This window comes from Modicisalibacter tunisiensis (assembly GCF_020148005.1).
GTDB classification, from domain to species: domain Bacteria; phylum Pseudomonadota; class Gammaproteobacteria; order Pseudomonadales; family Halomonadaceae; genus Modicisalibacter; species Modicisalibacter tunisiensis.
In genome coordinates, this window is sequence record NZ_JAGXFD010000001.1 from 1,653,861 (window position 1) to 1,708,885 (window position 55,025).

Annotated in this window: 54 protein-coding genes (2 of these 54 cut by a window edge); 27 read left to right on the forward strand and 27 right to left on the reverse strand. The window is 68.5% G+C overall.

The annotated features are described in order from the left end of the window. From mobA to moeA, 3 genes are all read left to right on the forward strand, one after another. On the forward strand, window positions 1–551 hold the 3' portion of the coding sequence (mobA, locus tag KGQ91_RS07705; RefSeq protein ID WP_224420686.1) for a molybdenum cofactor guanylyltransferase MobA. 49 nt of this gene lie to the left of the window's left edge; only the last 551 of its 600 coding nucleotides appear in the window; the start codon falls outside the window, past its left edge; its stop codon occupies window positions 549–551. A gap of 127 nt (window positions 552–678) precedes the next feature. Beyond that, window positions 679–1,245 carry a molybdopterin-guanine dinucleotide biosynthesis protein B gene (mobB, locus tag KGQ91_RS07710; RefSeq protein ID WP_224420687.1) on the forward strand — a complete coding sequence of 189 codons (567 nt, stop codon included), beginning with the start codon at window positions 679–681 and terminating at the stop codon, window positions 1,243–1,245. Next, window positions 1,242–2,507, forward strand: a complete 1,266-nt coding sequence (gene moeA, locus KGQ91_RS07715) for a molybdopterin molybdotransferase MoeA (protein WP_224415617.1) — start codon at window positions 1,242–1,244, stop codon at window positions 2,505–2,507. The genes mobB and moeA overlap by 4 nt, the downstream gene beginning before the upstream one ends. Window positions 2,508–2,573: 66 nt before the next feature. Here the strand turns inward: moeA and KGQ91_RS07720 are convergent, their stop codons facing one another. The 11 genes from KGQ91_RS07720 to KGQ91_RS07770 form a co-directional block, all read right to left on the reverse strand. Continuing rightward, window positions 2,574–3,764 (reverse strand): molybdopterin molybdotransferase MoeA, encoded by a 1,191-nt coding sequence (locus KGQ91_RS07720; protein WP_224415616.1) that lies wholly within the window; start codon window positions 3,762–3,764, stop codon window positions 2,574–2,576. Next, window positions 3,757–4,281: a molybdenum cofactor biosynthesis protein B gene (gene moaB / locus KGQ91_RS07725; RefSeq protein WP_224415615.1), complete on the reverse strand. Its 525-nt coding sequence runs from the start codon at window positions 4,279–4,281 to the stop codon at window positions 3,757–3,759. The genes KGQ91_RS07720 and moaB overlap by 8 nt, the downstream gene beginning before the upstream one ends. Then, a complete protein-coding gene (locus KGQ91_RS07730) occupies window positions 4,278–4,598 on the reverse strand; it encodes a DUF1244 domain-containing protein (RefSeq protein WP_224420688.1) in 321 nt (106 codons plus the stop codon). Before KGQ91_RS07730 ends, moaB begins: the two co-directional genes overlap by 4 nt. A 104-nt stretch (window positions 4,599–4,702) precedes the next feature. After that, complete coding sequence (locus KGQ91_RS07735) at window positions 4,703–5,746, reverse strand: formate dehydrogenase subunit gamma (protein WP_224420689.1); 1,044 nt, start codon at window positions 5,744–5,746, stop codon at window positions 4,703–4,705. Window positions 5,747–5,757: 11 nt separating this feature from the next. Beyond that, complete coding sequence (gene fdh3B, locus KGQ91_RS07740) at window positions 5,758–6,402, reverse strand: formate dehydrogenase FDH3 subunit beta (RefSeq protein WP_163650277.1); 645 nt, start codon at window positions 6,400–6,402, stop codon at window positions 5,758–5,760. A 59-nt stretch (window positions 6,403–6,461) separates the two neighbouring features. Further along, window positions 6,462–9,323 carry a formate dehydrogenase subunit alpha gene (locus KGQ91_RS07745; RefSeq protein ID WP_163650278.1) on the reverse strand — a complete coding sequence of 954 codons (2,862 nt, stop codon included), beginning with the start codon at window positions 9,321–9,323 and terminating at the stop codon, window positions 6,462–6,464. A gap of 33 nt (window positions 9,324–9,356) precedes the next feature. Beyond that, window positions 9,357–9,560: a twin-arginine translocation pathway signal gene (locus tag KGQ91_RS07750; protein WP_163650279.1), complete on the reverse strand. Its 204-nt coding sequence runs from the start codon at window positions 9,558–9,560 to the stop codon at window positions 9,357–9,359. 61 nt (window positions 9,561–9,621) lie between these two features. Beyond that, on the reverse strand, window positions 9,622–10,302 hold the full coding sequence (locus tag KGQ91_RS07755; protein ID WP_224420690.1) for a TorD/DmsD family molecular chaperone: 681 nt from the start codon (window positions 10,300–10,302) through the stop codon (window positions 9,622–9,624). A gap of 2 nt (window positions 10,303–10,304) precedes the next feature. Then, a complete protein-coding gene (locus tag KGQ91_RS07760) occupies window positions 10,305–11,978 on the reverse strand; it encodes a 4Fe-4S binding protein (RefSeq protein WP_224420691.1) in 1,674 nt (557 codons plus the stop codon). Window positions 11,979–12,167: 189 nt separating this feature from the next. Next, entirely contained in the window at window positions 12,168–12,776 is a 609-nt protein-coding gene (locus KGQ91_RS07765) for a DUF3306 domain-containing protein (protein ID WP_224420692.1), read from the reverse strand. A 4-nt stretch (window positions 12,777–12,780) separates the two neighbouring features. Beyond that, a complete protein-coding gene (locus KGQ91_RS07770; protein WP_163650282.1) occupies window positions 12,781–13,206 on the reverse strand; it encodes a DUF3305 domain-containing protein in 426 nt (141 codons plus the stop codon). A gap of 422 nt (window positions 13,207–13,628) precedes the next feature. Here KGQ91_RS07770 and KGQ91_RS07775 point away from each other — a divergent pair, with 422 nt between their 5' ends. Both KGQ91_RS07775 and KGQ91_RS07780 read left to right on the forward strand, forming a co-directional pair. Next, a complete protein-coding gene (locus KGQ91_RS07775) occupies window positions 13,629–14,519 on the forward strand; it encodes a formate dehydrogenase accessory sulfurtransferase FdhD (RefSeq protein ID WP_163650283.1) in 891 nt (296 codons plus the stop codon). Next, window positions 14,512–15,432 (forward strand): helix-turn-helix transcriptional regulator, encoded by a 921-nt coding sequence (locus KGQ91_RS07780; protein ID WP_163650284.1) that lies wholly within the window; start codon window positions 14,512–14,514, stop codon window positions 15,430–15,432. Before KGQ91_RS07775 ends, KGQ91_RS07780 begins: the two co-directional genes overlap by 8 nt. A gap of 21 nt (window positions 15,433–15,453) precedes the next feature. On the opposite strand, the gene acuI is transcribed toward KGQ91_RS07780, so the two are convergent. The 3 genes from acuI to KGQ91_RS07795 all read right to left on the reverse strand — a co-directional run bounded on the left by acuI (window position 15,454) and on the right by KGQ91_RS07795 (window position 18,076). Continuing rightward, window positions 15,454–16,434, reverse strand: a complete 981-nt coding sequence (gene acuI, locus KGQ91_RS07785; RefSeq protein ID WP_163650285.1) for an acrylyl-CoA reductase (NADPH) — start codon at window positions 16,432–16,434, stop codon at window positions 15,454–15,456. A gap of 51 nt (window positions 16,435–16,485) precedes the next feature. Continuing rightward, window positions 16,486–17,118: an acrylate utilization transcriptional regulator AcuR gene (acuR, locus tag KGQ91_RS07790; RefSeq protein ID WP_163650286.1), complete on the reverse strand. Its 633-nt coding sequence runs from the start codon at window positions 17,116–17,118 to the stop codon at window positions 16,486–16,488. A gap of 70 nt (window positions 17,119–17,188) precedes the next feature. Further along, window positions 17,189–18,076 (reverse strand): LysR family transcriptional regulator, encoded by an 888-nt coding sequence (locus KGQ91_RS07795; protein ID WP_163650299.1) that lies wholly within the window; start codon window positions 18,074–18,076, stop codon window positions 17,189–17,191. Window positions 18,077–18,213: 137 nt separating this feature from the next. Between KGQ91_RS07795 and KGQ91_RS07800 the strand changes: the two genes are divergently transcribed. The 4 genes from KGQ91_RS07800 to KGQ91_RS07815 are packed head-to-tail and all read left to right on the forward strand — an operon-like array spanning window position 18,214 to window position 21,855. Next, a complete protein-coding gene (locus KGQ91_RS07800) occupies window positions 18,214–18,426 on the forward strand; it encodes a DUF3311 domain-containing protein (RefSeq protein ID WP_163650300.1) in 213 nt (70 codons plus the stop codon). Beyond that, the gene (locus tag KGQ91_RS07805) at window positions 18,419–19,879 is read left to right on the forward strand and encodes a sodium:solute symporter family protein (RefSeq protein ID WP_224420693.1); all 1,461 of its coding nucleotides are present in this window, start codon (window positions 18,419–18,421) and stop codon (window positions 19,877–19,879) included. Before KGQ91_RS07800 ends, KGQ91_RS07805 begins: the two co-directional genes overlap by 8 nt. A gap of 19 nt (window positions 19,880–19,898) precedes the next feature. Further along, window positions 19,899–21,215 (forward strand): amidohydrolase, encoded by a 1,317-nt coding sequence (locus KGQ91_RS07810; RefSeq protein ID WP_163650302.1) that lies wholly within the window; start codon window positions 19,899–19,901, stop codon window positions 21,213–21,215. 31 nt (window positions 21,216–21,246) lie between these two features. Continuing rightward, a complete protein-coding gene (locus KGQ91_RS07815; RefSeq protein ID WP_163650303.1) occupies window positions 21,247–21,855 on the forward strand; it encodes a trimeric intracellular cation channel family protein in 609 nt (202 codons plus the stop codon). A gap of 78 nt (window positions 21,856–21,933) precedes the next feature. Here the strand turns inward: KGQ91_RS07815 and nadE are convergent, their stop codons facing one another. The 3 genes from nadE to KGQ91_RS07830 all read right to left on the reverse strand — a co-directional run bounded on the left by nadE (window position 21,934) and on the right by KGQ91_RS07830 (window position 24,392). Further along, window positions 21,934–22,767: an ammonia-dependent NAD(+) synthetase gene (gene nadE / locus KGQ91_RS07820; RefSeq protein ID WP_163650304.1), complete on the reverse strand. Its 834-nt coding sequence runs from the start codon at window positions 22,765–22,767 to the stop codon at window positions 21,934–21,936. Between the two features lie 73 nt (window positions 22,768–22,840). Further along, window positions 22,841–23,350, reverse strand: coding sequence for a CinA family protein (locus KGQ91_RS07825; protein WP_163650305.1), 510 nt, complete (start codon window positions 23,348–23,350; stop codon window positions 22,841–22,843). A gap of 139 nt (window positions 23,351–23,489) precedes the next feature. After that, a complete protein-coding gene (locus tag KGQ91_RS07830) occupies window positions 23,490–24,392 on the reverse strand; it encodes a LysR family transcriptional regulator (RefSeq protein WP_224420694.1) in 903 nt (300 codons plus the stop codon). Between the two features lie 104 nt (window positions 24,393–24,496). Here KGQ91_RS07830 and KGQ91_RS07835 point away from each other — a divergent pair, with 104 nt between their 5' ends. The 9 genes from KGQ91_RS07835 (at window position 24,497) to KGQ91_RS07875 (ending at window position 33,509) form a co-directional block, all read left to right on the forward strand. Beyond that, complete coding sequence (locus KGQ91_RS07835) at window positions 24,497–25,615, forward strand: muconate/chloromuconate family cycloisomerase (protein ID WP_224420695.1); 1,119 nt, start codon at window positions 24,497–24,499, stop codon at window positions 25,613–25,615. A gap of 86 nt (window positions 25,616–25,701) precedes the next feature. Further along, window positions 25,702–25,992 (forward strand): muconolactone Delta-isomerase, encoded by a 291-nt coding sequence (catC, locus tag KGQ91_RS07840; RefSeq protein ID WP_163650307.1) that lies wholly within the window; start codon window positions 25,702–25,704, stop codon window positions 25,990–25,992. Window positions 25,993–26,050: 58 nt separating this feature from the next. Next, a complete protein-coding gene (gene catA / locus KGQ91_RS07845; protein WP_224415593.1) occupies window positions 26,051–27,025 on the forward strand; it encodes a catechol 1,2-dioxygenase in 975 nt (324 codons plus the stop codon). 84 nt (window positions 27,026–27,109) lie between these two features. Beyond that, window positions 27,110–28,471 carry a Rieske 2Fe-2S domain-containing protein gene (locus KGQ91_RS07850; RefSeq protein WP_163650309.1) on the forward strand — a complete coding sequence of 454 codons (1,362 nt, stop codon included), beginning with the start codon at window positions 27,110–27,112 and terminating at the stop codon, window positions 28,469–28,471. Between the two features lie 16 nt (window positions 28,472–28,487). Further along, entirely contained in the window at window positions 28,488–28,976 is a 489-nt protein-coding gene (benB, locus tag KGQ91_RS07855; protein ID WP_163650310.1) for a benzoate 1,2-dioxygenase small subunit, read from the forward strand. 23 nt (window positions 28,977–28,999) lie between these two features. Further along, the gene (benC, locus tag KGQ91_RS07860; RefSeq protein WP_163650311.1) at window positions 29,000–30,043 is read left to right on the forward strand and encodes a benzoate 1,2-dioxygenase electron transfer component BenC; all 1,044 of its coding nucleotides are present in this window, start codon (window positions 29,000–29,002) and stop codon (window positions 30,041–30,043) included. After that, window positions 30,040–30,834, forward strand: coding sequence for a benzoate diol dehydrogenase BenD (gene benD / locus KGQ91_RS07865; RefSeq protein ID WP_224420696.1), 795 nt, complete (start codon window positions 30,040–30,042; stop codon window positions 30,832–30,834). The genes benC and benD overlap by 4 nt, the downstream gene beginning before the upstream one ends. A 74-nt stretch (window positions 30,835–30,908) precedes the next feature. Further along, window positions 30,909–32,150 (forward strand): benzoate/H(+) symporter BenE family transporter, encoded by a 1,242-nt coding sequence (locus KGQ91_RS07870; protein ID WP_224420697.1) that lies wholly within the window; start codon window positions 30,909–30,911, stop codon window positions 32,148–32,150. Between the two features lie 183 nt (window positions 32,151–32,333). Further along, window positions 32,334–33,509 carry a benzoate/H(+) symporter BenE family transporter gene (locus tag KGQ91_RS07875; RefSeq protein ID WP_318010264.1) on the forward strand — a complete coding sequence of 392 codons (1,176 nt, stop codon included), beginning with the start codon at window positions 32,334–32,336 and terminating at the stop codon, window positions 33,507–33,509. Window positions 33,510–33,555: 46 nt separating this feature from the next. On the opposite strand, the gene KGQ91_RS07880 is transcribed toward KGQ91_RS07875, so the two are convergent. Further along, the gene (locus KGQ91_RS07880) at window positions 33,556–34,932 is read right to left on the reverse strand and encodes a sensor histidine kinase (protein WP_224420698.1); all 1,377 of its coding nucleotides are present in this window, start codon (window positions 34,930–34,932) and stop codon (window positions 33,556–33,558) included. After that, a complete protein-coding gene (locus KGQ91_RS07885; RefSeq protein ID WP_224420699.1) occupies window positions 34,929–35,597 on the reverse strand; it encodes a response regulator in 669 nt (222 codons plus the stop codon). The genes KGQ91_RS07880 and KGQ91_RS07885 overlap by 4 nt, the downstream gene beginning before the upstream one ends. A gap of 204 nt (window positions 35,598–35,801) precedes the next feature. Between KGQ91_RS07885 and KGQ91_RS07890 the strand changes: the two genes are divergently transcribed. Together KGQ91_RS07890 and KGQ91_RS07895 are read left to right on the forward strand one after the other, a co-directional pair. Continuing rightward, window positions 35,802–36,167: a hypothetical protein gene (locus tag KGQ91_RS07890; protein ID WP_224420700.1), complete on the forward strand. Its 366-nt coding sequence runs from the start codon at window positions 35,802–35,804 to the stop codon at window positions 36,165–36,167. A 121-nt stretch (window positions 36,168–36,288) separates the two neighbouring features. After that, window positions 36,289–36,654 (forward strand): hypothetical protein, encoded by a 366-nt coding sequence (locus KGQ91_RS07895; protein ID WP_224420701.1) that lies wholly within the window; start codon window positions 36,289–36,291, stop codon window positions 36,652–36,654. Window positions 36,655–37,022: 368 nt separating this feature from the next. Here the strand turns inward: KGQ91_RS07895 and KGQ91_RS07900 are convergent, their stop codons facing one another. The 5 genes from KGQ91_RS07900 to KGQ91_RS07920 form a co-directional block, all read right to left on the reverse strand. Further along, window positions 37,023–37,493, reverse strand: a complete 471-nt coding sequence (locus tag KGQ91_RS07900) for a MarR family winged helix-turn-helix transcriptional regulator (RefSeq protein WP_224420702.1) — start codon at window positions 37,491–37,493, stop codon at window positions 37,023–37,025. Between the two features lie 191 nt (window positions 37,494–37,684). Beyond that, window positions 37,685–39,646 (reverse strand): FAD-binding monooxygenase, encoded by a 1,962-nt coding sequence (locus tag KGQ91_RS07905; protein WP_224420703.1) that lies wholly within the window; start codon window positions 39,644–39,646, stop codon window positions 37,685–37,687. A gap of 103 nt (window positions 39,647–39,749) precedes the next feature. Continuing rightward, window positions 39,750–40,865 (reverse strand): ABC transporter permease, encoded by a 1,116-nt coding sequence (locus KGQ91_RS07910; RefSeq protein WP_224420704.1) that lies wholly within the window; start codon window positions 40,863–40,865, stop codon window positions 39,750–39,752. A gap of 1 nt (window position 40,866) precedes the next feature. Further along, on the reverse strand, window positions 40,867–43,593 hold the full coding sequence (gene rbbA / locus KGQ91_RS07915; protein WP_224420705.1) for a ribosome-associated ATPase/putative transporter RbbA: 2,727 nt from the start codon (window positions 43,591–43,593) through the stop codon (window positions 40,867–40,869). After that, complete coding sequence (locus KGQ91_RS07920) at window positions 43,590–44,666, reverse strand: HlyD family secretion protein (protein WP_224420706.1); 1,077 nt, start codon at window positions 44,664–44,666, stop codon at window positions 43,590–43,592. The genes rbbA and KGQ91_RS07920 overlap by 4 nt, the downstream gene beginning before the upstream one ends. 190 nt (window positions 44,667–44,856) lie before the next feature. On the opposite strand from KGQ91_RS07920, the gene KGQ91_RS07925 reads away from it, so the two are divergent. Beyond that, window positions 44,857–45,402 (forward strand): carboxypeptidase regulatory-like domain-containing protein, encoded by a 546-nt coding sequence (locus tag KGQ91_RS07925; protein WP_224420707.1) that lies wholly within the window; start codon window positions 44,857–44,859, stop codon window positions 45,400–45,402. A gap of 132 nt (window positions 45,403–45,534) precedes the next feature. Here KGQ91_RS07925 and glpK read toward each other — a convergent pair whose 3' ends face one another. Further along, a complete protein-coding gene (gene glpK / locus KGQ91_RS07930; RefSeq protein WP_224420708.1) occupies window positions 45,535–47,046 on the reverse strand; it encodes a glycerol kinase GlpK in 1,512 nt (503 codons plus the stop codon). A 179-nt stretch (window positions 47,047–47,225) separates the two neighbouring features. Between glpK and KGQ91_RS07935 the strand changes: the two genes are divergently transcribed. The 5 genes from KGQ91_RS07935 (at window position 47,226) to KGQ91_RS07955 (ending at window position 51,958) form a co-directional block, all read left to right on the forward strand. Next, on the forward strand, window positions 47,226–48,170 hold the full coding sequence (locus KGQ91_RS07935) for a LysR family transcriptional regulator (RefSeq protein WP_224420709.1): 945 nt from the start codon (window positions 47,226–47,228) through the stop codon (window positions 48,168–48,170). Between the two features lie 108 nt (window positions 48,171–48,278). After that, window positions 48,279–49,313 carry a TRAP transporter substrate-binding protein gene (locus KGQ91_RS07940; RefSeq protein ID WP_377173295.1) on the forward strand — a complete coding sequence of 345 codons (1,035 nt, stop codon included), beginning with the start codon at window positions 48,279–48,281 and terminating at the stop codon, window positions 49,311–49,313. A gap of 74 nt (window positions 49,314–49,387) precedes the next feature. Continuing rightward, window positions 49,388–49,897, forward strand: a complete 510-nt coding sequence (locus tag KGQ91_RS07945; protein ID WP_224420710.1) for a TRAP transporter small permease — start codon at window positions 49,388–49,390, stop codon at window positions 49,895–49,897. Next, window positions 49,897–51,174, forward strand: a complete 1,278-nt coding sequence (locus KGQ91_RS07950; protein WP_377173359.1) for a TRAP transporter large permease — start codon at window positions 49,897–49,899, stop codon at window positions 51,172–51,174. Before KGQ91_RS07945 ends, KGQ91_RS07950 begins: the two co-directional genes overlap by 1 nt. Before the next feature lie 22 nt (window positions 51,175–51,196). Continuing rightward, window positions 51,197–51,958, forward strand: coding sequence for a M15 family metallopeptidase (locus KGQ91_RS07955; protein WP_224420712.1), 762 nt, complete (start codon window positions 51,197–51,199; stop codon window positions 51,956–51,958). 3 nt (window positions 51,959–51,961) lie between these two features. Here the strand turns inward: KGQ91_RS07955 and KGQ91_RS07960 are convergent, their stop codons facing one another. Then, window positions 51,962–52,597: a hypothetical protein gene (locus KGQ91_RS07960; RefSeq protein WP_224420713.1), complete on the reverse strand. Its 636-nt coding sequence runs from the start codon at window positions 52,595–52,597 to the stop codon at window positions 51,962–51,964. A gap of 218 nt (window positions 52,598–52,815) precedes the next feature. Here KGQ91_RS07960 and KGQ91_RS07965 point away from each other — a divergent pair, with 218 nt between their 5' ends. After that, window positions 52,816–54,225, forward strand: coding sequence for an aminotransferase-like domain-containing protein (locus KGQ91_RS07965; protein WP_224420714.1), 1,410 nt, complete (start codon window positions 52,816–52,818; stop codon window positions 54,223–54,225). 21 nt (window positions 54,226–54,246) lie between these two features. On the opposite strand, the gene gnd is transcribed toward KGQ91_RS07965, so the two are convergent. Beyond that, window positions 54,247–55,025, reverse strand: partial view of a phosphogluconate dehydrogenase (NAD(+)-dependent, decarboxylating) gene (gene gnd / locus KGQ91_RS07970; RefSeq protein WP_163650325.1) — the 3' portion only. It continues 199 nt past the right edge of the window; 779 of the gene's 978 nt are visible here — the last part of the coding sequence; its start codon lies off the right edge, out of view — the gene reads right to left on this strand; it ends in the stop codon at window positions 54,247–54,249.

A 55,025-nucleotide genomic window follows, 5' to 3' on the forward strand; every position in this document is an offset into this window, starting at 1 on the left:
GCCGCATGGGCGGGCGCGACAAGGGCTGGGAGCCGCTCGCCGGCCGGCCGTTGATCGCGCATGCCCTGGACCGGCTGACGCCGCAGGTCGATCGGGTCCTGATCAACGCCAACCGCAGCCTGGAACGCTACCGCGAGCTGGGCTACCCGCTCGTCAGCGACCGCGAGGCGGGCTATCACGGCCCGCTGATGGGCATGTGGAGCGCACTGTGCGCGGTGGAAACCCCGTGGGCGCTGTTCGTGCCCTGCGACTCGCCGGCCCTGCCCGAGGATCTGGTGGTCCGCCTGCGCCAGGGCATCGGCGACTGCCGCATCGCCGTGGCCCATGACGGCGAGCGTGCCCATCCGGTGGTGGCGCTGATCGACACCGCGCTGCGCGACGATCTCGGCGAGGCCCTGGCCGCCGGCGAGCGCAAGATCGACCGCTGGTACGCGCGCCACCCCTGGTGTCACGTCGACTTCGCCGATCGCCGCGAGGCCTTCGCCAACCTCAACTCGCCCGACGAGCGCGACGCCATGGAGCGGCGCCTGCGGGCGGACGGGTCGTTTTGACCCGGGCCGCCAGCACCGGGCGAAATCACGAGGAACGACGCCGACCTGTTGCCCTTGACGGGGCCGTGCGTCGGCATGCCTGTTGCTTCCGAGACGCGATAGTTTTCCCGATGATCGAGAGAACCCGATGACCTTGTCGCTTGACACGCTGGAGATCCCGCTGCTGGGCATTGCCGCCTGGAGCGGGACCGGCAAGACCACGCTGCTCGAGGCGCTGCTGCCCCGTCTGGCCGAGGCCGGGCTGCAGGTGGCCGTCATCAAGCACGCCCACCATGCCTTCGAGGTCGACCGGCCGGGCAAGGACAGCCATCGACTGCGCCAGGCGGGGGCCGCGCCGATGCTGGTGGCCTCGGGCCAGCGCTTTGCCCTGATGATGGAGACCCCCGATCGCGAGGAGGCGGACCTGGCTGAGCTGATTCCCCATGTGCTGCCCCTGTCGCCGGACCTGATCCTGGTGGAGGGCTTCAAGGCCTGGCCGCTGCCCAAGCTGGAGCTGCATCGCCGGGTGCTGGACAAGCCGCTGCTGGCCGACCGGGACCCCTGGGTGCGGGCGGTGGCCACGCCGGACGATATCGCCCTGCCGGCGGGGGTCGAGCGTCTGGCGCTCGACGATCACGACGCGCTGGTTGACTGGCTGAGCCAATGGCCGGGGCGCTGGCCCGAGATGCGCCGCGGCCCGAGGGAGGTGGCATGACCTTATCCTGCTTTGAACTGGGCCAGCGCATGCTCGGCGTCGACGAGACCCTCGACGCCCTGGCGGCGATGACCCCGCCGCCGGTCGACGCCCGGCGCGTGCCCCTGAGCGAGGCCGTCGACGGCATCCTGGCGGCGGACGTGATCTCGCCGGTCGACGTGCCGCAGAACACCAACGCCGCCATGGACGGCATCGCCCTGGCCTGGGACGAGCAGCGGCCGGTCACCGAGGTGGCGATCGTCGGCGAGGTGCTGGCCGGTTCGCGCCCGGCGATGACGCTCTCGCCCGGGCAGGCGGTGCGCATCACCACCGGCGCGCCGCTGCCGCCGGGGGCGGATACCGTGATCATGAGCGAGCAGCTCGCCGTGGCCGCTTCCGCCGAGCGGGTGGGGATCGAGCGCCCCGAGCGCGTGCGCCACGGCCAGAACGTGCGCCAGGCCGGCGAGGATCTCGCCCGGGGCGCGGCGGCGCTCGCCGCGGGGACCCGGCTGCGCCCGCAGCACCTGGGCCTGCTGGCCTCGCTGGGGCTGGCCGAGGTCGAGCTGTTCCGGCCGCTGCGCGTGGCGGTGTTTTCCACCGGCGACGAGGTGACCGCCCAGGGCGAGCCGCTGCCCGCCGCTGGCATCTACGACACCAACCGCTTCTCGCTGCGCGGGCTGCTGACGCGCCTGGGCTGCGAGGTGATCGACCTGGGGATCCTGCGCGACGAGCTCGACGGCATGCGCGAGGCGCTGGCGGCGGCGGCGCGGGATGCGGACCTGGTGCTGACCAGCGGCGGTGTCTCGGTGGGGCAGGCCGACTGGGTCAAGCCGGCGCTGGAAGCCATCGGCGAGCTGGGGCTGTGGCGGATCGCCATGCGCCCGGGGCGGCCGATGGCGTTCGGGCGTATCCGCCGGGACGGTGGGCGCGAGGTGCCGTTCTTCGGGCTGCCCGGCAATCCCGTGGCGGTGATGGTGACATTCCTGCAGTTCGTGCAGCCGATGCTGCGCCGCATGCAGGGCGAGCGCGACTGGCAGCCGCTGCGTCTGACCGCGCTGGCCGCGGAACCCCTGAAGAGCCGCGAGGGGCGCGTCGATTTCCACCGTGGCGTCTACAGCGGTGACGCGACGGGGCGGCTGTGGGTGCGCACCACCGGCCGCCAGGGCTCCGGCATCCTCAGCTCGATGGTGGCGGCCAACTGCCTGATCGAGATCGGCGACGACCGCGCCGTGGTCGAGACGGGCGAGCCGGTGACCATCCAGCCGTTCGGCGACCTGACCTGACACGGTGAACGGCCTTGCGAGGGCGCAAGGCCGTTCACCGTTGTGACGGACGTGCCTGGTAGTGCGTCAGTGAGTCAACCACAGACACTCGACGGTGTCGCCTTCCTCCAGCGTGCTGTGGGCCGGGATCACCGCCAGGGCGTCGGCATCCAGGCAGGATGACAGCACCGCCGAGTTCTGGTCGGCGAACGCCCGGGCGAGCACGCCCTCGGGCGTGAAGTCGAGGGCGACGCGCATGTAGTGGCGGCGTGCCTGGGTGCGCGTGGCGAAGGCCGCGCGGGCCCACAGGCGCGGCAGCTCGGCCATGCGCGGGCTGCCCAGCAGCGCCCCCATCAGCGGGCGCAGGTAGACCCAGGCACCGACGAAGCACGACACCGGATTGCCCGGCAGGCCGACGAAGCGGGCCTGGCCGATGCGTCCCAGCGCCAGCGGCTTGCCGGGGCGCATGGCCAGCTGCCAGAGGTCAAGCCGGCCCAGCGATTCCAGGGCGTGCCGGACGTGATCCTCCTCGCCGACGCTGACGCCGCCGGTGGTGATGATGACGTCGGCGCACTCGGCGGCCTCGCCGAGAATCCGCCGCGTCGTGGCGAAGTCGTCGGGCACGGTCTCGCGCATCACCAGCTCGGCGCCGAAGCGCTCCAGCAGCCGCGAGAGCATGGGCCGGTTGGAGTTGTGGATCTGCCCGGGGCCGAGCGGCTGGCCGGGATCGACGATCTCGTCGCCGGTGGACAGCAGCGCCACGCGCGGGCGGCGGCGCACGCTCACGCGGGTGATGCCCTGGCCGGCCAGATGCCCCAGGGCGGCGGCTTCCAGCAGCGTGCCGGCCTCCAGCAGCGGCTCTCCGGCGCTGACGTCGCGCCCGCGCCGGCGCACGTTGTCGCCGGCCGCGATGTCGCCGGGAATGAATACGCTGTCCTCTCGCGTCTCCACGCGCTCCTGCATCACCACGGTATCGGCGCCCGGCGGGATCTCGCCGCCGGTGAAGATGCGCGCGCAGCTGCCCGGCGCCAGCGGCGTCGGTGCATGCCCGGCCGCCACCCGCTGGCTGACCGGCAGCCAGCCGCCGGCGTCGGCGTGGCGCAGGGCGTAGCCGTCCATGGCGCTGTTGTCGGCGGGCGGCACGTCGAGGCGGGCGGTGACCGTCTCGGCGAGCACGCGCCCGGCCGCCTGCTCGGCGGCGACCGGTTCGGCCTCGAGCGGCGCGACGCCGTCCAGCAGCGCCTCGAGGGCCCGTTCGACGCTCTGCAGCTCAGCCATGCTGCCCCCGCCCGGGGATCACCAGGTTGGCGAAGTTGCACGGCTTGTGGCGGCTGTCGAGCTGCTCGTGGAGGATGCCGTCCCAGGCGGTACGGCAGGCACCGGTGGAGCCCGGCAGGCAGAACACCACGGTGCGGTTGGCCAGCCCGCCCAGGCAGCGGCTCTGCACGGTGGAACTGCCGATTTCCTGCCACGACAGGTGGCGGAACAGCTCGCCGAACCCCTCGATGTGCTTGTCGAGCAGCACCGAGACCGCCTCGGGCGTGGAATCGCGCCCGGTGAAGCCGGTGCCGCCGGTGGCGATGACCACCTGCACGGCCTCGTCGGCGATCCACTGCGCCACCACCGCGCGGATGCGGTAGACGTCGTCGGGGACGATGCGCTTGGCGACGAGCTCATGGCCGTCGCGCTCCAGGCGTTCCACCAGCGCCTGCCCGGAGCGGTCGGTGTCCTCCGTGCGCGTGTCGGAGACGGTCAGCACGGCGATCTTCAGCGGGACGAAGTCGGCGTCGCTCATGCCTTGACGTCCTTACGGGCCTGCTGGCGCGCTTCCAGTGCGGCGAGCTGCTCGGGGCTGGCCGGCGTCTGGTAGAGCGACTTCCACTCGCTGTAGGGCATGCCGTAGACGTACTCGCGGGCCGTTTCGTAGTCGAGCTCGACGCCGCGCTCTCCGGCGGCGGCCACCAGCCACTTGGACAGGCAGTTGCGGCAGAAGTCGGCGAGAATCATCAGGTCGATGTTCTGCACGTCCTTGTTGGCGTCGAGGTGCTCCAGCAGCCGACGAAACGCGGCGGCTTCGAGCTCGGTACGGGTGGTGACATCGAGATGCTGCATGGACTCGGTCTCCTGGTTGGGATGAATGCCAGCATATCAAAGCACGACACCGCCCGGAGGCGGTGTCGGTGCAAAAAGTGATTCAACGATCAGTTGGGGCGATTTCAGTTGGGGCGATTGGCGGTCGCCGTGTCGTCGTCCACCGGCGGGTTTTGTTGCTCGGGCTGGCCGGCGCTGTCCTTGACCTCCTCGTACCACAGGTTGTGGTGCTGCTTGGCCCAGGTCTCGTCGACATAGCCGGTGGTCATGCCTTCCAGCGCGCCTTCGGTGCCCAAGGTGCCGATGTAAATGTGGCCCAGGGCCACGGCCATCAGGATCAGCGAGGTCACGGCGTGGAACATGTTCGCCCACTGCATGTTGTCGCGGGTCTGGCCGAACAGCGGGAAGTCGAGCACGAAACCGCTGACGATCACCAGCAGGCCCACGCTGGCGAGGATCCAGTACCAGGCCTTCTCCCCGGCGTTGGCGAAGCCGGCGTCGGGGTGCTTGTTGCCGACCATGCCACCGCCCTGCTTGAACCACTGCCAGTCGTGCTTCCTGGGCAGGTTGACGGTGAGCCACTTGGCCAGCATCAGCAGCAGCAGGATGCCGAACACCGGGCCCACGTAGTTGTGGGTCAGCTTGGTCAAGGCGATCAGGTTGGCCCAGAAGGCGTCGCCGAAGGCGTGGCGGAAGACGAACTTGCCGTACAGCAGGTTGAGCCCGGTCAGCGCCAGGACGATGAACAGCGTCGCCACGGTCCAGTGCATGGCCCGTTCCAGCGCGGTCCAGCGCAGCAGCTTGCGGCCGGTGCGTTCCTCGTCGAGGTCGTTGCGGCCGACGATCAGGTAGAAGATCACCAGGATCGCCAGCATGCTGCCCAGGGCGATGAGCCCGGCGGGGGAGATCCAGTCGTTGCGGATCTGGCGCCAGGTCTCGCCGCTGGTGTTGATCAGGCTGTAGGTGGAGTCATGGCGAGTGTCGATGAAGTTCTCGCCGTTCTTGACCTCGCGCCAGGTGTCGGCGTTGATGGTGCCGACCGCCTGGTTGAGCTCCTGGTCGGGATCGGCGGCCTGCGCGGTCGATACCAGGCCGGCGGTGAGCACCGCCAGCATCAGTATCACTCCGAGCACGCGCAGCCGTTGCAGGCATTGCATGAGAGTGTGCATGGGAACGCTCCTCACTTTTCAGCGCGGGTGGCGTCGTAGGCCATGTTGTCGAGATTGGCCGAGACATCCGGGGCCGACGCTTGTGCCTTGTCGACGGAGGACCAGCCGCCGTCCTTGTGACCGCGATAGACCACGCGCTGACGGAAGATGTCGGAGATGGTCTGGGCATCCCCGGCGAGCAGCGCCTTGGTGGAGCACATCTCGGCGCACAGCGGCAGCTTGCCCTCGGCGATGCGGTTGGCGCCGTACTTCTCGTACTCCTCTTCCTTGGTCTCGGCGGGACCGCCGGCGCAGAAGGTGCACTTGTCCATCTTGCCGCGCTCGCCGAAGGCGTTCTGCTTGGGGAACTGCGGCGCGCCGAACGGGCAGGCGTACAGGCAGTAGCCGCAGCCGATGCAGATGTCCTTGTCGTGGAGGACGATGCCGTCATCGGTCTTGTAGAAGCAGTCGGTGGGGCAGACCGCCATGCAGGGGGCGTCGTCGCAGTGCATGCAGGCCACGGAGATCGACACTTCCGAGGGCTGGCCGTCGTCGAGCGTGACCACCCGGCGGCGCTGGATGCCCCACTCGGTCTCGTTGGCGTTCTTGCAGGCGGTGACGCAGCCGTTGCATTCGATGCAGCGTTCGGCGTCGCACAGGAATTTCATTTGAGCCATGGTGTTCTCCTCTCACCGGCGAGGCGCGCGGCCTCGCCGGTCTTTCAAGCGTCGTCGGTTCAGGCGGAGGCTTTCTCGATGCGGCACAGGGTGGCCTTGGTTTCCTGCATCTGCGTCACCCGGTCATAGCCGTAGGTGGTGGCCGTGTTGGCTGCCTCGCCGAGCACGTAGGGCCGCGCGCCTTCCGGGTACTTGTCGGCCAGGCTCTCGCCCTCGAAGACGCCGCCGAAGTGGAAGGGCATGAAGGCGACATCGCGTGCCACGCGCGGGGTCACCAGGGCCTTGACCTTGACCTTGCCGCCCTCCGGGCCGTAGACCCAGACCGTGTCGTCGTTCTTGATCCCCAGGTCGTTGGCCTGGGCGGGGTTGATCTCGACGAACATCTCCTGCTGCAGCTCGGCGAGCCACGACATGGAGCGCGTCTCCTCGCCGCCGCCCTCGTACTCGACCAGGCGCCCGGAGGTGAGGATGATCGGGAACTCCTGGCTGACGTCCTTCTCCTGGATCGAGCTGTACAGCGTCGGCAGGCGATAGAACGAGGCCACGTCGTCCCAGGTCGGGTAGTCCTTCACCAGGTCGCGGCGGTTGGTGTAGAGCGGCTCGCGGTGCTTGGGAATCTCGTCCGGGAAGGTCCAGACGCGGCAGCGGGCCTTGGCGTTGCCGAACGGCGCACAGCCGTGCTCGATGGCCACGCGCTGGATACCGCCGGAGAGGTCGGTCTTCCAGTTCTTGCCGTCCGCGGCGGCCTTCTCTTCCGCGGTGAGGTCGTCCCACCAGCCCAGCTGCTTGAGCATGTCGGCGGTGAACTCGGGATAGCCGTCGTTGAGCTCGGAGCCCTTGCTGGCGACGCCGTCGGCCAGCAGGTTCTGGCCGTCGTACTCGACGCCGAAGCGGGCGCGGAAGGTGAGGCCGCCTTCCTTGACGGGCTTGCTCATGTCATAGAGTAGCGGCGTGCCGGGGTGCTTGAACTCGGCGGTGCCCCAGCAGGGCCACGGCAGGCCGTAGAACTCGCCGTCGGCGGGGCCGCCCTCGCCCTTGAGGGTGTCGAAGTTGAAGGTGTGCCAGTTCTGCTGGTGCTGGCGCAGGCGCTCCGGGCTCTGGCCGGTGTAGCCCACGGTCCACATGCCGGCGTTGATCTCGCGCAGCACGTCGTCGATGGCCGGCCGGTTGTTCTCGACGGCGATGTTGCGGGTGAACTCGTCGGCGAAGCCCAGCTTCCTGGACAGCAGGTACATGATCTCGTGGTCGGGCTTGGAGTCGAACATCGGTTCGATGACCTGATCCCGCCACTGGATGGAACGGTTGGTGGCCGTCACGCTGCCGGTGTTCTCGAACTGGGTGGCCGCCGGCAGCAGGTAGACGCCGTCGGTGCGGTCGTTCATGACGGCGGCGACCGTGGGATACGGGTCGACCACCACCATCAGCTCGAGCTGGCTCATGGCCTTCTTCATTTCCGGGCCGCGGGTCTGCGAGTTGACCGCGTGGCCCCAGTAGAACATGGCCTTGAGGCTGCTGCGCTGGGCGATGTTCGCGTCGTCCTCCAGCACGCCGTCGATCCAGCGCGAGACGGTGATGCCGTTGGAATGCATCGGCAGGTCGCCGTTGTACTCGGTCTGGTCGAAGCGGTTCTTGATCCACTCGTAGTCGAGGTTCCAGACCTTGGCCCAGTGGCGCCAGGCGCCTTCGCTCAAGCCGTAGTAGCCGGGCAGCGAGTGCGACATCAGTCCCAGGTCGGTGGCACCCTGGACGTTGTCGTGACCGCGGAAGATGTTGGCACCGCCGCCGGAGACGCCGATGTTGCCCAGCGCCAGCTCGAGGATGCAGTACGCGCGGGTGTTGTTGTTGCCGGTGGTGTGCTGGGTGCCGCCCATGCACCACACCACGCAGCCGGGGCGGTTCTCGCTGATGCGCCGGGCGACGTCGCGCATGTCGGCCTCGCCCACGCCGGTGATGCGCTCGACCACGTCGGGGGTGTACTGGGCCACTTCCTGGCGCACGTCGTCCATGCCGAACACGCGCTGCTCGATGTACTGGGTGTCTTCCCAGCCGTTCTCGAAGATGTGCCAGAGCAGGCCCCAGATGTAGGCGACGTCGGAGCCCGGGCGCAGCCGCACGTACTTGTCGGCCTTGGCGGCGGTACGGGTGAAGCGCGGGTCGACGACGATGACCTGGGCCTGGTTGCGCTCCTTGGCGTGCAGGATGTGCTGCATGGCCACCGGGTGCGCTTCGCTGGGGTTGGAGCCGATGAACAGGATCGCCTTGCTGAAGTGCATGTCGTTCAGCGAGTTGGTCATGGCACCGTAGCCCCAGGTGTTGGCCACGCCCGCCACGGTGGTGGAGTGGCAGATGCGTGCCTGGTGGTCGGTGTTGTTGGTGCCCCACAGCGCGGCCAGCTTGCGCATCAGGTAGGCCTGTTCGTTGTTGAACTTGGCCGAGCCCAGCCAGTAGACGCTGTCGGGGCCGTACTGGTCGCGCAGCTCCAGCACCTTGTCGCCGATCTCGCTGATCGCCTGGTCCCACTCGAGGCGCTGCCACTTGCCGTCGACCAGCTTCATCGGGTACTTCAGGCGCCGGGTGGAGTGGCCGTGCTCGCGCAGCGAGGCGCCCTTGGCGCAGTGCGCGCCGCGGTTGATGGGGTGGTCGAAGGCGGGTTCCTGGCCGGTCCAGACGCCGTTCTGCACCTGGGCATAGACGCCGCAGCCCACCGAGCAGTGCGAGCAGATGGTGCGCTTGGTTTCGACCGGCGCATCGGAGTAGGCGGTCTTTTCCTGGGCGGAGGCGGCTTTCATCATGCCCTGGCCCATGAAGCCGGCCGCCGCGAGGCCGCCGGTAGCCACGCCGCTGCGCTGCAGGAACTGGCGGCGGCTGATGCCCAGCCCATCCTGGCCGGTGGGCTGGGAGGATTTTCGAGTCAATCGCATGGTGGGGTCCTCGATTCCGGTTCCGACGACCGTTCAGTCGCGCAGGGTGGCGTAGAACGCCTTGATGTGGTCGGTTTCACGGTATTTCGTTTCCTGGCCGTCGGGCGTGTCCGACTCGTCCGACTGGGCCTGGGCCAGGGTGACGTGACCCACGGCCACCGCCGCACCGGCGGTAGCCGTGCCAATGCCGATGTTGCGCAGGAAGCGACGCCGGGCGGGGCTGTTCGGCTCTTTCATGGGGCAACTCCTTGGTTCATTGCGTACCGGGTATCGCCGTTCGAGCGGCGGTGTACGGGGTTCATGAATCGCCGGCCTCGTCGTCGGACGAGGCGGCGGAGGGCGAAACCATCACGACCCGGGTGTCGGGGTCGAGAGGCAGCTGAGCATTCTCGCGGGCGAGGAAGGCCTCGCCCAGCGCGCCGACGCCGGCGTAGAACGGCGACTCGACGCGGGCCAGGTCCTGCATGAAGCGCAGCGCCCAGGGGCTGAGGTGACGCTGGAAGAAGCCCGCCTGGGCGGCGTCGCCGGCGTCGATGAGCATGGCCATCACCTCGCACATCGCCGAGAAGTGATCCTCGGGCTCCTTGACGTGCTCGGCGCGCTCGAAGCCCAGCCGGGCGAGGTCCTGACGCAGCGCGACCAGCGGCATCTCCATCAGCGAACCGGTCAGGTACCAGGAGGCGTAGGGCACCAGTTCGCCCTGGATGACGCCGACGAACAGGCCGAAGTGGACGTCGTGCAGGGACTCGACCCGGGCATGGCGAGCGGCCAGCGACAGCGAGGCCCAGTGGCGCTTGAGCGGCGAATTCTCGTCATCCGGCTCGAGGCCGGCGAGGAAGTCCAGCAGTTCGGCGTTGGGGGTCTCGCGGACCAGGCGTGCCAGCAGCCGGTAGATATCGGCGCGCAGGGCGTTGCGCTCCGCGGCTTCCGTGCTCGGGACGGTGGCGTCGGCCATGGCGAGGGACTCGGGCGTTGTCATGGTCACACCTTCAGCTGAGCATTGGGGTCACGCGCCAGGTCATGCCAGATGTCCTTGACGCGGCAGTCCTCGCACATCTCCAGGCGCTTGATGGCATCGCCGGCGAAGTACGGGTGCGCGGCCAGCTTCTCCTTGATCGAGGCAATGGTGCTGGCGGTGGCGAAGGCCTTGCCGCAGCTGATGCACTCGAAGGGGGCCTCTTCCTTGACCGTCTCGACACGGTGGCGCGCCTCGGGCGTGGCCAGGAACCCCGGCTCGAGCTGGATGACCTGTTCCGGACAGGCGCTCTCGCACAGGCCGCACTGCACGCAGGCGCTTTCCTGGAAGTGCAGGCTCGGTGTGTCCCCGGTGGTGGAGAGTGCGCGAGTCGGGCAGACCGCCACGCAGGCCATGCACAGCGTGCAGTGGTCGGCGTCGATGGCCAGGGTGCCGAAGGGCGCGCCCTCGGGCATGGGCACTCGTGCCACGGCGGGCGTGCCGTGGTCGGCGAGGAAGTCGAGGATGGCGTTGAGCGCCTCGCGCTTGGCGGTGGGGCGCTCGCCCTCTAGGCGGCCGGCCAGCGGCGTCAGGATCGGCAGGGCATCGCGGGCCGCGGTGTCGCCCGCGGCAATCAGGGTCAGGCGGCGCGTGTCATGGCCCAGCGCCTCGAGCAGGGTGCGAGCCTGGGCGTACTGGTCGCGGACCAGTCGCGCCAGCGACGGCGGCAGGTCGTCGCGCAGCACCACCCGCACCTCCCCGGCGCCGCGGGCGATAGCACCCAGCCAGTGGTCGAGCCCGGCGGCACCGATCTCCTCGAGGGGGATGTCGAGCACATGGCCCGCGGCCGTATCGGTTTCGGCGCCATGGGCTTCCTGGTCGAGGAAACGCACCACCGCCGTCTCGCCGCCCTCGGCGTGATAGGTCGCCAGCAGGCGGGCGATGTAGGCGTCCAGGCTCTCGGGGGCGGGCAGGGCGTAACGGATGGCGCCGGTGGGGCACACGCTGGTGCAGCTGCCCGCGCCGTGACAGCGGAACGGGTCGATGACGATTTCCTGCTTGAGGCTCGAGATCGCATCGGCCGGGCACACCTCGAGACAGCGGGTGCAGCCGGTCTGGCCGCGGCCGGCATGGGCGCAGAGGTCGCTGTCGATCTGGAAGTAGCGCGGCTTCTCGAAGTCGCCGACGCACTCGCGCAGCGCCGCCAGGGCATCCGCCAGGGGCATGTCCGTGCCGACGCGCGTCCCGACACGATAGTAGCCGGGTGGCGGCAGGTCGTGCCCCAACAGCGGCGGGGTGCCCAGGTCGAGCACGGCGTCGAAGTGGTCGCGACCGATACTGGCCCGGGCCAGCGATTCCCCGCCGTCGCGGGCGGTCAGGTGAAAGGCCCCCAGGTGGCCCTCCAGCTGCGGCGTGGCGCAGGCGATGGCGTGGGCGCCGGGAATGTCGTCGATGGTGTTCTGTGCCGCGTTGCGGGTCGCGACCAGGGTGAGGCTGGCGAGTTCGCTGTCGGCGAGCGCCCGGGCGGCCGGGCCGATCGCCTCGGCAGGGCCGACGATGGCCACGTGGCCGTGGCTGGTGTAGCTCACGGTGGCGGGGGCCAGGTTGCGCGGCCAGGACACCTGGCGCAGGGCGGCCTCGCGGGCGGCGGCATTGCGGGCATCGTCGTTCAGCGCCCGCGTATCGATGAACTGGGGCATGTCACCTCATCAGCGTGTCGGTCTTGCCTCGGTCTTGTGCCTGCCACACGGGTGGCAGCGGCCCGATCTGCGCCGGGTCCGGTTGCATGGCAATCTCCATTGCAGGAGGAGTTCCCGTTTTCGCCGCAAGCGAAGGGGAGACCGGGCAAGATATGGGAGTGATTCCGTCTTTCCGGCCATGCGACTGGGTCAAGTTGACCCAGTCGGATGCCGTATTGGGTCATTTGGTGTCGTTTCGTCACCATCGGCCGGCGCGGTGGCCTGCGTGGTCGAGGCTGTCCGCTCGGCTGCTTCATCGGCCGCCTCGTCGGCCGCCTCGTCGGTGGACTCGGCGAGAGGCTCGTCGTCGGTCGCCTCGGCCGCCGTTTCGGAGGCGGCGGGGGGCGTCTGCGGTTCGGCCTGTTCGGCATCGCGGCGCAGCCACTGGCGGATGCGTTCACCGGCTTCCGGCGCCAGGCTCTTCAGGGTCGTGTAGTCGTCGTCGTAGTCGTTGAGGCCGTCGCGCACGTTGTAGTTGCCGACCTTGAACAGGCGCCGCAGCGCGCGTCGCTTGAGCAGGTCGCCGACGCCGGGCAGCAGGAAGGCGCGGAAGTCGTCGCCGGCGCCGAGCGTGTCGGGGTCGGGTAGCTGCTCGTCCAGTGGACGCTGCGGGTCGTAGCCGGGAATCAGCGCGGCGGCACCGGTCGGGGCGGCGTCGGTTTCCTCGGTTGTCGCGTCCGGCGTTGTTTCATCGGTCGGGGCGGGGGGTTCCTCGCCCTGGCTGCGCTTGCGCTGCGACCAGCGGTTCATGAAGCTCATGGCGTCACTCCTGACGCGCGCGGCCGGCACCCGCGCGCTTCTTCTTGCGTCCGGCATCGATGCGTTCGCCGTGGCGTGCCAGGTAGGCCTCGATCCAGGCATGAATCGCCGGCGGCATGGGGGCGTCGAGGACCTGCGTCTCGCCGTCCATCCAGTTGGCGGCGACCTCCTGGCTGGCGGTGACCTCGCGCGGTGTCAGGGTGTCGTCGCCGGCCTCGCAGCGCACGAACAGCCGCGGCTGGCGGGACTCGAGGTTGAAGCGATAGGCCGTGCGCTCGGTGAGGAACAGCGTCAGCGGCAGCACATGCGGGCCGCGGTCGTGACAGCCCAGGGCGGTGATGTGCCAGGACCGGGACGTGAAGCCCTTGATCTCGCGGGTCCGGCAGGTCAGCTCGAGGCTGACGTGTCGCAGGTTGTCGTCGGTCGCCATGGGGGTGCTGGCCTCCTGGTTGCGGGGATCCTGTGCTGTCGGGGCTGGCGGGTTGCCGTGCGCCAACGTGCCGCAATTGCTTGCAAGCGCCGTGCCTGACGGTGCGGGAAACCCGTCGGAGCGGGCCTGTCCGGTCAGGGTAATCGTCGTTGTCCCCGGCAAGGGCGCCGGGGACAGGTCGAAGAGGGGGTCCTACGCCATGGCCGGAAAGTGTTCCTTTCCATTCCGGCATTTCCGCCATCCATGGCGGTCAGATGGCGTAGGTAGCGCCCATGGAGGGGTCCACAGCGCCCCCTCGTAGACCTGTCGGCGGATCAGCCCTTGGCGGCACTAACCGCGAGGGCTCTGCCTGCCCGGGGATTTTGCTTGCGCAGGTCGGTGGCGCTTTGAGTATCCTGTCGGCAAACCGAAAGGAGCAACGCATGGCCACTATCGTGTTGAGCCGGGCGCGCAGGCCGACCACGGTCGAGATCACCGTGACCGATGAGTACGGCGAGCCGCGTCGCCAGGCGATCGCCGCCGAGCGGGCGCTGACCGTGTACCTGAATCGCCGCGAGATCGTCACCCTGATGACGCTGGGGGCCGAGCCGGAAGCGCTGGTGCTGGGCTACCTGCGCAATCAGGGGCTGCTGACCCGCGCCGAGGACGTCGAGGTGCTGCAGGTGGACTGGGACGTGGAGGCCGCGGCGGTGGTCACCCGGGCGCTGCCCGAGGATCTCGATGACCGGCTGGCACAGCGCACGGTGACCACCGGCTGCGGGCAGGGCACGGTGTTCGGGCGCCTGCTGGACGCCACCGACCTGAACCCGTTGCCGCGCACGCCGCTGTCACAGTCGGTGCTGTATCGCCTGCTCGAGAACCTCAAGGCGTTCAACGAGACCTACCGCAATGCAGGGGCCGTGCACGGCTGCGCGCTGTGCCGTCAGGATCGCGTGCTGGGCTTCGTCGAGGACGTGGGGCGGCACAACGCGGTGGACACCCTCGCCGGCCGGCAGTGGCTGGCGGCGCTGGGCGAGGGCCCGGCCGAGGACGCCGAGCTGGGCGAGGCGGACATCTTCTATACCACCGGGCGGCTGACCTCCGAGATGGTGCTCAAGGTGGCGCAGATGGGCATCAGCGTGCTGGTGTCGCGCTCGGGCATGACCCAGAAGGGCGTCGAGCTGGCGCGGCGCTTCGGTGTGCTGCTGGTGGCACGGGCCAAGGGGCGCCACTTCCAGGTCGTCGACGACCAGTCGCGGCTGCGCCTCGATGCCGTGCCGGCGCCGCGGCCGGGGGATCGTTCATCACGCCGTGCAAGGGGCGCCGATGAGTGAGACCGTCGCCTCGCCGTTTCTGACCGTGCATCAGGTCGCCGAACTGCTGCACCTCAACGAGAAGAAGATCTACCAGCTGGCCAGCGAGGGCGCGATTCCCTCCACCAAGGTCACCGGCAAGTGGCTGTTCCCCCGGCGGCTGGTGGAGCAGTGGATCCTGGAGTCCTGCCACCACGGCGTGCTGGCGGATCGCCTGATGATCACCGGCAGCGATGACCCGCTGCTGGCGGCGCTGATCATGCGTCTCAACCAGCGCCAGCAGGCCCAGGCCTTCTACGGCTACAGCGTGACCGGCACCCAGCTGGGGCTGTCGCTGCTCTCCCAGGGGCGCGCCGATGCCTGCGGCATCCACTGGGGGCGCGCCGAGGAGAGCGAACTGCGTCATCCGGCGCTGGTGCGCAGCCACAGCGGCTACCGCAACTGGGTGCTGGTGCGCCTGTTCCGTCGCAGCCAGGGGCTGATCATCCGCGCCGAGGACCGTCATCAGCCGCATGACCCCTCGGGGCTGTTCGGCGCCGGCCGCCGCTGGGTGGTACGCCAGGAGGGCGCCGGCGGGCAGCGCTTCCTGAAGGAGTGGCTGGCCGGCCACCAGCTGCGTCCCGAGCAGCTCAACACCCAGGCCATCGCCTACAGCGAGCGGGAGACGGCGTCGCTGATCGCCCGCCACGAGGCCGACATCGGGCCGGGCACGCTGTCGGCGGCCAACGAGTTCGGGCTGGGGTTCATCCCCATCACCGAGGAGGCGTTCGACCTGGTGACGCCGCGCAACGTGTATTTCCGCTCCCTGCTGCAGCAGATGTTCGACTACCTGCACGACCCCGCCGGGCTGACCCTGGCCCAGTCGCTGGGCGGCTACGACCTGAGCGAGTGCGGCAAGCTGCTGTGGCGCGGCGACGACGTCCAGCACACCTGACCCGGGCCGTGGCGTGCCGGGTCAGTCCAGTGTGACCACCAGGCGGCCGCGCACGCGCCCGGCCAGCAGTTCGTCGGCCTGGGCAATGGCCTCGTCCAGGCCGATGGTGCGGGTGATGGCGTCCAGCGACTCCGCCGGCAGCAGCTCGCCCAGCCGACGCCAGGCCTCGAGACGCACCTCGCGCGGCTGCATCACGCTGTCGATGCCCGCCAGGGTGACGCCGCGCAGGATGAAGGGGGCGACCGTGGCGGGCAGGTCCATGCCCTGGGCGAGACCGCAGGCCGCTACCGCGCCGCCATAGCGGGTGGCGGCCAGCACGTTGGCCAGAGTGTAGCTGCCTACCGCGTCGACGGCGCCCGCCCAGCGCTCGCGGGCCAGCGGGCGGCCGGGGTCGGACAGCGTGCGCCGGTCGATCAGTTCCTGTGCCCCCAGCGACTTCAGGTAGTCGGCTTCCTCGGGGCGGCCGGTGGAGGCCACCACGGCATAGCCCAGCCGGTTGAGCAGCGTGATGGCGTAGCTGCCCACGCCGCCGCTGGCGCCGGTCACCAGGATCTCGCCGCTTTCCGGCGTCACGCCCTGGCGCTCGAGCGCCATGACCGAGAGCATCGCCGTGTAGCCGGCGGTGCCGATGGCCATGCACTGGCGGGCGTTGAAGGCGGCGGGGCGCGGGATCAGCCAGTCGCCGCTCAACCGGGCCTTCTCGGCCAGCCCGCCCCAGTGCTTCTCGCCGACGCCCCAGCCGTTGAGGACCACCGCGTCGCCGGGGCGGTAGTCGGGGTGGCTCGACGCCTCGACGGTGCCCGCCAGGTCGATCCCCGGCACCATGGGGAACTCGCGCACCACCGACCCCTTGCCGGTGATCGCCAGGGCGTCCTTGTAGTTGAGGGTGCTGCATTCGACCCGCACGGTCACGTCGCCGTCCGGCAGGCGGGCCTCGTCCAGCGTCTCGAGCGTGGCCTGCTGGCCGTTGTCGGTCTTGTCGATCAGGATGGCCTTGAACATGCGGTTGTCTCCTTTTGGACCGGGCGTCTAGTCGGTGGCCTGAAAAAACGCCTAGCGGGGCAGCCCCGCCAGGAAGTGAGTGACGAAGGCGTCCAGCGGCCAGGCATCGGCCTCGAGCCGGGCACGCATGACGGCGCCTTCCCAGCCGATCCAGAAGGCCTCGGCGAGTCTTTCGCAGTCGGCGCGGGGCGACAGCTCGCCGGCATCCTGGGCCTCCCGCAGGCAGCGGGCCAGGCGCTGCTGCCAGTCCGCCAGGGTGTCGCGCAGCCACTGGCGGTAGTCGTCCGACAGCCCGCCGACCTCCTGGCCGAGATTGCCCACCAGGCAGCCGCGGCGAAAGTCGTGGCGCGCCATGCCGGCCCGGGCATCGCCGACGAAGGCCTCGATGCGGCGCAGCGGCGTCAGCTCGGGATTGGTCAGGTGGCGGTCGAGCTTGCGGGCGAAGTACTGCCCGTAATGCTCCATGACCGCGCGACCGAAGGCCTCCTTGCTGGAAAAGTAGTAGTAGAAGGAGCCCTTGGGCACGCCGACGCGCTTCAAGATGCCGTCGATACCGGAGACCGCGAAGCCCTGCTCGGTGAGCACTTCGGTGCCGCTGCGGATCAGCGCGGCCCGGGTATCGGGGTCGTCGCGGGGCGTTCTGGGCGGCCGCCCGCGGCGGGGCGGGGATGCGGTTCGTGTCATGTCCGTGAATTTAGACCGGTCGTCTAGTCGGGTCAACTCCGTTCCGCGCCGGCGGTGCCCTGGCGTGCCGTCACATCGTCTCTTCCACCAGCGCGACCAGGTTGGCCAGCGCCGGCGAGTCGTTGCCGGTCCGCCAGGCGAACCACAGCGGCATGTCGCAGGCGTCGAGCTCGGGCAGGCGCAGGAAGCGGATGCCGGGCATCGGGTGGGCACTGCTGGCCGCGGGCACCACGGCGATGCCCAGCCCCGCGGCGACCAGGCTGAGGATGGCGATGTTGTCGGCGCCGTACTGCACCACCCGGGGATGGAAGTCGAGCCGCCGGAAGTGGTCGAGCATGCGGTCGTAGTAGACCGGCGATACCCGGCGGAAGCCCCAGACGAAGTCGGCGTCGTGGAGCTCGGCGAGTGTCGCCGGCGGTGAGCCCGCCCAGCAGGAGTTTTCGGGCACCGCGAGGATCAGGTGGTCGCGGTGCAGCAGGCGCGTTTCCAGGCCCGGCTGCTCGGCGCCGTCGAGGTAGAGGATGCCGGCGTCGAGCTGGTCCTCGCGCAGCCGGTCGAGCTGGGGGCCGGAGAGCAGCGGGAAGACCTCGAAGGCGACGCTCGGATAGCGCTGGCGATAGCCGGCGAGCAGCCTCGCCACCTGCGGCACCCACAGGTGGGTCACCGTCACCCCCAGGCTGACCTTGCCGATCACCCCCTGGCCCAGCGCCGCGAGCCGGGAGCGGATGCGGTCGTGGTGATCGAGCAGTGCCCGGGCTTCCTCGACCAGCGTGCGGCCGGCCACGGTCAGCTGCATGCCGCGGGCGTGACGGTCGAACAGCCGGGTTTCCAGGTCCTCCTCGAGCAGCCGGATCTGGCGGGTCAGCGCCGGCTGGGCGATGTGGACCCGGCGGCTGGCCGCCGACACCGAGCCTTCCTCGACCACGGCCAGGAAGTAGTGGAGTTGCCGGAATTCCATGGAGGGCTCCCTGTCGATTCCCATGCCGAAGTGGTATGGATGAGATCGATTATAAATATTTTTTCTATGCTGAAGGGAGGCCCATAGTGGAGTGACAATCCACAACAACCTCGCCGCGAGCGAGGGGGACATCAACCATGACCAAGACCTACCAGTGTCTGGTCGGGCTGCACTTCGCCATCTGTACCCTGGCGATGATCTGGCCCGGCGCTCTGATCGCCAATCGCATCGAGCCCACCGTGCTCGGCCTTCCCTTCCTGTTCTTCTGGTACATCCTGTGGATGCTGGTGCTGTTCGCCGGCATGTGGGTGGCCTTCATCGTCCGTCATGGAGGTGACCGCCATGAGTGATTCCATGATCGTGGTCGGCATCACGCTCGCCTACCTGGCGATGGTGCTGGTGGTCGGCCTGCGCGCCCGCGGCCAGTCGAACTCCAGCCTGGAGGGCTATGTCGCCGGCGGCCGCCATGTCGGGGTGATGATCCTGTTCTTCATCCTCGGCGCGGAGATTTTCTCCGCCTTCGCCTTCCTGGGGACGCCCGGCTGGGCCTACCAGCGCGGGGCGCCGGCCTTCTATATCCTCGCCTATCTGTCGCTGGTGCCGATCACCATCTGGGTGCTGGGCCCGCGGGTGGCCAGGCTGGGGCGCGAGCGGGGCTACCTGACCCAGGGCGACATGATCGCCGATCACTACCGGAGCAAGCCGCTGGGCATGCTGGCCGGGGTCATCGGCGTGGTGGCGCTGGTGCCCTACCTGACCATCCAGATCGCCGGGGCCGGCCTGTTGTTCCAGGCGGCCACCGACGGCCTGGTGCCGTTCTGGCTGGGCGGCCTGCTGGCCTTCGTGGTGGTGGCGGCCTACGTGTTCTGCAGCGGCCTGAGCGGCATCGGCTGGACCAACCTGGTGCAGGGCATCATGATGATCTTCATCGCCTGGTTCCTGGGGCTGGCGGTCTCGGATCGTCTCTACGGCGGGGTCGGCGAGATGTTCGCGCAGATCCAGCAGACCGCGCCCGAATACCTGACCATGCCGGGCGCCACCGACATGAGCTGGGGCTACTTCAGTACCGCGGTGCTGGTCAGCGCCTTCGGCGGGGCCATGTGGCCGCACCTGTTCATGAAGTTCTACTCGGCGGACAGCGGCCGCACCCTGCGCAAGGTGAGCGTCTTCTACCCGCTCTATGCCTACCTGCTGGTGCCGCTGCTGCTGATCGGTTTCGCCGGCATCCTGACCTTCGCCGACGCGCCGCTGGTGCGCCCCGACACCGTGCTGCTGAAGATGGTGCTGGATGTGGCCAACTTCTCGCCCTGGGTGATCGGGCTGATGCTCTCCGGCGCCCTGGCGGCGGCGATGTCCACCGGCGCCAACCTGGCCCACACCGCGGCCATCGTGCTGGTGCGCGATGTCCTCACGCCCACCGTGATGAAGGGCGCCAGCGAGAAGGCCACGGTCGGTGCGACGCGCTGGAGCGTGCTGGGCCTGTCGCTGGCCGCCTATGGGCTGGCGCTGCTCAACCCCGGCTCGCTGGTGATGATCCTGCTCACCGCCTACGGCCTGATCGTGCAGCTGTTCCCCATGGTGCTCGGGGCGCTGTTCCTGCCGCGCCTGCGTCGCGCCAGCGTGATGCTGGGTGCCCTGGTCGGCAGCGTGGCCTACCTGCTGATGGACTTCGTCTGGTCCTCGCCGCTGGGCTGGCACGCCGGGGTCTGGGCGATCCTGCTCAACGTCCTCGTGGTCATCGCCTGTCAGGCCTTCATGCAGCCAGCCGCCCGGGGGCCTTCCCTGGCGGGCCGGCATCACTAACCGATTCAGGAGTCTTCCGATGACGACACAAGCGCATTCTTCCGACCTGAGGGACGCGATCGGCCGCCGGACGGACGCCGCCCTCGAGACGGTCCAGGCCCTCTATCGCTGGATTCACGAGCACCCCGAGCTGCCGTTCCAGGAGCACAAAACCAGCGCCCGCCTCGCCGAGGCGCTGGAGGCCCTGGGCTATGAGGTGACCCGCGGGGTCGGGGGCACCGGTGTGGTGGCCCTGCTGCGCAACGGTGACGGCCCCACGGTGATGCTGCGCGGCGACATGGACGCCCTGCCCATCGCCGAGCAGACCGGGCTCGACTTCGCCAGCCACGAACGTGCCGAGACGCCCGAGGGCAAGCAGGTGCCGGTGATGCATGCCTGCGGCCACGACCTGCACAGCAGCTGCCTGGTGGGTGCCGCGACGGTGCTGGCGGAACTTCGCGAGCAGTGGCGGGGCACCCTGATGCTGGTCTGCCAGCCCGCCGAGGAGGTCTTCGGCGGCGCCCAGGCGATGCTCGACGACGGCCTCTACGAGCGCTTCGCGCGGCCCGACATCGTGCTCGGTCAGCACAACATGCCGGCCCTGGCCGGCACGGTGGGGCATATCGCCGACAGCGCCATGGCCGCCGCCACCACCCTGGGGGTGACCATCCACGGCGCCGGCGGCCACGGCTCGATGCCGGCGCAGACCGTCGATCCGGTGGTGATCGCCGCGCATGTGGTCACGCGGCTGCAGACCATCGTCTCCCGCGAGGTGCCGCCGGAGCAGACCGTGGTGGTGACGGTGGGCAAGCTGCAGGCCGGCACCCAGGGCAACATCATCCCGCACAGCGCCGAGCTGGAGATCAACGTCCGCGGCTTCGACGATACCCTGCACCAGCAGGTGCTGGCGTCGATCCGGCGCATCATCCACGCCGAGTGCGAGGCGGGCCGCTCGCCCAGGGAACCGGAGTTCCGGGTGATCTCGGAGACCCTCGCCCTGCACAACGATCCTGACGGCGTGGCGCGACTGCAGCGGGCCCATGCCGCGCAGTTCGGCGAGGCCCAGGTGTTCGCCATGCCGCGCCTGAACGGCAGCGAGGACTTCCCCTACTTCGGCACGGCCGCGGCGGGCGGCTTCGGCGGCGAGGACATTCCCTACGTCTACTGGTTCATCGGCGCCACCCCCGAGGAGCGCTGGCAGGCCACGCCGGGCCAGAGCGTGGCGGAGAAGATGCGCCACCTGGAGATGCCGCACTCGCCCTACTACTTCCCGGGCAACCCCGTGACCCTGCGCACCGGCATCGAAGCCCTGGCGAGCGGGGCACTGGCCTGGCTGGGGCAGGGGGCGTCCTCCTGATGGCGGAACCGGCATCGACGGGGCGGTGAGCATGGGCCACTGGATCTACTGGCTGGATCTGGCCGGGGTGGCGGTGTTCGCGCTGTCGGGGGTGATCCTCGCCAGCCGCACCCGCATGGACCCGTTCGGCATGCTGGTACTGGCGGCGGTGACCGGCATCGGCGGCGGCACGCTGCGCGACCTGCTGCTCGGCGTGCGGCCGGTGTTCTGGGTCACCGCCCCCAGCTATCTGTGGGTGATCGCCGCCACCGTGACGCTGTCGCTGATCGGCCTGCGCCACGTCCATCGGCTCTCCCAGGCCGTCCTGCCGGTGCTCGATGCCTTCGGCCTGGCGCTGTTCACGGCGATCGGCACCCACAAGGCCCTGGTGCTGGGGCATGGCGGCAGCGTGGCCGTGCTGATGGGCATGCTGACCGGGGTGGCCGGCGGCATCCTGCGCGACGTGCTGGCCCGCCGCGTGCCGCTGGTGCTGCGTCAGGAAATCTACGCCACGGCCTCGATGGCCGGGGCCACCGCCTATGTGGTGCTGTTCAGGCTGGCGCTGCCCGTCGGGGCGGCCATGCTGGCGTGCCTCGGCATCACGCTGACGCTGCGGCTGGCCGCCATCCGCTGGCATCTGGCGTTGCCGGTGCTGCCCTGAACCGGCGGCGCGGGCGGAGACGATCCCGCGGAACGCAGGAGCGAGGCCGGCGGGGCGACACGGCGCCCCGCCGGGCGTTCACTCGGGCGCTTTGGGCAGTCGGCGCTTGTGCTCGGTCCTGCGGTAGGCATCGATGATGATGCGGGCGTCCTGCGGCTCGACCGGCTCCCCCGTCAGGAAGCGATCGATGGCGGCATAGCTGACGCCCAGTGCGTCCTCGTCGCTGCGTTGGGGACGCAGCGACTCGAGATCCGCCGTGGGGACCTTGTCGACCAGCCGCTGGGGGACGCCCAGGTGGCTGGCCATCTCCCGCACCTGATGCTTGGTCAGCCCGGCCAGCGGGGTCACATCACAGGCGCCGTCGCCGAACTTGGTGAAGAAGCCCATCACCGCCTCGGCGGCCTGGTCGGTGCCGACCACCAGACCGCCGTGGGTGCCCGCCACCGCATACTGGGCGATCATCCGCTGGCGCGCCTTGATGTTGCCCATCACGAAGTCGCGGTGGGCGTCGTCGCGAAAGCGCAGCCCGCCCTGTTCGAGGGCGTCGAGCATGGCGTCGCTGGCCGGCTTGATGTCGATCGTCAGGATCTCGTCGGGAGCGATGAAATCCAGCGCCCGGGAAGCCTCGTCGTCATCCTGCTGGGTGCCGTAGGGCAGGCGCAATGCCCAGAAGCGAGCGTCGGGCAGCGTGCCGCGGACCGCTTCGACGGCGCGTTGCGACAGGCGCCCGGCCACGGTGGAGTCGATGCCGCCGCTGATCCCCAGTACCAGGGCGTGCTGGCCGCTGTCGCGCATTGCCTGCGCCAGAAAGCGCAGCCGGTGCTCGACCTGCTCCTCGGCGCCGCGGCGGGTGTCGACCCCCAGGGCGTCGGCGATCGCGCGCTGCTCGTTCGAGAGGGACTCCGTGCTCATTCTGACCTCCTTGGCGTTTGCACGGCCGTGGTGGCGAAAGCCACCCGGCGGAGTGGGCTGACTGGCGGCTTACTCAAAGCGGCGAGATAGTGCCGTCGCAGACCCGGCGATGCAGGTCCGGAATGCGCGACAGGCTCTGATGTGCCGCGGTCAGGCGGACTTCGTTGCGCTTGCCGGCGAGGCGTTGCGTCTCGCTGGTCACATAGACCCGGCCCTCGTGGCGGAACGCCCAGGCCAGACAGACGGTGCCCACCGGGGTGCCGTCATCTCCCGGTTTGGGGCCGGCGATGCCGGTATTGGCGATCGCCAGGTTGGCGGCGCTGTTGTTGAGGGCACCCAGCGCCATCGCCCGCGAGGTGGCCTCGCTGGTGAGGCCGTCCCGCGACATCGCTTCGTAGGGCACGCCGAGATAGCGGTTCTTCGCCTCGGGGGAATAGACCGCCAGGCCGCAGTCGATCGCCTGGCCGCTGCCCGGAACGCTGACCAGTTCGGAAACGACCAGCCCGGCGGTGCAGGACTCCGCAGTGGTGATCTGCAGGCCTTGAGCCGTCAGGTAGTGGATGACGTCCTCGAGCCAATCCATGGGGCATCTTCCTCCCTTGCTGTCCTTGCCTGGGAACGCGCTGGCTCCCGGGGACGGGAGCAGCGAACTCCCGCCCAGCGTAGTCACGGATTCCGGGAAGCCCCATAACCTGTGATGCGCTCCGGAACGCCGGGGACGCTCACGGGTAACGTCCGCTGCGGCGGTTTTCCACCATCACCTCGAGAATCGCGTTGGCCTCCTGCATGATCGGGCCGGGCGCCTCGTTGCGGCGCCGACTGCAGAGGATGGGGATGGTGATGTGCCTGTCTGCCAGGTCGGTATAGGTGACTCCGTCGCGCTGGAGGCGGCGCACCTGCTCGGGCACCAGGGTGATGCCGAAGCCCGAGGCGATCAGGCCCAGCGTGGTCTGCAGCTCGTTGGCCTCCTGCACGACCTCGATCTTCAGGCCGCGGCGGCGGTACATGCCCAGCACGATGTCGGCCAGGCTGGGGCGAGGGGCGGCGGGGAACAGCACGTGCGGATACTCGGCCAGTTCGGCGAGGGTCGGGCGTGTGCCCTCCAGCGGATGCCCGGTGGGCATGGCGACGATCATCGGCTCGTCGAAGAGCACCTGCTGGACCACCTCCGGGTCGTCGATGCGCAGGCGGCCGAAGCCGATGTCGATGCGACCCGCCTTGAGCGCCTGGACCTGCTGCACGGTGGTCAGCTCGGCCAGTGTCAACTCGATGTCATCCTTTTGTCGTAATTGCCGGACCAGCAGGGGGAGCTGGCCATAGAACACCGAGGGCACGAAGCCGATGCCGAAGAGCTCGCGGTGGTGGCGGGCGAGGCGCCGGGTGCCGGCCACCGCCGTGTCGAGTTTTTCCAGTATCTGCAGGGTATGCTCAAGGAAGAACTGCCCGGCCGGGGTCAGGGTCATGCCGCGTGTGCTCCGGGAGAACAGCTTGGCCCCGACTTCTTCTTCCAACTGATTGATTTGTCGGGTCAATGGCGGCTGTGACATGTGCAGGCGACGCGCCGCCCGGGTCAGGTTCAGCTCCTCGGCGACGACCCGGAAGTAGCGGAGGTGACGCAGTTCCATGATACCTCCTGGGTATGGCTGGTGACCCAAACAATATTGGTCGGTGTCTGCGCTGGCAAGCAAACTTTCACATATTCCATGTATCCAGCCTTTCGGGAGCTGCCATGTCCGCCGTCGTCGAGTCCATCGAGACCCTGCTGGTCGATCTGCCGACCATCCGCCCCCACAAGCTGTCCATGACCACCATGGCCTGCCAGACCATGGTCATCGTGCGGATGCGTCACAGCGACGGTCTCGAGGGGCTCGGCGAGGGCACCACCATCGGCGGGCTGGCCTACGGGCCGGAAAGCCCCGAGAGCATCAAGTGCAACATCGACGCCTACCTGGCGCCGCTGCTGATCGGCCAGCCGTCGAACAGCATCAATGCGCTGCGGGCGCGGATGAACCGCCATGTGCGCGGCAACGCCATCGCCAAGTCGGCGCTGGAGACCGCGCTGCTGGACGCCCAGGGCAAGCGGCTGGGCGTGCCGGTGGCCGAGCTGCTCGGCGGGGCCCGCCAGGCTCACCTGCCGGTGCTCTGGACCCTGGCCAGCGGCGATACCCGGAAGGACATCGACGAGGCCTTCCAGCGTCTCGACGAGCGTCGTCACTGCGACTTCAAACTCAAGATCGGCGCCAACTCGGTCGACCAGGACGTGCGGCATGTGGCGGCGATCAAGGCGGCGCTGGGCGATCGCGCCAGCGTGCGGGTCGACGTCAATCAGGCCTGGGACGAGGCCACCGCCGTGCGCGGCATCCAGGCGCTCCAGGATGCCGGCATCGAGTTGATCGAGCAGCCCACCCCGGCCCGCGAGCATGATGCCCTGATCCGGCTCTCACGGCGTTTCACCGTGCCGATGCTGGCCGACGAGGCGGTGCAGGATGCCCGTGACGGGCTGACGCTGGCCGCCGGCGGCTTCAGCGGCGCCTTCGCGCTCAAGATCGCCAAGTCCGGCGGCGTCAGCGGGGTGCTGGAGCTGGCCCATGTGGCCCAGGCCGCCGGCATCGGCCTCTACGGCGGGACCCTGCTCGAGGGCACCATCGGCACCGCCGCCGCGCTGCATGCCTGGGCGACGCTGCCCGAGCTGGCCTGGGGGACCGAGATGTTCGGACCGCTGCTGCTCACCGACGACATCGTCGCCGAGCCGCTCAACTACCACGACTTCGGGGTCGAGCTGCCGACGGCACCGGGCCTTGGCATCACCCTGGACGAGGACAAGCTGGCCCATTACGCGCGCCGGTGACGTCGCTCACGTGATGTCCGTCATGAATCCCGGCGTCTCGCCGGCGAGACATGCTCCGGGCGTCGCCCTATCGAGAGGAGAGAACCATGCTGTTTCAGGTGGAAATGACCGTCAAGCTGCCGCCCGACATGCCGGCCGAGCAGGCCGCCGAGATCAAGGCGACCGAGAAGGCCTACTCGCAGGACCTGCAGCGCCAGGGCAAGTGGCGTCACCTGTGGCGGGTGGCGGGCAGCTACTCGAACGTCAGCATCTTCGATGTCGAGGACAACGCCGAGCTCCAGGAGCTGGTGTCCAACCTGCCGCTGTTCCCCTACATGGAGATCGCCGTCAAGCCGCTGTGCCGTCACCCGTCCTCCGTCCGCGACGGCGACGCCTGACGTCGCGCCGGCTCACTTCACGCACCGAAGACCACGATAACAAAGCGAGGGCAAGACCATGACCGTCAAGATCTTCGACACTCCCGAAGTCCAGAACTTCCTGAACACCATCGCCGGTTTCGACCAGGAAGGCGGCAACGATCGCGCCAAGCGGATCCTGCACCGGATCCTGTCGGACCTGTTCCGCACCATCGATGACTACGACATCACCCCGGAGGAGTACTGGTCCGCGGTGAGCGTGCTCAACGCCCTGGGGCAGGGCACCCAGTTCGGCCTGCTGTCGCCGGGCCTGGGCTTCGACCACTTCCTGGACATGCGCATGGACGCCGCCGATGCCGAGGCCAAGCGTACCGGCGGCACCCCGCGCACCATCGAGGGGCCGCTCTACGTGGCCGGCGCGCCCGAGGTACACGGCACCGGGCGCATGGATGACGGCAGCGACACCGACGGCGAGGTGATGTGGCTCAACGGCCAGGTGCGCGACACCCAGGGCAACCCGGTCGCCGGTGCCAAGGTCGAGGTGTGGCACGCCAACTCCAAGGGCGGCTACTCGTTCTTCGACCCGACCCAGAGCGAGTACAACCTGCGTCGCACCATCATCACCGACAGCGACGGTCGCTACGCGGTGCGCAGCATCATCCCCTCCGGCTACGGCTGCCCGCCGGACAGCCCGACCCAGGAGGTGCTCAACCTGCTCGGTCGCCACGGCGAGCGCCCCGCGCATATCCACTACTTCATCTCGGCGCCGGGCTATCAGCACCTGACCACCCAGATCAACCTGGCGGGCGACCCGTACACCTTCGACGACTTCGCCTACGCGACGCGCGAGGAGCTGGTGATTCCGGCCAACCGCATCGAGGACGCCGACGAGATCGCCAGGCGCGAGCTGGACGGCCCGTTCTCCGAGGTGACCTTCGATATCGTGCTGACGGCGACCGACGACCCCGAGCTCCAGCATCGTCACGCGCGTCCGCGTGCCAAGGAAGACGAGCAGGACAAGGCCAGCCAGCTGGCCGGTACCGCCAAGGTCTGAGGCCCAGCGCCTCCGCTACTTCCCGACGACCGGGAAGGCCCTGCCGCCAGGGCCTTCCCCCGACAACCATCGAGGATCCCGATCATGACGACCAAGCTTGATCTTCTCGAGGAACGCGTCCGCGGTGCCGTGGTCGATGACGCCGACGCCGGTATCTATCGTGTTCACCGCAGCATCTTCACCGACCCCGAGTTCTTCGAACTCGAGATGAAGCACGTCTTCGAGGGCAACTGGCTGTTCCTGGGCCACGAAAGCCAGCTGCCCGAGCCGGGCGACTACCTCACCGTGACCATGGGCCGCCAGCCGGTGCTGGTGACCCGCGACAAGCAGGGCGAGCTGCACGGCCTGATCAACGCCTGTGCCCACCGCGGCGCGACCCTGTGCCGGCGCAAGCGCGGCAACAAGGGCACCTTCACCTGCCCGTTCCACGGCTGGACCTTCAAGAACGACGGCAAGCTGCTCAAGGCCAAGAACGAGAAGACCGGCGCCTACCCGGACAGCTTCAAGCAGGAAGGCTCCCACGACCTGACCCGCCTGCCGCGCTTCGAGAGCTACAAGGGCTTTCTGTTCGGCAGCCTGAGCGACGACGTCCAGCCGCTCGAGGCGTACCTGGGCGAGACCACCAAGGTCATCGACAACATCGTCGACCAGGCGCCGGAAGGCCTGGAGGTCCTGCGCGGCACCTCGTCGTACACCTACAACGGCAACTGGAAGCTGCAGGCGGAGAACGGCGCCGACGGCTACCACGTCAGCAGCGTGCACTGGAACTACGCCTCGACCATGGATCGCCGCAACTACGACGCCGGCGGCACCAAGGCGGTGGACGCCGACGGCTGGTCGAAGAGCCAGGGCGGCTTCTACTCCTACGAGAACGGCCACATGATGCTGTGGACGCGGCTGCTCAATCCCGAGGTGCGCCCGGTCTACAACGAGAAGGACCGGATCGAGAAGGAGCTGGGCGAGGCGCGGGCCGACTCGATCGTCAACCAGACCCGCAACCTCTGCCTGTACCCCAACGTCTACCTGATGGACCAGTTCTCCACGCAGATCCGCGTGCTGCGCCCGCTCGCCGTGGACAAGACCGAGGTCACCATCTACTGCTTCGCGCCCAAGGGAGAATCCGCCGAGAGCCGCCGGGTGCGCATCCGCCAGTACGAGGACTTCTTCAACGTCTCCGGCATGGGCACCCCGGACGATCTCGAGGAGTTCCGGGCCTGCCAGGAGGGCTACAACGGCGCGCTGGCCGAGTGGAACGACCTCTCCCGCGGGGCCAAGCAGTGGATCGAGGGCGCCGACGACAACGCCAGGGCGATCGGCATGAAGCCGCTGCTCAGCGGCGCGGCCCCGGAGGACGAAGGCCTCTACGTGCTGCACCACCGCCACTGGGTCGAGGAAATGCTGCGCGCCATCGACAAGGAACGCAGCCAGTACATCGCCACCGCGTGACAAGGGGAGAGAGACCATGAGCATCAGCTATCTGGATATCCAGGCCTTCCTCTACCGCGAGGCGCGCCTGCTCGACGACCGCCAGTGGGACGAGTGGCTCGAGTGCTACAGCAAGGACGCGGTGTTCTGGATGCCGGCCTGGGACGACGACGACCAGCTGACCCGGGATCCGCACAGCGAGATCTCGCTGATCTACTACCCGAATCGCGAGGGGCTCGAGGACCGGGTCTACCGGATCAAGACCGAACGCAGCGGGGCGAGCACGCCGGAGCCGCGCACCACCCACCAGGTCAGCAACCTCGAGGTGCTGTCCCAGGAGGGCGACACGGTGGAGCTGCGCTTCAACTGGCACACCCTGAGCCACCGCTACAAGCGGACCGACAGCTACTTCGGGACCTGCTTCTATACCCTGGACGTGTCCGGCGAGACCCCGCTGATCAAGAAGAAAGTCGTGCAACTCAACAACGACTACATCCACCAGGTCATCGATATCTACCATATATGACCGGTGGGGGAGGAGATTCGACCATGAGCTACACCATTGCCCTCAACTTCGAAGATGGCGTGACCCGCTTCATTGGCTGCAAGGAAGGGGAAACGGTCCTCGATGCCGCCTATCGCCAGAAGGTCAACCTGCCGATGGACTGCTCCGACGGCGTCTGCGGCACCTGCAAGGGCCACTGCGAGAAGGGCGAGTTCGACCTGGGCGACGAGTACCTGGACGAGGCGCTGTCCGACGAGGAGGCCGCCGAAGGCCAGGTGCTGACCTGCCAGATGGTGCCGTCCTCCGACTGCATCATCCAGATTCCGGTCGCCTCCACGCTGTGCAAGACCGCGGTGGGCAGGCTCGAGGGCACCGTGGCCATGGTCGAGTCGCTCTCCGAGGACAGCATCGAGCTGGCGGTGGATCTGGACGACGAGGCCGCCCTGGCCTTCCTGCCCGGCCAGTACATCCATATCGACGTGCCGGGTACCGACGAGCACCGGTCCTACTCCTTCAGCTCGAAGCCCGGTGATCGGCGGGCGACCTTCCTGATCCGCAACATCCCCGAGGGGGTGATGAGCGGCTACCTGACCGAGCGCGCCAAGGTCGGCGACCGGCTGGCCCTGACCGGGCCGATGGGCAGCTTCTACCTGCGCGACATCACCCGCCCGGTGCTGATGCTGGCCGGCGGCACCGGTCTCGCGCCCTTCCTGTCGATGCTCGAGCGGCTGGTGCAGAAGAAGGCCGAAGGGGAGGTCAACGACCAGCCGATCCATCTGATCTACGGCGTCAACAAGGATGACCATCTGGTCAAGGTCGATGCCCTGGAGCACTTCGCCAGGGAGCTGGACAACTTCACCTATGCCACCGTGGTGGTGGATGAGGCCAGCGAGCATCCGCGCAAGGGCTACGTGACCCATCACATGGACGCCGGGGTACTGCACGACGGCGACATCGACGTCTACCTGTGCGGGCCGCCGCCGATGGTCGATGCGGTGCTCAGGTACTTCGACGAGCAGGGCATCACCCCGCAGAGTTTCTACTACGAGAAGTTCACCCCCAACCAGGCACCGGGGGGCGCGGCATGAGGCGCTTTCAGGACTCGCGTTTCCAGGACCGGGTGATGGTGATCACCGGCGCGGCCCAGGGCATCGGGCGTCGCGTCGCCGAGCGGGCCGCCACCGAGGGCGCGCGCCTGGCGCTGGTCGATCGTTCCGATCTCGTCCAGGAGGTGGTGGCCGACCTGGTGGGGCAGGGGGCGGAGGCCATCGCCCTGCAGGCCGACCTGGAGACCTGGGAGGGGGCCGAGACGGTCATGGCCCGGAGTGTCGAGCATTTCGGGCGCATCGACATCCTGATCAACAACGTGGGCGGGGCGATCAACTTCAAGCCGTTCACCGAGTTCACCCCCGAGCAGATCTCGGCCGAGATCACCCGCTCGCTGATGCCCACCCTGTGGTGCTGCCGGGCAGTGCTGCCGACGATGATCGCGCAGGGCGGCGGGGTGATCGTCAACGTCTCCTCGGCGGCGACCCGCGGCATCCACCGGATTCCCTACTCGGCGGCCAAGGGCGGCGTCAACGCCATGACGGCGTCGCTGGCCTTCGAGTATGCCGAGCACGGCATCCGCGTGGTGGCCACCGCGCCGGGCGGCACCGAGGCGCCGCCGCGCAAGATCTCGCGCGGCACCCCGGAGCCGCGCAATGCGACCGAGCAGGCCTGGTTCCAGGCGCATATCGACCAGACCAAGCAGAGCTGCCTGTTCGGCCGCTACGGCACCCTGGACGAGATGGCCGCACCGATCCTGTTCATGGCCTCCGACGAGGCCAGCTACATCACCGGCAGCGTGCTGCCGGTGGCCGGTGGCGACCAGGGCTGATTGCCCGCCGCGCCCCCTCGGGGCGCGGCGCCACCGTCTCCCGATTCCAACGACAACAATGTCTGGAGCACACCGTGAAACACCTCGAGAAGGGCGTCAGCCTGCGGCGCGCCCCCGCCGACTTCATTCGTGATCTCAACGTCGACAACGTCAGTGCCGGGGTCGTGGCCGGTATCTTCGGCCTCAGCGCCGGCGTGATCCACATCAGCGCCGGCACCGCTGCGGGGCTCGATCCCCATTTCATCATGATCTGGGTCATCGCCTACCTGATGATCAACGGCCTGTTCGGGCTGTTCATGCCCGCCTACTACCGGCTGCCGCTGCCGATGGCCAACTCCATTCCCGGAGCGCTGCTGTTCGCGGCGATCATCCCGGTGGTCGGCGTGGAAGCCGCGCTTGGCGCTTCGCTGATTGCCGGGGCCATCTCGCTGGTGGCGGGGCTGGCCGGGGTGATGGGCATCGTCATGAAGCTGATCCCCATGCCCATCGTCATGGGCATGGTCGGCGGTATCCTGCTCAAGTTCGGCCTCAACATGGTCGCCCCGCTGGAGCATGCCCTCCTGCCGGCCGCGATCATGATCCTGGCCTTTCTGCTGTCGGCGCGCCTGCTGCGCCGGGTACCGCCGCTGATCGTGGCCATGCTGGCGGGGATCGCCTACATGCTGGTCACCGACGTCGACTTCTCCGGCGTGACGTTCTCGGTGACCTTCCCCGAGTTCATCGTTCCCAAGTTCACCCTGGAGGCCTTCCTGGCCTACGGCCTGCCGCTGGCGCTGATCCTGGTGGGCATGGAGACGCCGGCCGGCGTCGGCCTGGTCCAGGGCATGGGCTACAAGTCGGTGCCGGCCAATGCCATCACCGCGGTGGGCGGCTTCGCGACCATGATCTCGTCCTTCTTCAACCTCCACAGCACCTGCATCGCCGCGCCGATGACCGGCATCTGCTCTTCGCCCGAGGCCGGCAAGCCGGACAAGCGCTGGGTGGCGGCGGTGATCGCCGGGGCGATCTTCGTGGTAGCGGCCCCCTTCTACGGCTACGTGGTCAGCCTGATCGAGGCGATGCCGTCCTACTTCATCGCCATCATCGCCGGCCTGGCCCTGCTGCGGGTGATCACCTCGGCGATGTACATGACCTTCGCGGGCAAGCACGAGATGGGCGGGCTGTTTTCCTTCCTGATCGCCGCCTCGGGCCTGCAGATCCTGGGCATCGGCTCGTCCTTCTGGGCCCTGGTGCTGGGCGTGGGGGTCTCGCTGATCTTCGAGACCAAGGACTTCGAGTTCATCCGCCGGGTCGCCAACGAGCCCTCGGCGTCCTGAGCCGAGACGCCTCGGGCGCGGTGTCATCGCCTGAGGCCACGAGCACCCGGGGCATGGCTGTTGTCGTGCCTACCGATATCCTCCATTGGTCCGCAGGCTGCCCAGGCCGTGCGGGCCTTTTTTGCGACGCGAGACCGGCCCTGGACTCCGCGTGCCGGTTTCCCTGACCCGCTGGAGAAGGCGATGATGTTCAAGGATTGGTCGATTTCCGCCGTGGCGGCCGGTTTCCTGGCCGTGCTGATTTCCTATTCGGGACCGCTGGCGATCTTCTTCCAGGCGGCCCGCAGCGCCGACGTCGCCCCCGGGATGCTGACCTCCTGGGTCTGGGCGATCTCGATCGGCGCGGCGCTGTCCGGCATCCTGCTCAGCGCCTGGCTGAAAATGCCGGTGATCACCGCCTGGTCGGCGCCGGGCACGGCGCTGCTGGTGACGCTGTTCCCGGGGCTGTCGCTCAACGAGGCGGTGGGCGCCTACCTCACCGCGGCGCTGATCATCCTGCTGGTCGGCGTCTCGGGGAGCTTCGACTGGCTGATGCGGCGCATCCCCTCGGGGATCGCCGCCGGGATGATGGCGGGCATCCTGTTCCAGTTCGGGCTCGGCGCCTTCCGCTCGGTGGAGAGCACGCCGCTGCTGGCGCTGAGCATGCTCGGTGCCTACCTGGTGTTCAAGCGTCTGGCGCCGCGCTACTGCCTGGTGCTGCTGCTGGTGACCGGCATCGCGCTGTCGGTAGGGCTCGAGGGCACCTCGCTGAGCGGCGTGCGCTGGCAGCTGGCGACGCCGCAGTTCATCGCCCCCGAGTGGAGCTGGCACGCGACCCTGAGCCTGGCGCTGCCGCTGGTGCTGGTCAGCCTGACCGGCCAGTTCCTGCCGGGCATGGCGATCATGCGCGGTGCCGGCTACCGGGTCCACTCGCGGCCGATCATCGCCACCACCAGCCTGGTCTCGCTGGGCACGGCGCTGTTCGGCGGCATCACCACGGTGGTGGCGGCGATCACCGCGGCGATCTGCACCGGCAAGGACGCTCACGAGGACCCCGATCGGCGTTACGTGGCGGGCATCGCCAACGGCCTGTTCTACCTGCTCGGCGGGCTGTTCGCCGGGACCATCGTGACGCTGTTCACCTCGTTGCCCGACGCCTTCGTCGCGGTACTGGCCGGGCTGGCGCTGATCGGCGCCATCGCCAGCAACCTGGTCGCCATGGCCCAGGCGAGCGAGCACCGCGAGGCGGCGGTCATCAGCTTCATCGCCACGGCTTCGGGGATGAGTCTGCTGGGGCTGGGGTCGGCGTTCTGGGGCGTGGTGTTCGGCGGCCTGGCGTATGTGGTGCTGCATCACACGAGCCGACCGTCCGGTGGATAGCAAGGGCACGATGCCCAGGTGGCCGAAAACGCGTGGCCGGAGCCGCTCATGCAACCGAAGTGGTGCCAACGGCGATTGATGCAACCGCTTCGGTCCCCCCGCCCGGGGCGGGCCTCAGGCAGGCGTCACCACCGTGGACCCGGGCGATGGTACGAACGATGGCCAGCCCCAGACCGTGGCCGCTCGTGGCGTGCCCATCCCCCTTGTGGAAGGGATCGAAGACACGTTCGCGCGACGCTTCAGGAATGCCCGGTCCCTCATCGATGACCGATAGCCGGGCCTGCAGGCCGGCCAGCGATACCCTCACCCGGATCGTCCCGTCAGGGGGAGAAGCCTGGTAGGCGTTTTTCAACAGGTTGAGAATCAGGGTCTCGAGCAGGGTGGGATTGGCCTCTATGAAGATCGTTTCCTGAGAGGTCTCGAGCCTGCAAGCAACCCCGGGGTGTCCCTGAGCGTCGAAGGTATCAAGGGTTGAGCGTGTCAATTCGACAAGGTCCAGGCGGTGACGCTTGAGCTGCGAGGCGCAGGGATCGAGTCTGGCTAGAAGGAGTAGCGCCTCGACCAGGCGGGCCAAGTGATCGAGGGAATGCTGGGCTTGTTCCAGCGCATGCTTGCACCGTTCTGAGTCGAGGCTTCTCCGGGCGACTTGAAGCTGTGTCCGGCAGCCGGCGATAGGAGTTCGCAGTTCATGGCTGGCACCGACCGTGAAGACCCGTTGTCGCATCAGTACATCCCTGACGCGGATCAGCAGGCGATCCAGCGTCGCCAGTAATTGACGCAATTCATCCGGAACTCGGGAGGCATCGAGCCCCAGGGGGCGAGGATTGGTTGGGTCGATCTCGGCGATGGCGCTTTCTATGCGTCGCAACGGGGCCAGCCCCCGCCAGACCGAAACGAAGGCCAGGACGACGAAGGCGGGCAGCAGCCAGAGCAGGGGCCGGGTGAAATCGTCGTCGAGGATCTGTGCTTCTGCATCGTTCGCGGCTTGTGTTACCGCCACCCGAATCGTCAGCCCATGCCCTTGGTCGCTCATGGTAAAGACCCGCCAATCCTGATCGTCCACGGCCAGATCGCTGAAGCCCGGTGAGGCGATATGGGCCAGCTGTGGAAAATCGGCAGAGCGAGCGATCAGGCCGACCTCGTCGGAGACGAGCTCAAAGCCCGGGGGACGGGGTGTGGGAGCGGAAAGGTGGAGTGTCAGGAGATCGCGCAGGATGAGCTGCAGGGACGACGGTCGCGCGTTGTCGATTTGCAGGTTTAGAATCAGCGAGGCGGCCGTCTGCAAGCGCTGGTCCACTTCGCGGGAGGCGGCATCGCCCACGGTATGGCGAGCACTGGTCCAGATCACCAGCCACAACAGCCCCAACAGGATCAGCAGCCAGACGAGCAGCCGCATATGCAGGCTGAGGCTCTGTGCCTTCACGACGCCCCCCCGTCGGTAACCCGGTAACCCAGCCCACGAACCGTCTCGATCCGGTGTGCCCCGACATGTCCTCGCAGCTTGTGGATCAGCACATGAAAGCTGTTGCTTTCGGGGCCCTCGTTCCAGCCATAGAGCCGGGATTCGAGCTGCTCGCGGCCCACGACCCGGCCCGGGCGCTCCAGCAGGGCCTCGAGCACCATGAATTCGTGGGCCGAAAGATCCACCGGCGTACCGTCCACCCAAACCCGGCGGTCGCTACGGTCGAGACTGATGCCGCAGTGACTCAAACGATTGTCGCTGTGACCGTTGGCGCGTCGGGCCAGTGCGCGCAGGCGTGCCTCGAGTTCCTCGAGGTCCACTGGCTTGGTCAGGTAGTCGTCGGCGCCCTGGTCCAGCAGCGTGACACTGTTCCATTGGGCCTCGTAGGCAGTCAGAACCACCACCGGGGTAGTCTGGTGAGTATCGCGCCAGTGCTTCAGCACCTGAATGCCGGTGCGCCCGGGCAGTGAAAGGTCCAGGACCACGGCATCAAAGGCCTCGCCTTCCAGCGCCGCTTCGGCGATGCGCCCGTCGAGCAACCAATCGATCGTGTGGCCGTCCTGGCGCAATCCCTCGCAGAGCCCGTCACCGAGCACTTCATCATCCTCAACGACCAGGATTCGCATAAGACTCGCTTCCTTGCTGTATGACGCCGGGTTTTCCGCGTCGCCAAGCCTGATTTTCGACGTTGCCCCCATCGAGTGCAAACGACCGTGGCCCATTAAGGTTCAATTAACCTCGACCTCCCAGCCTTAAACTGCCGGTCGGGCTTCCCGCCCGCCGGACATGCCGAGTGCACTCGGCGTTGATCGGAAAGTAAGGAGACCATTATGCGTAAGGAAATGATTCTGGGACTGGCCCTTGCCCTGGGGTCCACCGGCGCTTTCGCTTCGTTCAGCAGTCAGGATGCCAACGGCGACGGCCAGATCAGCAAGGATGAGTTCTATGGCGCGGTATCCGACAAGGGAAAATTCACTGACTGGGACCTCGACAGTGATGGTCTGATCGAGAGTGGCGAATTCTCGAAGCTGGACTATGACTGGGACTTCGATACCTGGGACGCCGATGATGATGGCTTCCTGGATTCCGATGAGTTCTACGACGGGTATTACGGTTCTTATGATGCCAATGAGGATGGTCATTGGGATGAAGGGGAATGGGACGACGCCGGCGAGAACGGCCTGTTCGACCTTTGATGACATGACCCGACAGGTAGGAAAACCTGTCTGAAGAGTGTATCGGCCGCCTGTGCCCGTGAGGGGCAGGCGGCACTCCTGCACAGTCATCCCCCGGAGATCTGAAACCAAGGAGTGTGCCATGCGTAAGGAATTGATTACCGGAATTTTGATCGCCTTGACCTCGACAGGGGCCTTCGCCTCATTCACGAGCCAGGATTCGGATGGCAACGGCAAGATCAGCAGGGATGAGTTCTATGGCTCAGCGGCTGATGTTGGCACCTATTCCGACTGGGATCTCAATGACGATGGCTTGCTGGACGAGAACGAGTTCGGCGAGCTTGATGTCGACTGGGATTACGACACCTGGGACGCCAATGACGACGACTATGTCGATTCCGGAGAATTCTACGACGGTATCTACGATACCTACGACGTCAACGACGACGGCGAGTGGGACGACAGCGAGTGGGACGATGCCGATGAGGATGGGGTATTCGACATGTGACTGACGAATTATCGATTGCTCATCAATAGTGTGTCGGGGCTGCCTGCATCGGTGGCCCCGTCTTTTTTGCTAGTTGAGCCCGCATGAAATAGTTAGTCGGCCTCACCTTTGGATAGCCCAGGCTGTTCATGCAGATCGAGAAAGCTCGGTCCAAAGCGTCGGCAGACCTCGGGTGTGTCCGCTTCGGATGGCATCAAGAGGGGGGGTGCCCGACCTCGAAGCCGATGTTGTCCTGGAAGGCTCCGTCGAACGGCAGGATTGCTGTGGCGCTAAGTTACGGGCGCTTGGCGCGCGTTACGGCCGTCGCCTCGTGCGGGATCTGATCGATGTCTCGATGCTCCCGCGCAGCACTCATCGAGCGGTCAAAACTACCCGGCACTCCGTATCGGCACCCGGCTGAGCGCATTGTTGGTGTCGGCCATGCGCTGCAGCAGGCGACAGAGGATGTCGCGTTCCTCGCCGGAGAGGGGGCCCAGGATCTCTTCCTGGGTGGCGTGGACCGCGGCCTCGGCCTGCCGGCGCAGCTCGCGCCCCGCCGCGGTCAGGGTGACCAGCTTCGAGCGGCGGTCCTCGGGATCGCGCCGGCGCGTTACCAGGCCGCGTTCCTCGAGCTTCCTGACCACCACGGCGATGGTGTTGCGATCCAGCGCCGTGCAGCCGCCCAGGGTGATCTGGTCCAGCGGGCCGCGTTCCTCGAGCGCCGAGAGGGCCACGTACTGCAGCTGGGTGAGGTTGAAGGCCTCGCACTGGCGCAGGAAGATCGCCACGCTGATCTGGTGGCAGCGCCGCAGCAGGTTGCCGGGCAGGGTGTTGACCTCGGCGAGGGGCGATTCGGTCATGGTCTCGAGGGTTCCGGCTCAGGGTCGAAGAGGAGCGAAAAGTCGAAAAGCGAAAGAGCGTGCCGTGACCTCGCGGGTCACGGCAGGAATGCTAGGGGGATCGCCGGTACTGCGCAACCCGCCTGATGCGCGGGCCGACGGCGCCCGGTACCGCCAGTCCACGCATCCGTCCCGTTACGGCCGTGGCCGACTCAGTCCGCGTCGAGCATGAAGCGCGCGAAGAACGCCGCCAGCTCGTCGTGGGCATCCAGCGGCAATACATGAGCGACGTGCTGGTCGGGGCGTACCACCACCAGGCAGCCCCGTTCCCGGTCGATGCCGCGCAGCTCGAAGATGTCCTGGCCATTCTTGAGGTCGGGGCAGAACACCTTCTCGTAGTCGTGCAGGCCGTACTTGCCCTTGCGCGGCCAGAGGATCGACGGGAAGGCATCCAGGTCGAGCTCGCGGAAGCCCTGCTGGCAGATGGCGCGCAGGTCGAAGACCGCGTCGATGTCCGCCTCCGAACGGGTGTACTTGCGCACCGGCGAATCGGGGGATTCGTCCAGGAAGCGGCACAGGCCGCTCAGGCCCGACTTCGGTGCGGTGGGGTCGCCGGCTCCGGCGAAGGCGTACAGCCGCCAGCGACCATCGGCCTCGGCCACATGGCCCAGGTGCATGGGCTTGGCGTCCGACAGGCGTACCACCGGCGCGGAGTGGAAGCGCGTGCCGATCGCGAAGCCGCTGGCCAGCGCCTGGTGGGTCGGTTCGGCACACACCAGCGAGGGGTAGTACTGGATCGCGGTGCCGGCGGTGAAGCGGCCCTGCTGGATGAAGTACTCCTGGAACTCCCTGGGGTCCACGCCGTCACCCGGATCCTCACAAGAGCCTTCGGGGGCGCCCTTGGGCGGGGCGCTGAACATCCTGGCGAACTTGCGATCGAAGTCGATCAGCTCCCTGGCCACGGTCTGGCGCTCGGTGGTGTAGGTATCGAGGAGCCTGGGGGCGGCCTGGCCGCGCAGCACCGCGGCCAGCTTCCAGCCCAGGTTGAAGGTGTCGCGCATCGACACGTTCATGCCCTGGCCCGCCTTGGGGCTGTGGGTGTGGCAGGCGTCGCCGGCGATGAACACATGCGGCACCCGCTGGCCCACGTCTTCCAGCGGCACGTCGTCGAACTTGTCGCACAGCCGCTGGCCGATCTCGTAGACCGACCACCAGGCGATCTCCTTCACGTCCAGCTGGTAGGGGTGCAGGATGCGCTGGGCGGCGGCCACCAGCTGATCGGCGGTGATGTGGCGGCTGGCCACGCGCTCGTCCTCGTCGAGCTTGTCGAGCTCGATGTAGAGGCGGGTGAGGTAGCCGCCCTCGCGGGGGATCACCAGGATGTTGCCGTGGTTGGCCGAGTGGATGGTGGCCTTCATGCGGATGTCCGGGAAGTCGGTGACCGCCAGCACGTCCATCACGCCCCAGGCCTGATTGGCCGAGTCGCCCACCAGCGAACGCCCCAGTGACTGGCGCACCTGGCTGCGCGCGCCGTCGCAGCCCACCACGTAGCGGGCGCGCACCGTCTCGGTCTCGCCCTGGTGGGCCTCGTCGGTGCGCTCGAGGGTGACCGTGACCGGATAGTCGTCGCTGCCCAGGGTGACGGCGTCGGCCTTGTCGGTGTCGATCTGCACGTCGACCACGCGGCGCGAGTAGTTGGGCTCGAGCCGGCTCGGCGAGTTGCGCATCGTCTCCAGGTAGAAGTCGTGCACCCGCGCCTGATTGAGCACCGTGTGAGGGAACTCGGAGAGGCCGTCCTCGGTGTCCTGGACGCGGCCGTGACGCATGATGCTCCTGCGATTGGCCTCGTCGGGCTTCCAGAACACCGTCTCGTTGATCCAGCAGGCTTCCTTGAGCACCTTGTCGACGAAGCCGAAGGCGTTGAACATCTCCATGCTGCGGCAGGCGATGCCGTCGGCCTGGCCGAGCCGGATCGGGCCGGCCTTCTGCTCGACGATGCGCGTCTTGATGTCGGGGAAGGCCGACAGCTGGGTGGCCAGGTTGAGACCGGCCGGACCGCAGCCGACGATCAGCACGTCGAGCGTCTCGGGGAGGCGGTCGGAGTTGGCCAGGGTGTCGGCCGGTTCGTGAATGGCCGGGTCACCGGTCTGGAAGCCGTCGAGATGGAACTGCATGAGGGGCACCTTGTCGGGTTGTCGGACTATCGTCACTATTATGATTATCAGTATTGTGATCAATTATACGAAGGTGGCAGCGTCTGTCGAATGCCGGGCGTCATCAGCGCAGCGTGCGCCGCAGCCTGGCCAGGGCGGCGAGGAAGAACACGCCGCCGATGCCGAGCAGGGCGAGCAGCTGCGGCCAGATGACCCCCAGCCCCGCGCCGCGGAACAGGATCGCCTGGGCGAGGATGACGAAATGCGTGGTCGGGGCGACCAGCATGGCCTGACGGACCAGCTCGGGCATGCTCTCCCGGGGGGCTACGCCGCCGGAGAGGATCTCCAGCGGGATCAGCACCAGGATGATCAGCAGCCCCAGCTGCGGCATGGAGCGCGCCAGGGTGGCGAAGAAGATGCCCATCGAGGTGGTGGCGAACAGCAGCAGCGCGGCGCCGAGCAGGAACAGTCCCAGCGAGCCCTGCAGGGGGATGGCCAGCCAGCCCCCGACCACCAGCTCGAGGGACAGCAGCCCGGCGACGAGCACCACGCCGCCCATGGCGCCGACCTTGGCCAGCATGATCTCCAGCGCCGTCACCGGCATCACCAGCAGGTGCTCGAGGGTGCCGTGCTCGCGCTCGCGGATCAGCGCGGCGCCGGTGAGGATGATCGACAGCATGGTGATCTGGTTGACCACCTCGTTGACCGCGCCGAACCAGGCGCGGGTCAGGTTGGGGTTGAAGGCACTGTGCACCACCAGCGAGACCGGGTCGCGGGTGGTCGGCGGATAGCCGGCGACGAAGGTGGCGGCCTCGCGGAGGAGGATCTGCTGAATGTAGCCGGCGCCGGTGAAGGCCTGGCTGATCTGGGTGGCGTCGACGTTGAGCTGCAGGGTCGGCGTCTCGCCGGCCAGCAGTGCCTTCTGGAAGTCGGGCGGGATGACCAGGGTGAAGGTATAGCGGCCGGCGTCCATGCCGGCGTCCATCGCCGCCAGGGGAATGCGCTCGGGCGGCAGGAACTCGGGGAGCAGGAAGGCGTCGAGCAGGCGCTGCGAGGCGGCCGAGCGGTCCTCGTCGACCACCGCCAGGGTCGCGCGGTGCGGTGCCTCGGGGACTCCCGTGGCACTGGCGTAGATGCCCAGCGTGAAGGCGTAGAGGATCAGCAGCAGCATGGCCGGGTCGCGGTAGAGGCCGTAGAGCTCCTTGAAGCCGAGCTGCAGCAGGATGGCGAGGCGCGGCATGTCAGCGCTCCTGCTTGCGCAGGCCGACCACGCTGAGCGTGATCAGCACCGGAATGGCCGCGGCCAGGGCCAGGACGTCGGGGATCAGGTCCGGCAGGCCGAGGGCCTTGGAGAACACGCCGCGGGTGATGGTCAGGAAGTGGCTGGTGGGGTAGACGGCGCCGACGAGGGCGCCGATGCCCTGCAGGGCGGCGACCGGGTGCATGAAGCCGGAAAACTGCACGGCGGGCACGAGGGTGGCGATGGCCGTGGCCAGGATGGCGGCGATCTGGCTGCGGGTGATCGCCGACATGGCCAGCCCCATGCCGGTCGCGCAGGTCACGTAGAGCAGCCCGCCCAGCATCAGCGCCGGCAGGCTGCCGGTGATCGGCACGCCGAATCCCCAGCGGGCCAGGGCGACCAGCATGAGCATGTTGAGCATCCCGAAGGCGATGTAGGGCAGCTGCTTGCCGAGCAGGAACTCCAGCCGCGTCACCGGGGTGACGTAGAGGTTGACGATCGAGCCCAGCTCCTTCTCGCGCACCACCCCCAGCGCGGTGAGCATCGCCGGAATCAGCATCAGCAGCAGCGGGATCACCGCCGGCGCCATCGCCGGCAGGCTCTTCACGTCGGGGTTGTAGCGGTAGCGCAGGGCGATGTCGACGGGCGCGGGGGGCGGGGCCTCCTGGCTGTCGGCGGCCAGGCGCCGGAGGTAGTCGGCATGCAGGCCCAGCACGTAGCCCTTGATGGTATCGGCACGCATCGGCATCGAGCCGTCGATCCACACGCCGATCTCCGGCACGTCGCCGCGCTTGAGGTCGCGGCCGAAGCCGGGCGGGATCTCGATCGCCAGGCTCAGCTCGCCGCTGCGCAGGCGGGCCTCGAGCTCGGTGTCGCTGGCCAGCGGCGGCTGCTCGATGAAGTAGCGCGAGCCGCTCAGCGGCAGGGTGTAGGCCTGGCTGGTGGTGGTCCGGTCGCGGTCGAGCACCGCATAGCGCAGGTCCTCGACGTCCATGCTGATGCCGTAGGCCATGATGACCATCAGCACCACGCTGCCCACCAGCGCCAGGGTGGCGCGCAGCGGGTCGCGGATCAGCTCCCGGGTCTCGCGGCGGGTGTAGGCCAGCAGCCGGCGCGGGCTGAAGCGCGGCGTGCGGGCGTGCGCCGGCGCGGTGTCGGCCGCGAAGGCGGCGGGGGCTCTCCCGGTGTCCGGCGCCGGGGCGAGTTCCTCGGCCTCGCGCAGGTAGGCGATGAAGGCCGCCTCCAGATTGTCGGCGTGGCAGGCCTCGACCAACTCGCGTGGCGAGCCGCTGGCCAGCACGCGACCGGCATGCATCAGCGACAGCCGGTCGCAGCGCTGGGCCTCGTTCATGAAGTGGGTGGCGATGAAGATCGTCACGCCGTCCTCGCGGGACAGCTCGATCAGCAGGGTCCAGAAGGCGTCGCGGGCGAGCGGATCGACCCCCGAGGTGGGCTCGTCGAGGATCAGCAGGTCCGGGCGGTGGATGACCGCCACCGCCAGCGACAGGCGCTGGCGGACCCCCAGGGGCAGCTCGCCCGGCAGGCGCTCGGCGACCGCCTCCAGGTCGAAGCGGATCAGCATCGCCGCGACGCGCGTCTCGCCGTCGGCGAGCTGGAAGAGCCGCGCGTGCAGGACCAGGTTCTGGCGGACCGTCAGCTCGCCGTACAGCGAGAAGCCCTGGGCCATGTAGCCGACCCGGCGCCGGGTGGCGAGGTCGCCGGCGTCGAGCGGCCGGCCGAACAGCCGGGTCTCGCCGCCGCTCGCCGGCAGCAGCCCGGTGAGCATCTTCATGGTGGTGGTCTTGCCGCAGCCGTTGGAGCCCAGAAAGCCGAAGATCTCGCCGCGCTCGATGCGGAAGCTGACCCGGTCCACGGCGGTGAAGTCGCCGAAGCGGCGCGTCAGGTCGCGGGCCTCGATGGCGACCTCGGGATTGGGCCGGCGAGGCGGAACGACCAGCGGCCGATGACGCTGTCGTGTCGCCTCGGGGAGCAGGGCGACGAAGGCGGCTTCCAGGCTGATGGTGGCGGTCCGGGCCAGCCACTCCCGCGGTGAACCGGTCGCCAGGACGCGACCGGCGGCCATCGCCACCAGCCGGTCGAAGCGCGCGGCTTCCTCCAGGTAGGCGGTGGCGACGATCACGCTCATCCCGGGGCGCTGGGTGCGGATGCGGTCGATCAGCGCCCAGAACTGGACCCGCGAGAGCGGGTCCACGCCGGTGGTGGGCTCGTCGAGGATCAGCAGGTCCGGGTCGTGGATCAGTGCGCAGCACAGTCCCAGCTTCTGCTTCATGCCGCCGGACAGCTGCCCCGCCGGGCGATCGACGAAGGGCGCGAGCCCCGTGGCGGCGGTCAGCTCGCCGATGCGCCGCGCGCGTTCGGCGGCGTCCAGGTCGAACAGGCGGGCGAAGAAGGCGAGGTTCTCGGCGATGCTCAGCGAGGGGTAGAGGTTGCGCCCCAGCCCCTGGGGCAGGTAGGCGATGCGCCGGCAGATCGCGCGGCGGTGGGCGGATGCGGCCATGTCGCCGCCGAGCACCTCGACGCGGCCCTGCTGCAGGCGACGCGCGCCGGCGAGCAGCGCCAGCAGGCTCGACTTGCCGACGCCGTCGGGACCGACCACGCCCACCAGGCAGCCCGCGGGCAGCGTCAGCGTCACGTCGTCCAGCGCCGTCGTCGCGCGATAGTGCAGGCTGACGCCGTCGAGTCGGGCGACGCAGGACTCGGCGCTCATGGGCTGACGTTGACCTGCAGGGACGGCGGCCATTCGGCGGCGTCGTCGAGCTTGAGGTAGGCCATGCCGGGCAGGCCGGTCTTGACCTGCTCGATGTGGGCCTCGAGCAGCGCGGGGTCGATGCGTGCCTTGACCCGGAACATCAGCTTCTCGCGTTCGCTGCGGGTCTCCACGGTCTTGGGCGTGAACTGGGCGACGCTGGCCACATAGCTGACCCGGGCGGGGATGACGTACTGCGGTGCGGCGTCGAGCACCAGGTGCACGGCGTCCCCCAGGCCCACGCGGCCGACCTGGGTCTCGGGCAGGAAGAAGGTCATGTAGACGTCGGTGAGGTCGACCAGGTTGAGCACCTTGCCGCCGGCGGGCAGCACCTCGCCGGGTTCGGCGATGCGGTACTGGACCCGGGCCCGGCGGTCGGTGGTGAGGGTGCCGTCGTCGATGTCGATGCGCAGCTGGGCGACCGCGGCTCGCGCCGCCTCCACGGCGGACTCGGCCTCGGTGGCCAGGGAGTGGGCCGCGCGGATCGCCGCCTCGCTGGACAGCACCTGCGCCTGGGCGGCGCTCAGCGCGGCCGCGGCACTCTGCCAGCCGGCCCGGTCGTCGTCGAGCCGCTGGCGCGACAGGGCGTTGCGCTCGACCAGGGTGCGGGTGCGCTGGTAGCGCTTCTCGGCGGCATCGAGCTCGGCCTGGCGCTGGCTGACCACGGCCCGGGCGGTGGCCTTTTCGCTGTCGCGCTGGGCGATCACGGCGCGGGCGGTCTCCTGGGCGTTTTCCGCCTGGCGCTGGCGGGCCAGGGCCTGCGTCAGGGCCGCCTCGAGGGGACGGGTATCCATGCGGGCCAGCGCTTGCCCCGGCTCGACGAAATCCCCCTCGCGCACCTCGATGGCGGCCACGCGACCGCCGAGCCGTGTGGCGATGTCGATCTCGGTGGCCTCGATGCGCCCGTTGCCGCTGGCGAAGCCGTCGCCCAGCCCCTCGGGGCGCAGCTCCCACCAGGCCAGGGCCGCGGCGATGGCCAGCAGCGCGGCGATCAGCAGGCCGCGGGTCAGCAGGCGGCGATAGCTCGAGTCCATGAACGCTCCTTTGGCGAGTCGTCGCCTCATTATCCGGGCTCAAGCCGTGAATGACGTGACCGGCATCAAGGGCCGGGCAGGTCGGCGAAAAACCGGGTGTCGGGCGGCACGGCTACCCACTGCCGGGTTCCTGGCGTACCCTGCTGGCAGGTCCGTTTTGCCCGGTGACAGCCGCGAGGGAGGAACAACGATGCGCCGATGGACGGGAGTGGTGGCACTGCTGGGGCTGGCGCTGGCCGGCTGCCAGGGTGTCCAGGAACTGTTTCCGGGGCGCGAGGGCGGCCCGCCCACGGTGATCGACCGCAGCGGCGGGGCGGCGTCATCGGGCATGGTCGAGCGCAAGGTGGCCTTCCCCGCCGACACCTACGCGCGGCTGGCCAAGCACGGCAGCGCCACCATCAAGGGCCGGCTGACCTACACCACGCCTCAGGGCCGGACCCTGATCGGCGCGGGGGAAACCGTCTCGATCGCCCCGGCCACGCCCTATTCCGCCGAAGCCGCGGAGGTGGCCCTGGCCGGCAAGCGCATCGAACCCGCCGACCCGCGGGCCCGGGCCTACACCCACCATGCCACCACCGATGCGCGGGGCTACTTCGTGGCGCATGATATCCCGGCCGGGGTGTTCTATGTCGCCGGCAGCGTCCGGTTGCCCGGCGGCCACTCGCGCAGTCCGCTGATTCTCCGCCAGGTCGAGATCGGCAAGGGGCAGACGCGCCAGGTCGACCTGAGCCGCTGACCCGGCAAGGTCTTTAGGTATCTCGCCGGTGTGTCTCGGATCCGGTCCCGGTAAAGGGAAGGAGCCGCCCGGCGGGGCCGGACGACACGCGACGCGTCCCGGTGCGGGCCTGCCGCTCCCGGAGAGAAATGCTCACGTCTCCTCGGTGTCTTCACGCTCCCAGTCCATGGTGCGCCGCACGGCCTTCTTCCAGCCCTTGTAGTGGCGTTCGCGCTGCACGGCGTCCATCGCCGGTGCGAAGACACGCTCGAGCCGGCCCTTGTCGACCACCTCGTCCTGGGTCCACAGGCCCACGGCGATGCCTGCCAGATAGGCGGCGCCCAGGGCGGTGGATTCGGTGACCATCGGTCGCTCGACGTCGACGCCGAGCATGTCGGCCTGGAACTGCATCATGAGATTGTTGGCCACGGCGCCGCCGTCGACCCGCAGCGACTTGAGCGCGATGCCGGAATCGGTCTGCATGGCGTCGATGATGTCCCGGGTCTGGTAGGCCAGGGAGTCGAGGGTGGCGCGAGCGATGTGCTCCTTGCGGGTGCCGCGGGTGAGGCCGAAGATCGCCCCGCGGGCGTACATGTCCCAGTAGGGGGCGCCCAGGCCGGCGAAGGCCGGCACCACGTAGACGCCGCCGGAATCCTCGACCTTGCCGGCGAAGTATTCCGAGTCCTCGGCCGAGTCGATGAGCTTGAGCTCGTCGCGCAGCCACTGCACGGCGGCGCCGGCGATGAAGATGGCGCCCTCCAGGGCGTATTCCACCCGGCCGTTCAGCCCCCAGGCGATGGTGGTGAGCAGACCGGAGCGCGAGGGCACGGGCGTCTCGCCGGTGTTCATCAGCAGGAAGCAGCCGGTGCCGTAGGTGTTCTTGACCATGCCCTTGTCGAAGCAGGCCTGACCGAACAGCGCCGACTGCTGGTCGCCGGCGATGCCGGCGATGGGGATCCGGGCGCCGGCGAACATCCCGGTATCGGTGGTGCCGTAGACCTCGCTGGAGGAGCACACCGTCGGCAGCAGGCTCGCGGGGACGCCCAGCTCGTCGAGCAGGCGCGGGTCCCACGCCAGGTTGCGGATGTCGTAGAGCAGGGTGCGCGAGGCATTGCTGTAGTCGGTGACGTGGCACTCGCCGCGGGTCAGGTTCCACACCAGCCAGGTGTCCATGGTGCCGAACAGCAGGTCGCCGCGTTCCGCGCGTTCACGCACGCCCTCGACGTTGTCGAGGAGCCAGCGGATCTTGGTGGCGGAGAAGTAGGCGTCTGCCACCAGGCCGGTGGTCTCGCGGATGTAGGTTTCCAGGCCGCGGGCCTTGAGGTCGTCGCACAGCGCCGCGGTGCGCCGGTCCTGCCAGACGATGGCGTTGTAGACCGGCTTGCCGGTATGGCGATCCCAGACCACGGTCGTCTCGCGCTGGTTGGTGATGCCGATGGCCGCGATCTGGGAGGGCTTGACCCCATGGGTTTCCAGCACCTCCCGCGCCACGCCCATCTGGCTGCCCCAGATCTCCATGGCGTCGTGCTCGACCCAGCCGGGGGTCGGATAGTACTGGGTGAACTCCTTCTGGGCGATGCCGACGATCCGCGCGTCGCGGTCGAAGAGGATGGCGCGACAGCTGGTGGTGCCCTGGTCGAAGGACAGGATGTATTGCGGCTCCATGGCGTGCTTCCTCGTGGTCTCGGGTAATGGCCGGTGACTGGGTGTCCGGGTGGCGTCGCGACCAGTGTCACTCGATGATGATAGCCGCCGGGTGTCCCGTGGGCTGCGGATGGCGAGCGTCGTACCATGGTCGGCCATGCCGTGGCCGGCTTACTCCTTCATCAGTTGAGTGCATGACCATGACCCTCTTCAAGCCCCGTGCCCTGGAATATCTCGATGCCGTCGTCTGCCACGGGTCGCTGCGTCGTGCCGCCGCCCGGCTGGGGGTCAATCCCTCGGCGCTCAGCCGGCAGTTGCGTGCCCTCGAGGAGGAACTCGATGCGCCGCTGCTGGTGAGAGGCTCGCGGGTCGCGCTGACGCCGGCCGGCGAGCTGATCCTGCGCCACTATCGAGACCAGCGTGCCGCCGAGCGGGCCACACTGTCGCGCCTGCAGGCGCTGCAGAACCTCGAGCGCGGCGAGGTGCGCATCGCCGTCGGCGAGGGCTTCATCGCCGACCTGATCTCGGCGCCGCTGCAGAATTTCCTCGCCACCTACCCGGGGCTGGAGATCGAGGTGCGCATGGCCGGATTGACCGAAGCGATGCAGCTGGTCAGGGAAGATGCCGTCGACCTGGCCCTGCTCTACGCACCGCCCGACGACCCGCAACTGGTCTCGCACATCGACCGCCGCCAGCCGCTGGATCTGATCGTGCCCGCCGGGCACGCTCTGGCCCGGGTCTCGGCGCCCCTGTCGCTGGCGGCGATCGCCGATCATCCACTGGCGCTGATCGACAGCCATACCGGCATGCGGCAGCTGGTGGACATGGCGCTCTACGAGACGCATCTGTCCTATCGACCCCGCATGAAGACCAATTCGGTCTCGGTACTCAAGAACTTCGTGCGCTCGGGATTGGGCGTGACCTTCATGCCCGAGCTGAGCGTGCTCGAGGAGATCCATGAAGGCAGCATCGTCGCCCGCGAGGTGGACGCGAGCGTGCTGCGGCATGCCCGGGCGCGCATCGTCAGCCAGGCCGAGCGGCCGTTGACGGTGGCCGCCCAGGCGTTCATCCGGCATCTGCGGCGCAGCATGCGTTTCTTCAGTGCCGACGCGCCGCGCGTTCTGGATGCTCAGGTGTTGCCTTGAAAGCAACGCTCGATGACTTGAAAGGTCAACACCGCAACGGCTAGCGTCGAGATGTCGCCCTTGGCCGACGCAGCCGTCCTCGAATCGCATAACAACAAGGAGCCTTTCATGCGCATTCCCACCCTGCACAACGCCCTGCTGGCCGTCGCCGCGACGGGCATGTTCGCCACCGCGAGCCTGGCCAACGCCGCCACGACCATCAACCTGAGCTACAACGGCCCGCCCGACACCGACAAGAACGCCGTGCACCTGTTCGCCAGCAATCTCAAGCGACTGGTCGAGGAAAAGACCGACGGCGACATCCAGCTCAAGCTCTATCCCAACTCGATGCTCGGCGAGGAGCAGGAGCGCATGGAGCAGGTGATCAACTCGCCGAGCCTGAACATCGCCTCGTTCGCGGGCCTGTCGCCGATCGTGCCGGAGATCTACGTCAGCGCGATTCCCTTCCTGTTCGAGGACTACGACGCCGCCCACCGGTTCTTCGACGAGGGCGACTACTGGAGCAAGGTCGAGGATACCCTGAAGGAACGCACCGGCGCCGAACTGCTCGGGGTGATCGAGGAGGGCGGCTTCCTCGACTTCACCAACTCCAAGCGCCCCATCAGCAGCCCGGACGACTTCGACGGCCTTCGCTTCCGCGCCATGGACCCCAGCCAGGTGGCGCTCTACGAGGCCTTCGGCGCCTCCGGCACGCCGATCCCCTGGACCGATACCTACATGGCGCTCAAGACCAACGTCGCCGACGGCCAGATGAATCCGCCGATGTACATCATCATGGGCAGCCTCTACGAGGTGCAGAAGTACCTGACGCTGGCCAACGTGCAGTACTCGGACCAGTTCCTGATCGCCAACGGCAGCTGGTACGACGGCCTCTCCGAAGAGGATCGCCAGGCGATCGACGCGGCCGTGAAGGAGGCCAACGCGCTCAACCGCGAGGATGTCGAGAAGCGTGTCGACGAGCGCATCCAGTTCCTCGCCGACAACGGCATGCAGGTGATCGAGCCCAGCGAGGAGGAACTCGCCGCCTTCCGCGAGAAGGGGCAGCCGGCCTACCTCGACTGGCTCCGGCAGAAGGACATCGGCGAGGAGTGGATCAAGATGGCGCTCGAGGATGCCGGGCAGGGCGACCTGCTCGCCGACTGACCGCGCTCTCCATTCACTCGACGAGGCATGCCTCATGGCCGGTCGCCGGCCGGCCATGAGCGTGTGACACCACCATGTTCCGAGACACCCTGCTGACGCTGCTGGGGCGGGTCACCACCGGCCTTGGCGGTCTGGCGCTGCTGATCACCCTGATCGACATTCTCTACGGCGTCGTCACCCGCTACGTGGTCGGCCAGGCGCCGATCTGGAGCGACGAACTCGCCCGCTACTGCCTGATTGCCTCGGCGCTGCTGATCGCCGGCAACGTCTGGGTGCGCGGCGAGCACATGCGCGTGGCACTGCTCGAGCGCCGCCTCGGCGTGACCGCCCGCCGCGTGCTGCTGGGCTACCAGTGGCTGCTGACCCTGGGGCTGGCGCTGGCGATGACCTGGTGGGGCTGGCATTACGCGCTGTCGGTCGGCTACTTCACCTCCCAGGGGCTGGGCATCAGTCGCACCATCCCCATGATGGCCATGCCGCTGGGCTTCGGCCTGCTCGCGCTGCAGGTGCTGATCCACGGCCCGACCCCGCTGCCGCAACCCGGTGCCGATGACACGGACGCCGCCGAGGAGGCCGCCTCATGATGGTCGCCACGATGTTCGCCACCCTGCTGGCCAATACCCTGCTGGGCATCCCGCTGTTCCTGACGCTGATCGTCACCGCGCTGGTGGGCTTCGTGTTCGTCGACCCGGGGATGATCGCGCGGATGATGCCGCAGCAGTTCTTCGGCGGCCTCAACAGCTTCTCGCTGATGGCGATTCCGCTGTTCATCCTCGCCGGCAACCTGATGAATGCCTGCGGCATGACCGAGCGGCTGATGCGCGTCGCGCGTCTGCTGGTCGGCCATCTGCGCGGTGGCATCGGTCACGTCAACGTGGTGGGCAGCGTGTTCATGTCCGGCGTCAACGGCTCGGCGGCCGCCGACGCCTCGGCGCTGGGTGCACTGCTGGTGCCGGCGATGACCCGCGAGGGCTACTCCACCGCCTTCGCCGCCGGGCTGACCGCCGGCAGCTCGCTGATCGGGCCGATCATCCCGCCGAGCATCTTCATGATCCTCTACAGCGCGCAGACCAACACCTCGGTCGGCCAGCTGTTCCTCGGCGGTGTGGTGCCGGGCCTGCTGCTGGCGCTGGCATTCATGGCCATGAATGCCTTCCATGCCCGGCGTGCCGGCCTCGAGCGGCGCACCACGCTGCCCGCGCTGAGCGAGGTGTTTGCGGCGGTACGCGGTGCGCTGCCGGCGCTGGTCGCGCCCTTCATCATCGTCGCTGGGATCGTGCTCGGCTTCGTCACACCCACCGAGTCTGGGGCGCTGACCGTGCTCTACGTCGCGCTTTGCGGCCTGGCGATGGGCGAGCTGCGTCCGGGCGCCTTCTGGCGGGCGGTGATCGAGACCACCCGGCTGGCGGCGGCGATCTTCATGATCATCGGCATCTCCTCGGTGATCAGCTGGGAGCTGGCCTACGCCCAGGCCCCGGATCGCTTCGCCGGGCTACTCGAGCCGTTCATCGACTCGCCGGTCATCGTGCTGCTGCTGCTCAGCGCGATCACCTTCGTCACCGGCATGTTCATGGAGGAGGTCTCGGCGCTGATGCTGCTCTCGCCGGTGTTCACTCCGGTGGCGCTGGCGGCCGGCATCGATCCGGTGGCGCTGGGCATCATCATCACCCTGAACATCACCATTGCCCTGATCACCCCGCCGATGGGCGCCTGCCTGTTCATCGCCGCGGCGGTCAGCCGGCTCGACATCACCGTGCTGTTCCGTACCATCTGGCCGTTCATCCTGACCGCCGTCGCGGTCCTGCTGGTGCTGATTCTCTTCCCCGGCCTGATCACCTGGCTACCCGAAACCCTGGGCTGATTGCATCTTGGAAACCAACCGCGTGAACGTGACTGATTCGACCCACCGACCCATCGCCGACATCGCCGAGCCGCAGTGGGAGGCCATCGCGGCGATTCCCATCGCCGACGAGGGCGCGCCGCTGCATCCGTTGAGCCTCGCCGCGCCGACGTTGCGCACCCTGCCCATCTACCACACCCTGGGCGTGCCCCGGGCGGTGCCCGAGTGCTGGACGCGCGAGGCGCTCTACCGGCGGCTGTTGAGCGTGGCGCGCCACCTGCCGGACGGGCTGGGGCTGGTGGTGCTCGACGCCTGGCGCCCCTACGTGGTGCAGCGCTATCTCTACGACACCCTGCTGGGCATGGTCGAGGCGCGCTATGCCGATCTCGACGCCGCGGATCGCCGGGTGCTGACCCGCGCCTTCGTCTCGCCGCCCAGCGAGCGCCCCGAGTGCCCCAGCCCGCACCTGACCGGCGGGGCGGTGGACGTGACGCTGTGCGATGCCGACGGGCTGCTGCTCGACATGGGCTCGGCCTTCGACGAGGCGCGGGCCAGCTCGCACACCGTGCACTTCGAGCATCACGCCGATGAGGCCGAGTCGCGCACCTGGCGCGACCGGCGGCGCATTCTCTACCACGCCATGGTCGATGCCGGCTTCGCCAACCTGCCCAGCGAGTGGTGGCACTACAGCTACGGCGACCAGATGTGGGCCTGGTACCACGGCGAGCCCCGGGCGCTGTTCGGCCCCACGGCGCCGGACAGCCTGGAAGCCCGCTGGCACCGCTCGCTGGGGCTGACGGAGTGACGGTTACGGGGCCTTCGGATGCAGGGGCGCGTCGCGGGCCGGCGTCTCGTCGACCCGGCCGAGCTCGTAAAGGTCGTGGAGATACTTGTCGAGTCCGGCCAGCAGGTGGGTCAGTCCGATCAGGCCGTAGATCACCACCGTCAGTATCCAGGGGGCGTTGGCCCAGCTCAGCCAGGCGGCCGAGAGCGGATAGGCGATGGTGTAGACACTCAGCCCGCCCAGGAACAGCACCGTCAGGCAGCAGGCCAGGATGAGCAGCAGCAGCACGGTGCGGAAGCTGTGGCGCGGCGGGCGAGTCTGCCAGAACGGCAGGTGCCGGACCCGCAGGCCGCCGTCGACCACGAGCCGGTGACCGCGACGCATCAGCGGCTCGGCGCGGCGCTGGCGCGACTCGCTGGCCAGGACCCGGCAGATCACGCCTTCGTCGACGTCCTCGCCGAACGTCGAGCGAATCGCGCGGCGGAAGGCGTCGTCGTCGCCGCTGGCCGCCAGGTGCGCCAGGGCCTCCATGTCCGGCACATCCCCCCGGGCGATCAATTCGTCATCGCCGAAGTTCTGATCGTAGTAGATGTCATAGAGCTGGTAGATCGAGAAGGCGACCCCGATGAAGATCATCAGCAGGGCGAGGGCGTCTAGCATACTGGTTCTCCGGTGCCTGAGAGGACGGCAGACCGTGTGGCGCGATGCTGCGTCATGGGGGCCTGCCATCGCTCGCGCTGTGTCCGGTCCAGCTTAAGGCAGCTCAAGGATGCGTTACAGTATCAGCTGGGCGTGAAAAAACCGGATCAGTTGGCCCCGGTCAAGGAACGTGCGGATAGTCGCGACGCGATGGGGCGGCAGGGGGAAGGCGGGGGACCATGAAGCGCTACGAACAGTTTGCCGAGGAGATCGCCGCGCTGATTCGCAAGCGGGTGCTGGCCCCGGGCGAGCGCATTCCGTCGGTCAGGCAGGCGAGTCGGCGTTACGGCATCAGCCCCTCGACGGTCTTTCAGGCCTACTATCGGCTCGAGCGCCAGGGGTTGATCATCGCCAGGGCGCGCTCCGGCTACTTCGTGCGTGAACAGGCCCTGCGGCTGCCGGGCGAGCCGAGTGTCGCCGCGCAGCGGCTGGACCCCGCCGAGGTGGCGGTCAGCGAGCTGGCGTTTTCGGTGCTGGACTCCCTGCGTGACACCGAGACGGTGCCCTTCGGATCGGCCTTCCCCGGCCCCGAGCTGTTTCCGCTGGCGCGCCTGGCCGGCAGCATGACGCGCGGCCTGCGCGAACTGCCGGCCACCGCGATCGTCGCCGACATGACCGAGGGGCATGCCGACCTGCGGCGTCAGATCCTGCTGCGCTACGGCCTGAACGGCCTGTCGCTGGCGCCCGAGGAGCTGGTCATCACCAACGGCGCCATGGAGGCGCTGAGCCTGGGTCTGCAATGCGTCACTCGCCCGGGCGACCTGGTGGCCATCGAGGCGCCGGCGTTCTATGCCAGCCTGCAGCTGCTGGAGCGATTCGGCCTGCGGGCGATCGAGATTCCGGTGCACCCCCGCGACGGCATCGACCTCGAGGTACTGGAAGATCGTCTGGCGCGCTATCCCATCCGGGCCTGCTGGCTGATGAGCCACCTGCAGAACCCGCTGGGCGCGAGCCTCGACGACGCGGCGAAGCGCAGGCTCTACGCGCTGTTGAAGCGTCATCAGGTGCCGTTGCTCGAGGATGACGCCTATGCCGAGCTGTATTTCGGCACACGCCCGCCCCGGCCCGTGAAGTGGCTCGACGACGCGGGGCTGGTCATGCACTGCGGGTCGTTCTCGAAGTGCCTGGCGCCGGGCTACCGCGTCGGCTGGATGGCGGCGGGGCGGTTCGCCTCGGCGGTGTCGCGGCTCAGGCTGATGACGACCATCGCGCCCTCCATCCCGGCCCAGGTGGCGATTGCCGACTATCTCCGGCGAGGCAGCTACGACCGCCACCTGCGCCAGTTGCGGCATACCCTGCAGTCCCAGCAGAGTGCCATGCTGGCCGCCGCCGATCGCTACTTCCCGACGGGCACCCGCATCACGCGCCCTGGCGGCGGGTATTTCCTGTGGTGCGAGTTTCCCGAGCGGGTCGACTCACTGGAACTCTTCCGGCAGGCGCTGAAGGAGGGCGTCAGCCTGGCGCCGGGGCCGATCTTCTCCGCCACCCAGGGGTTTCGCCACTGCGCCCGCCTGAGCTACGGCCACCCCTGGACGGCCCGCAGCGAACGGGCCATGGAGACGCTGGGCCGGCTGCTCGCGAGCTTCTGAGCACAGCCGGCCGCGGCGCGGTTACTTCGGCGGCTCGACGTGGCCGCCGAAGCCGAAGCGCATCGCCGAGAGCAGGCGGTTGGCGTAGGTGTTCTCCTTGCGCGAGCTGAAGCGCGAGAACAGCGCATTGGCCAGCACCGGGGTGGCCACGCCCTGCTCGACGGCGGCGTCGATCGTCCAGCGCCCCTCGCCGCTGTCGGCGACGGCACCGGTGTAGTGGTCGAGCCGCGGGTCGCCGGCCAGCGCCTGGGCGGTCAGGTCGAGCAGCCAGGAGGAGACCACGCTGCCGCGCCGCCAGACCTCGGCGACGTCCGCGAGGTTCAGCTCGAAGCGCTCGTCCTCGGGCAGGGCCTCCGAGGACTTGCTCTGCATCAGCTCGAAGCCCTCGGCATAGGCCTGCATCAGGCCGTACTCGATGCCGTTGTGGACCATCTTCACGTAGTGTCCGGCGCCCACCGGGCCGGCGTGGATGTAACCGCGCTCGGCGCGGTCGTCCGGGGCGTTGCGGCCGCGGGTGCGCTCGAGATCGCCGTAGCCGGGCGCCAGGGTGTCGAACAGCGGGTCGAGGTAGTCGAAGACCTCGCGTTCGGCCCCCACCATCATGCAGTAGCCGCGCTCCAGCCCCCAGACGCCGCCGGAGGTGCCCACGTCCACGTAGTGGATGCCCTTCGGCTCGAGCGCCCGGGCACGGCGAATGTCGTCCTTGTAGAAGGTGTTGCCGCCGTCGATGATGATGTCGCCCGGCGCCAGCAGCTCGGCCAGGGTATTGATGGTGGCTTCGGTGGGCTCGCCGGCCGGCA

Excerpts from the sequence above, each read along its gene's own strand:
- KGQ91_RS07965 (WP_224420714.1), top strand. The coding sequence starts at position 52,816 with ATGAAGCGCTACGAACAGTTTGCCGAGGAGATCGCCGCGCTGATTCGC.
- KGQ91_RS07795 (WP_163650299.1), bottom strand. The coding sequence starts at position 18,076 with ATGGAATTCCGGCAACTCCACTACTTCCTGGCCGTGGTCGAGGAAGGC.
- KGQ91_RS07935 (WP_224420709.1), top strand. The coding sequence starts at position 47,226 with ATGACCCTCTTCAAGCCCCGTGCCCTGGAATATCTCGATGCCGTCGTC.
- KGQ91_RS07910 (WP_224420704.1), bottom strand. The coding sequence starts at position 40,865 with ATGCCGCGCCTCGCCATCCTGCTGCAGCTCGGCTTCAAGGAGCTCTAC.
- KGQ91_RS07825 (WP_163650305.1), bottom strand. The coding sequence starts at position 23,350 with ATGGATTGGCTCGAGGACGTCATCCACTACCTGACGGCTCAAGGCCTG.
- KGQ91_RS07835 (WP_224420695.1), top strand. The coding sequence starts at position 24,497 with ATGTCCGCCGTCGTCGAGTCCATCGAGACCCTGCTGGTCGATCTGCCG.
- KGQ91_RS07940 (WP_377173295.1), top strand. The coding sequence starts at position 48,279 with ATGCGCATTCCCACCCTGCACAACGCCCTGCTGGCCGTCGCCGCGACG.
- glpK (WP_224420708.1), bottom strand. The coding sequence starts at position 47,046 with ATGGAGCCGCAATACATCCTGTCCTTCGACCAGGGCACCACCAGCTGT.
- benB (WP_163650310.1), top strand. The coding sequence starts at position 28,488 with ATGAGCATCAGCTATCTGGATATCCAGGCCTTCCTCTACCGCGAGGCG.
- moeA (WP_224415617.1), top strand. The coding sequence starts at position 1,242 with ATGACCTTATCCTGCTTTGAACTGGGCCAGCGCATGCTCGGCGTCGAC.
- KGQ91_RS07830 (WP_224420694.1), bottom strand. The coding sequence starts at position 24,392 with ATGGAACTGCGTCACCTCCGCTACTTCCGGGTCGTCGCCGAGGAGCTG.
- KGQ91_RS07900 (WP_224420702.1), bottom strand. The coding sequence starts at position 37,493 with ATGACCGAATCGCCCCTCGCCGAGGTCAACACCCTGCCCGGCAACCTG.
- KGQ91_RS07895 (WP_224420701.1), top strand. The coding sequence starts at position 36,289 with ATGCGTAAGGAATTGATTACCGGAATTTTGATCGCCTTGACCTCGACA.
- catA (WP_224415593.1), top strand. The coding sequence starts at position 26,051 with ATGACCGTCAAGATCTTCGACACTCCCGAAGTCCAGAACTTCCTGAAC.
- KGQ91_RS07850 (WP_163650309.1), top strand. The coding sequence starts at position 27,110 with ATGACGACCAAGCTTGATCTTCTCGAGGAACGCGTCCGCGGTGCCGTG.
- KGQ91_RS07760 (WP_224420691.1), bottom strand. The coding sequence starts at position 11,978 with ATGCCCCAGTTCATCGATACGCGGGCGCTGAACGACGATGCCCGCAAT.
- KGQ91_RS07875 (WP_318010264.1), top strand. The coding sequence starts at position 32,334 with ATGATGTTCAAGGATTGGTCGATTTCCGCCGTGGCGGCCGGTTTCCTG.
- KGQ91_RS07775 (WP_163650283.1), top strand. The coding sequence starts at position 13,629 with ATGGCCACTATCGTGTTGAGCCGGGCGCGCAGGCCGACCACGGTCGAG.
- KGQ91_RS07730 (WP_224420688.1), bottom strand. The coding sequence starts at position 4,598 with ATGCAGCATCTCGATGTCACCACCCGTACCGAGCTCGAAGCCGCCGCG.
- acuR (WP_163650286.1), bottom strand. The coding sequence starts at position 17,118 with ATGACACGAACCGCATCCCCGCCCCGCCGCGGGCGGCCGCCCAGAACG.
- KGQ91_RS07770 (WP_163650282.1), bottom strand. The coding sequence starts at position 13,206 with ATGGCGACCGACGACAACCTGCGACACGTCAGCCTCGAGCTGACCTGC.
- rbbA (WP_224420705.1), bottom strand. The coding sequence starts at position 43,593 with ATGAGCGCCGAGTCCTGCGTCGCCCGACTCGACGGCGTCAGCCTGCAC.
- KGQ91_RS07905 (WP_224420703.1), bottom strand. The coding sequence starts at position 39,646 with ATGCAGTTCCATCTCGACGGCTTCCAGACCGGTGACCCGGCCATTCAC.
- KGQ91_RS07720 (WP_224415616.1), bottom strand. The coding sequence starts at position 3,764 with ATGGCTGAGCTGCAGAGCGTCGAACGGGCCCTCGAGGCGCTGCTGGAC.
- KGQ91_RS07750 (WP_163650279.1), bottom strand. The coding sequence starts at position 9,560 with ATGAAAGAGCCGAACAGCCCCGCCCGGCGTCGCTTCCTGCGCAACATC.
- KGQ91_RS07765 (WP_224420692.1), bottom strand. The coding sequence starts at position 12,776 with ATGAGCTTCATGAACCGCTGGTCGCAGCGCAAGCGCAGCCAGGGCGAG.
- KGQ91_RS07780 (WP_163650284.1), top strand. The coding sequence starts at position 14,512 with ATGAGTGAGACCGTCGCCTCGCCGTTTCTGACCGTGCATCAGGTCGCC.
- KGQ91_RS07805 (WP_224420693.1), top strand. The coding sequence starts at position 18,419 with ATGAGTGATTCCATGATCGTGGTCGGCATCACGCTCGCCTACCTGGCG.
- KGQ91_RS07885 (WP_224420699.1), bottom strand. The coding sequence starts at position 35,597 with ATGCGAATCCTGGTCGTTGAGGATGATGAAGTGCTCGGTGACGGGCTC.
- moaB (WP_224415615.1), bottom strand. The coding sequence starts at position 4,281 with ATGAGCGACGCCGACTTCGTCCCGCTGAAGATCGCCGTGCTGACCGTC.
- benD (WP_224420696.1), top strand. The coding sequence starts at position 30,040 with ATGAGGCGCTTTCAGGACTCGCGTTTCCAGGACCGGGTGATGGTGATC.
- benC (WP_163650311.1), top strand. The coding sequence starts at position 29,000 with ATGAGCTACACCATTGCCCTCAACTTCGAAGATGGCGTGACCCGCTTC.
- acuI (WP_163650285.1), bottom strand. The coding sequence starts at position 16,434 with ATGTTCAAGGCCATCCTGATCGACAAGACCGACAACGGCCAGCAGGCC.
- KGQ91_RS07925 (WP_224420707.1), top strand. The coding sequence starts at position 44,857 with ATGCGCCGATGGACGGGAGTGGTGGCACTGCTGGGGCTGGCGCTGGCC.
- nadE (WP_163650304.1), bottom strand. The coding sequence starts at position 22,767 with ATGAGCACGGAGTCCCTCTCGAACGAGCAGCGCGCGATCGCCGACGCC.
- KGQ91_RS07745 (WP_163650278.1), bottom strand. The coding sequence starts at position 9,323 with ATGCGATTGACTCGAAAATCCTCCCAGCCCACCGGCCAGGATGGGCTG.
- KGQ91_RS07920 (WP_224420706.1), bottom strand. The coding sequence starts at position 44,666 with ATGGACTCGAGCTATCGCCGCCTGCTGACCCGCGGCCTGCTGATCGCC.
- KGQ91_RS07960 (WP_224420713.1), bottom strand. The coding sequence starts at position 52,597 with ATGCTAGACGCCCTCGCCCTGCTGATGATCTTCATCGGGGTCGCCTTC.
- KGQ91_RS07755 (WP_224420690.1), bottom strand. The coding sequence starts at position 10,302 with ATGACAACGCCCGAGTCCCTCGCCATGGCCGACGCCACCGTCCCGAGC.
- KGQ91_RS07800 (WP_163650300.1), top strand. The coding sequence starts at position 18,214 with ATGACCAAGACCTACCAGTGTCTGGTCGGGCTGCACTTCGCCATCTGT.
- mobB (WP_224420687.1), top strand. The coding sequence starts at position 679 with ATGACCTTGTCGCTTGACACGCTGGAGATCCCGCTGCTGGGCATTGCC.
- KGQ91_RS07735 (WP_224420689.1), bottom strand. The coding sequence starts at position 5,746 with ATGCACACTCTCATGCAATGCCTGCAACGGCTGCGCGTGCTCGGAGTG.
- fdh3B (WP_163650277.1), bottom strand. The coding sequence starts at position 6,402 with ATGGCTCAAATGAAATTCCTGTGCGACGCCGAACGCTGCATCGAATGC.
- KGQ91_RS07950 (WP_377173359.1), top strand. The coding sequence starts at position 49,897 with ATGGTCGCCACGATGTTCGCCACCCTGCTGGCCAATACCCTGCTGGGC.
- KGQ91_RS07890 (WP_224420700.1), top strand. The coding sequence starts at position 35,802 with ATGCGTAAGGAAATGATTCTGGGACTGGCCCTTGCCCTGGGGTCCACC.
- KGQ91_RS07810 (WP_163650302.1), top strand. The coding sequence starts at position 19,899 with ATGACGACACAAGCGCATTCTTCCGACCTGAGGGACGCGATCGGCCGC.
- KGQ91_RS07815 (WP_163650303.1), top strand. The coding sequence starts at position 21,247 with ATGGGCCACTGGATCTACTGGCTGGATCTGGCCGGGGTGGCGGTGTTC.
- KGQ91_RS07945 (WP_224420710.1), top strand. The coding sequence starts at position 49,388 with ATGTTCCGAGACACCCTGCTGACGCTGCTGGGGCGGGTCACCACCGGC.
- catC (WP_163650307.1), top strand. The coding sequence starts at position 25,702 with ATGCTGTTTCAGGTGGAAATGACCGTCAAGCTGCCGCCCGACATGCCG.